General features: G+C 31.9%; 51 protein-coding genes. 14 read left to right on the top strand and 37 right to left on the bottom strand.

Annotated elements, in window-relative coordinates; all coding sequences use genetic code 11:
* Positions 1–58 precede the first annotated feature (58 nt).
* From CUL_RS19995 to queG, 8 genes are all read right to left on the bottom strand, one after another.
* On the bottom strand, positions 59–553 hold the full coding sequence (locus CUL_RS19995) for a methylated-DNA--[protein]-cysteine S-methyltransferase (RefSeq protein WP_005585193.1): 495 nt from the start codon (positions 551–553) through the stop codon (positions 59–61).
* A gap of 4 nt (positions 554–557) precedes the next feature.
* On the bottom strand, positions 558–1,229 hold the full coding sequence (locus tag CUL_RS0102235; RefSeq protein ID WP_005585194.1) for a DUF2225 domain-containing protein: 672 nt from the start codon (positions 1,227–1,229) through the stop codon (positions 558–560).
* A gap of 17 nt (positions 1,230–1,246) precedes the next feature.
* On the bottom strand, positions 1,247–2,689 hold the full coding sequence (locus CUL_RS0102230; protein ID WP_005585195.1) for a VanW family protein: 1,443 nt from the start codon (positions 2,687–2,689) through the stop codon (positions 1,247–1,249).
* A 67-nt stretch (positions 2,690–2,756) separates the two neighbouring features.
* Positions 2,757–4,709 (bottom strand): cell division FtsA domain-containing protein, encoded by a 1,953-nt coding sequence (locus CUL_RS0102225; protein ID WP_005585196.1) that lies wholly within the window; start codon positions 4,707–4,709, stop codon positions 2,757–2,759.
* Positions 4,710–4,722: 13 nt separating this feature from the next.
* Positions 4,723–5,376: an endonuclease III gene (gene nth, locus CUL_RS0102220; protein ID WP_025640370.1), complete on the bottom strand. Its 654-nt coding sequence runs from the start codon at positions 5,374–5,376 to the stop codon at positions 4,723–4,725.
* Between the two features lie 8 nt (positions 5,377–5,384).
* Positions 5,385–5,666 carry a DUF503 domain-containing protein gene (locus CUL_RS0102215; RefSeq protein ID WP_005585198.1) on the bottom strand — a complete coding sequence of 94 codons (282 nt, stop codon included), beginning with the start codon at positions 5,664–5,666 and terminating at the stop codon, positions 5,385–5,387.
* A 237-nt stretch (positions 5,667–5,903) separates the two neighbouring features.
* Complete coding sequence (locus tag CUL_RS0102210; RefSeq protein ID WP_005585199.1) at positions 5,904–7,094, bottom strand: glycine C-acetyltransferase; 1,191 nt, start codon at positions 7,092–7,094, stop codon at positions 5,904–5,906.
* Positions 7,095–7,162: 68 nt separating this feature from the next.
* On the bottom strand, positions 7,163–8,287 hold the full coding sequence (gene queG, locus CUL_RS0102205; protein ID WP_005585200.1) for a tRNA epoxyqueuosine(34) reductase QueG: 1,125 nt from the start codon (positions 8,285–8,287) through the stop codon (positions 7,163–7,165).
* Positions 8,288–8,511: 224 nt separating this feature from the next.
* Between queG and sufC the strand changes: the two genes are divergently transcribed.
* From sufC to sufU, 5 genes are read left to right on the top strand one after another with little or no spacing between them, the layout of a single operon-like run.
* A complete protein-coding gene (gene sufC / locus CUL_RS0102200; protein ID WP_005582413.1) occupies positions 8,512–9,264 on the top strand; it encodes a Fe-S cluster assembly ATPase SufC in 753 nt (250 codons plus the stop codon).
* 5 nt (positions 9,265–9,269) lie between these two features.
* Positions 9,270–10,685, top strand: coding sequence for a Fe-S cluster assembly protein SufB (gene sufB, locus CUL_RS0102195; protein ID WP_005582412.1), 1,416 nt, complete (start codon positions 9,270–9,272; stop codon positions 10,683–10,685).
* A 10-nt stretch (positions 10,686–10,695) separates the two neighbouring features.
* Entirely contained in the window at positions 10,696–11,760 is a 1,065-nt protein-coding gene (gene sufD / locus CUL_RS0102190) for a Fe-S cluster assembly protein SufD (RefSeq protein ID WP_005582411.1), read from the top strand.
* On the top strand, positions 11,747–12,985 hold the full coding sequence (locus tag CUL_RS0102185) for a cysteine desulfurase (RefSeq protein ID WP_035142664.1): 1,239 nt from the start codon (positions 11,747–11,749) through the stop codon (positions 12,983–12,985). Before sufD ends, CUL_RS0102185 begins: the two co-directional genes overlap by 14 nt.
* Positions 12,975–13,403, top strand: coding sequence for a Fe-S cluster assembly sulfur transfer protein SufU (sufU, locus tag CUL_RS0102180; RefSeq protein WP_025640367.1), 429 nt, complete (start codon positions 12,975–12,977; stop codon positions 13,401–13,403). Before CUL_RS0102185 ends, sufU begins: the two co-directional genes overlap by 11 nt.
* Before the next feature lie 319 nt (positions 13,404–13,722).
* On the opposite strand, the gene CUL_RS0102170 is transcribed toward sufU, so the two are convergent.
* From CUL_RS0102170 to CUL_RS0102140, 7 genes are read right to left on the bottom strand one after another with little or no spacing between them, the layout of a single operon-like run.
* Positions 13,723–14,661 carry a hypothetical protein gene (locus tag CUL_RS0102170; RefSeq protein WP_025640366.1) on the bottom strand — a complete coding sequence of 313 codons (939 nt, stop codon included), beginning with the start codon at positions 14,659–14,661 and terminating at the stop codon, positions 13,723–13,725.
* Between the two features lie 47 nt (positions 14,662–14,708).
* Positions 14,709–15,803, bottom strand: coding sequence for a phosphomevalonate kinase (locus CUL_RS0102165; protein WP_025640365.1), 1,095 nt, complete (start codon positions 15,801–15,803; stop codon positions 14,709–14,711).
* A gap of 15 nt (positions 15,804–15,818) precedes the next feature.
* The gene (mvaD, locus tag CUL_RS0102160; RefSeq protein ID WP_005582407.1) at positions 15,819–16,790 is read right to left on the bottom strand and encodes a diphosphomevalonate decarboxylase; all 972 of its coding nucleotides are present in this window, start codon (positions 16,788–16,790) and stop codon (positions 15,819–15,821) included.
* Complete coding sequence (gene mvk / locus CUL_RS0102155) at positions 16,787–17,731, bottom strand: mevalonate kinase (RefSeq protein WP_005582406.1); 945 nt, start codon at positions 17,729–17,731, stop codon at positions 16,787–16,789. The genes mvaD and mvk overlap by 4 nt, the downstream gene beginning before the upstream one ends.
* A 23-nt stretch (positions 17,732–17,754) precedes the next feature.
* A complete protein-coding gene (locus CUL_RS0102150; protein WP_025640363.1) occupies positions 17,755–19,113 on the bottom strand; it encodes a tripartite tricarboxylate transporter permease in 1,359 nt (452 codons plus the stop codon).
* 13 nt (positions 19,114–19,126) lie between these two features.
* Positions 19,127–19,369 carry a hypothetical protein gene (locus CUL_RS0102145; RefSeq protein WP_005582404.1) on the bottom strand — a complete coding sequence of 81 codons (243 nt, stop codon included), beginning with the start codon at positions 19,367–19,369 and terminating at the stop codon, positions 19,127–19,129.
* A gap of 58 nt (positions 19,370–19,427) precedes the next feature.
* The gene (locus CUL_RS0102140) at positions 19,428–19,937 is read right to left on the bottom strand and encodes a metal-dependent transcriptional regulator (protein WP_005582402.1); all 510 of its coding nucleotides are present in this window, start codon (positions 19,935–19,937) and stop codon (positions 19,428–19,430) included.
* Between the two features lie 144 nt (positions 19,938–20,081).
* Between CUL_RS0102140 and CUL_RS0102135 the strand changes: the two genes are divergently transcribed.
* Together CUL_RS0102135 and feoB are read left to right on the top strand one after the other, a co-directional pair.
* Positions 20,082–20,327 (top strand): FeoA family protein, encoded by a 246-nt coding sequence (locus CUL_RS0102135; protein ID WP_005582400.1) that lies wholly within the window; start codon positions 20,082–20,084, stop codon positions 20,325–20,327.
* Between the two features lie 20 nt (positions 20,328–20,347).
* Positions 20,348–22,495 carry a ferrous iron transport protein B gene (gene feoB, locus CUL_RS0102130; RefSeq protein WP_025640362.1) on the top strand — a complete coding sequence of 716 codons (2,148 nt, stop codon included), beginning with the start codon at positions 20,348–20,350 and terminating at the stop codon, positions 22,493–22,495.
* 71 nt (positions 22,496–22,566) lie between these two features.
* Here the strand turns inward: feoB and CUL_RS0102125 are convergent, their stop codons facing one another.
* Complete coding sequence (locus tag CUL_RS0102125; RefSeq protein WP_005582395.1) at positions 22,567–23,394, bottom strand: deoxyribonuclease IV; 828 nt, start codon at positions 23,392–23,394, stop codon at positions 22,567–22,569.
* Positions 23,395–23,437: 43 nt separating this feature from the next.
* Complete coding sequence (locus CUL_RS0102120) at positions 23,438–24,064, bottom strand: SOS response-associated peptidase (protein WP_025640361.1); 627 nt, start codon at positions 24,062–24,064, stop codon at positions 23,438–23,440.
* 370 nt (positions 24,065–24,434) lie between these two features.
* Between CUL_RS0102120 and rodA the strand changes: the two genes are divergently transcribed.
* From rodA to CUL_RS0102100, 4 genes are all read left to right on the top strand, one after another.
* Positions 24,435–25,541: a rod shape-determining protein RodA gene (gene rodA, locus CUL_RS0102115; RefSeq protein WP_025640360.1), complete on the top strand. Its 1,107-nt coding sequence runs from the start codon at positions 24,435–24,437 to the stop codon at positions 25,539–25,541.
* A 94-nt stretch (positions 25,542–25,635) separates the two neighbouring features.
* Complete coding sequence (locus CUL_RS0102110) at positions 25,636–25,956, top strand: PadR family transcriptional regulator (protein WP_025640359.1); 321 nt, start codon at positions 25,636–25,638, stop codon at positions 25,954–25,956.
* The gene (locus tag CUL_RS0102105) at positions 25,940–26,518 is read left to right on the top strand and encodes a DUF1700 domain-containing protein (RefSeq protein WP_236616416.1); all 579 of its coding nucleotides are present in this window, start codon (positions 25,940–25,942) and stop codon (positions 26,516–26,518) included. Before CUL_RS0102110 ends, CUL_RS0102105 begins: the two co-directional genes overlap by 17 nt.
* Positions 26,519–26,530: 12 nt before the next feature.
* Positions 26,531–27,502 (top strand): DUF4097 family beta strand repeat-containing protein, encoded by a 972-nt coding sequence (locus CUL_RS0102100; protein WP_025640357.1) that lies wholly within the window; start codon positions 26,531–26,533, stop codon positions 27,500–27,502.
* A gap of 237 nt (positions 27,503–27,739) precedes the next feature.
* On the opposite strand, the gene CUL_RS20290 is transcribed toward CUL_RS0102100, so the two are convergent.
* The 4 genes from CUL_RS20290 to CUL_RS0102080 form a co-directional block, all read right to left on the bottom strand.
* Positions 27,740–28,429 (bottom strand): ATP-binding cassette domain-containing protein, encoded by a 690-nt coding sequence (locus tag CUL_RS20290; RefSeq protein ID WP_025640356.1) that lies wholly within the window; start codon positions 28,427–28,429, stop codon positions 27,740–27,742.
* A 475-nt stretch (positions 28,430–28,904) separates the two neighbouring features.
* Complete coding sequence (locus CUL_RS0102090) at positions 28,905–30,836, bottom strand: bifunctional metallophosphatase/5'-nucleotidase (RefSeq protein WP_025640355.1); 1,932 nt, start codon at positions 30,834–30,836, stop codon at positions 28,905–28,907.
* 29 nt (positions 30,837–30,865) lie between these two features.
* Positions 30,866–31,696, bottom strand: a complete 831-nt coding sequence (nudC, locus tag CUL_RS0102085; protein ID WP_025640354.1) for an NAD(+) diphosphatase — start codon at positions 31,694–31,696, stop codon at positions 30,866–30,868.
* Between the two features lie 11 nt (positions 31,697–31,707).
* Entirely contained in the window at positions 31,708–32,292 is a 585-nt protein-coding gene (locus tag CUL_RS0102080) for a thymidine kinase (RefSeq protein WP_005582385.1), read from the bottom strand.
* A 142-nt stretch (positions 32,293–32,434) separates the two neighbouring features.
* Between CUL_RS0102080 and CUL_RS0102075 the strand changes: the two genes are divergently transcribed.
* Both CUL_RS0102075 and CUL_RS0102070 read left to right on the top strand, forming a co-directional pair.
* Entirely contained in the window at positions 32,435–33,214 is a 780-nt protein-coding gene (locus CUL_RS0102075; protein WP_005582384.1) for an ABC transporter ATP-binding protein, read from the top strand.
* The gene (locus tag CUL_RS0102070; RefSeq protein WP_025640353.1) at positions 33,207–34,013 is read left to right on the top strand and encodes an ABC transporter permease; all 807 of its coding nucleotides are present in this window, start codon (positions 33,207–33,209) and stop codon (positions 34,011–34,013) included. The genes CUL_RS0102075 and CUL_RS0102070 overlap by 8 nt, the downstream gene beginning before the upstream one ends.
* A 36-nt stretch (positions 34,014–34,049) precedes the next feature.
* On the opposite strand, the gene CUL_RS19850 is transcribed toward CUL_RS0102070, so the two are convergent.
* From CUL_RS19850 to trhA, 10 genes are all read right to left on the bottom strand, one after another.
* Positions 34,050–34,178, bottom strand: coding sequence for a hypothetical protein (locus tag CUL_RS19850; protein WP_269077306.1), 129 nt, complete (start codon positions 34,176–34,178; stop codon positions 34,050–34,052).
* A gap of 30 nt (positions 34,179–34,208) precedes the next feature.
* The gene (locus CUL_RS0102060) at positions 34,209–34,925 is read right to left on the bottom strand and encodes a peptidylprolyl isomerase (RefSeq protein WP_025640352.1); all 717 of its coding nucleotides are present in this window, start codon (positions 34,923–34,925) and stop codon (positions 34,209–34,211) included.
* Between the two features lie 241 nt (positions 34,926–35,166).
* Entirely contained in the window at positions 35,167–36,141 is a 975-nt protein-coding gene (locus tag CUL_RS0102055; protein ID WP_025640351.1) for an MBL fold metallo-hydrolase, read from the bottom strand.
* Positions 36,142–36,164: 23 nt separating this feature from the next.
* Entirely contained in the window at positions 36,165–36,353 is a 189-nt protein-coding gene (locus CUL_RS0102050; protein WP_005582377.1) for a cysteine-rich CWC family protein, read from the bottom strand.
* 71 nt (positions 36,354–36,424) lie between these two features.
* Entirely contained in the window at positions 36,425–38,326 is a 1,902-nt protein-coding gene (locus tag CUL_RS0102045; protein ID WP_025640350.1) for a M28 family peptidase, read from the bottom strand.
* A gap of 122 nt (positions 38,327–38,448) precedes the next feature.
* On the bottom strand, positions 38,449–39,612 hold the full coding sequence (locus CUL_RS0102040) for a TraB/GumN family protein (RefSeq protein WP_005582375.1): 1,164 nt from the start codon (positions 39,610–39,612) through the stop codon (positions 38,449–38,451).
* A 142-nt stretch (positions 39,613–39,754) separates the two neighbouring features.
* On the bottom strand, positions 39,755–40,267 hold the full coding sequence (locus tag CUL_RS0102035; protein ID WP_005582374.1) for a nitroreductase family protein: 513 nt from the start codon (positions 40,265–40,267) through the stop codon (positions 39,755–39,757).
* 54 nt (positions 40,268–40,321) lie between these two features.
* On the bottom strand, positions 40,322–40,738 hold the full coding sequence (gene fosB, locus CUL_RS0102030; RefSeq protein ID WP_005582373.1) for a metallothiol transferase FosB: 417 nt from the start codon (positions 40,736–40,738) through the stop codon (positions 40,322–40,324).
* 109 nt (positions 40,739–40,847) lie between these two features.
* On the bottom strand, positions 40,848–41,600 hold the full coding sequence (locus CUL_RS0102025; protein WP_025640349.1) for a SagB/ThcOx family dehydrogenase: 753 nt from the start codon (positions 41,598–41,600) through the stop codon (positions 40,848–40,850).
* A 53-nt stretch (positions 41,601–41,653) separates the two neighbouring features.
* Positions 41,654–42,301: a PAQR family membrane homeostasis protein TrhA gene (trhA, locus tag CUL_RS0102020; RefSeq protein ID WP_005582369.1), complete on the bottom strand. Its 648-nt coding sequence runs from the start codon at positions 42,299–42,301 to the stop codon at positions 41,654–41,656.
* 209 nt (positions 42,302–42,510) lie between these two features.
* On the opposite strand from trhA, the gene CUL_RS0102015 reads away from it, so the two are divergent.
* Positions 42,511–42,873, top strand: coding sequence for a DUF1667 domain-containing protein (locus CUL_RS0102015; protein ID WP_005582367.1), 363 nt, complete (start codon positions 42,511–42,513; stop codon positions 42,871–42,873).
* Positions 42,874–42,896: 23 nt separating this feature from the next.
* On the opposite strand, the gene CUL_RS0102010 is transcribed toward CUL_RS0102015, so the two are convergent.
* The 6 genes from CUL_RS0102010 to CUL_RS0101985 all read right to left on the bottom strand — a co-directional run bounded on the left by CUL_RS0102010 (position 42,897) and on the right by CUL_RS0101985 (position 50,088).
* Positions 42,897–44,024: a sensor histidine kinase gene (locus CUL_RS0102010; protein ID WP_005582365.1), complete on the bottom strand. Its 1,128-nt coding sequence runs from the start codon at positions 44,022–44,024 to the stop codon at positions 42,897–42,899.
* Positions 44,025–44,056: 32 nt separating this feature from the next.
* Positions 44,057–45,241, bottom strand: a complete 1,185-nt coding sequence (locus CUL_RS0102005; protein WP_025640348.1) for an MFS transporter — start codon at positions 45,239–45,241, stop codon at positions 44,057–44,059.
* 132 nt (positions 45,242–45,373) lie between these two features.
* Positions 45,374–46,042, bottom strand: coding sequence for a response regulator (locus CUL_RS0102000; RefSeq protein WP_005582362.1), 669 nt, complete (start codon positions 46,040–46,042; stop codon positions 45,374–45,376).
* A 65-nt stretch (positions 46,043–46,107) separates the two neighbouring features.
* Positions 46,108–46,857, bottom strand: coding sequence for a type I methionyl aminopeptidase (gene map, locus CUL_RS0101995; protein WP_005582361.1), 750 nt, complete (start codon positions 46,855–46,857; stop codon positions 46,108–46,110).
* A 60-nt stretch (positions 46,858–46,917) separates the two neighbouring features.
* On the bottom strand, positions 46,918–47,865 hold the full coding sequence (locus CUL_RS0101990) for a tetratricopeptide repeat protein (RefSeq protein ID WP_025640347.1): 948 nt from the start codon (positions 47,863–47,865) through the stop codon (positions 46,918–46,920).
* A 123-nt stretch (positions 47,866–47,988) separates the two neighbouring features.
* Complete coding sequence (locus CUL_RS0101985) at positions 47,989–50,088, bottom strand: heavy metal translocating P-type ATPase (RefSeq protein ID WP_025640346.1); 2,100 nt, start codon at positions 50,086–50,088, stop codon at positions 47,989–47,991.
* Between the last annotated feature and the right edge of the window lie 194 nt (positions 50,089–50,282).

The raw sequence follows: 50,282 nt of genomic DNA, 5'->3' as shown, positions 1-50,282 counted from the left end.
TAATAACAAAAAGAGTTTTTTATTGACCTTAAAGTAAAAAGATTTCTTCAATGGAAATTTAATTATCCCTTTCTAAAGCCAATAACCTCTCTTTTAAATCCAGGCCTCCACCAAACCCAACTAAATGTCCATTGGACCCAATTACTCTATGGCAAGGAACTACTATTAATATGGGATTTTTATTTAGAGCACCACCTACAGCCCTATATGCCTTAGGCGATCCAATATTCATTGCAATCTCCTTATAAGTCCTAGTTTCTCCATAAGGGATTTTTAAAAGCTCAAACCATACCTTTTTTTGAAAATCTGTCCCCCTCAGGTCTAAGGGTAAAAAAAACTCTTTTAATCTACCATCCAAATACTCTATTATTTGCTTATGGTAATCATAATTGAGTCCATCAATTTTTCTAGTTTGTCCATATTTTCCATTCGCAAATTTGACAACATCTTCTTCATTCCCATCTAATAGGTTAAGATAGACTAGGCCCCTATTAGAAAAAAATATAATCATCTTTCCTAAAACTGTATTAAAATCATAATATTCAATACCCATAACCCTATCCTTCCCTTGCTAATCTCCACTGTTCTCTAACCATTTTTTCCAACATAAGGTTAGAGTTAATATTTGGATTAGATAAAGCGGTATTAAACCATTTTACTGCTTCATCCTTTTCCCCAAGCCTTCTATTGATTTCACCTATTAAATAGCTTAATTTCAATTCATCCATATTAGTATCTATTAATGACTCCCCATGGAAACCTTCTTCATAAAAATTCCTTGTCAAAATCAAGAATCGCTTTTCTTCGTCTTCCTCACCTTTAATCCTATATAACCAGGCTAAACTTAAACATAAAGAACCTAAATCGATTTTTTTGTAATCCAACAACTGCCCTATATAGAGGGCTAATTTATAGGTAATAATGGCTTCATCTACAGTTCTTTTCCCTCCATAGCTTCTTTTGTTCCACTTAGAGGTAATCTCCTTCAAGACTATTTCCTTTTCTTCTTTAGTAACTGAATTAAACTTTCCTTCCGTTGCTGCATAACCACAATTAGGACAGAGAAATATATTATATTTCAATGGATTTTCTCCTTCATAATAGGATAGGAAATCCTCATCCCTTTTAATTAACCTTAATCTTGAAGCCCTAACCTTTTTAGATTCAAATTCCATATTGCAAATAGGACATCCTACTTTTTTGTCATACAGCTCATCTATTTCTGTCAAAACAATTCCTCCCTGTACTAATTTTCTATATCTCCATCTTCAATAATGTTCTCCGACTCATCATCTTCTATTAAATTATTTAACCCACTATCCGTATCTGTAGACGTGGTAGTAGACGGTTCTTCACCTACCCTATAAATGAAATTCCTTGGCCTATAAAAATCCTTAGTAATTAAATCCTTGCTTATGGTCTTCCCGTTTTTTATTATAGATTTATAGGTATTTACCCTATAACCAGTTCTACCCTGTTGAACTAAAACCTTACTCCCTGGTTCTAAGGTTTTATCTAATACAATTTCCTCTTTAGCCGGGATAGTTTCCACGATTTCAGGCTCAATTTTTATGGTGTAATCTTTTGATTTTCTATCTCCATATACATAGAAATAGACTCGGTCTCCTAGAACTTTAGAATCAAAATATATTGGAAAATCAAAATCATTCCTAAATTTTAAATCTAAAAACCCAAAAGCGACTGCTGCATCTTGACCAAACTTCACATATTTAGCAGGTATTGAATGGGGGGATCTTTCCAAAATTGCTATATCTGCTAATAGCAAAGCATTATAAAGGGTTGTAGATGTTTGACATACACCCCCTCCTACATCTGGAGTAAATTCGCCAGCTATTATTACATTTGCTTCTTTATAACCATATTTTTTTGCTCTTGGACCAGTTGTTTCATTAAATGACATGGATTCACCTGGCATCAAAATTTTACCTTTAATGGCGTTAGCCGACAATCTAATATTTTCAATCCTATTTTGACTACTTCCCTTAAAGGAAGTTGAATATTCGCCAATAATTCCATTAATCCTACTCAACAGGCTCTTGGTTATTTTGGGAATTATATCCTCTACAGGTATCTGGATAATATCTAGTGAATGTATATTATCATACATCATTTGACGTAATTTATCCTTATCTACAGTTTTACCTATTATCTCCTCTGTAACCTGTATATTTCCACCATTAAAATGGAACTCTGCATCCTTCGGTTCTTTATCTATATCCTGACTAATATTTTCAACGATATGGTCTATCTTTTCCATATTTAAATTTGAATCTAGGGAAATTTCTACTCCATCTCTTTTAATTCGGACTATCTCTTTAAGCCTATTAAATAAGTTGCCTTCCCTGCCTACTCCATAAGCTCTATCAATAGCCTTTCCATAATCAAAATAAAACCCTAATTCCTTTAATCCATAATTATATTCCTTGTCCAGATATATTAGTCTCATATGCTTTCTACTTATTTCTTCTTCTTTTTTATCCTTGATAAAGTTGAAAGCCTCTTCTTTGGACATATAGGAAAGATCGTATTGATCAACTTTTACACCTTCATAAATTAGATCTGTGCTCAATACTTTAAAATAGCCATAAAAACCTAAACCTAAAATAATAGCAAGGAGAATAATCGCTAGTATTAATATAATTCTTGTTTTATTATTAGTACCTTCCATACTTGGCCTCCACCATATTATTTTTATAATATATTATTAAATATATGTATTATCCCTTATTAGAATACTATTTACTCCAAGAAATTTCTATTTTATCTCCATTTTTAAGAGGGGCCATATACTCAGCTACTTCATTATTTATTTTAAGTATTAAATTTCCTCTTGGCTTGGATAGGTCGAAATCTATATAGTCGAATAGATCGACAAATATAAATTCATCCTTATTATGCTCGATTACCTTCTCTTCTCCATTAATGACTAACTCAATAGTCCTATTTTCAATAATGGTAATATTATCCGATTCCTTCAAAAGGGTGTTATAATTGGCCTTTTGTCCATTTACCAATATATTGGTAAATGGTATTTTCAAATCTATGAATTCTAAAAATTCCCCTACACTTTTAACCTCTACAATATCTATTCTATCTCCTTCCCTTAATTGTGGATTGCCCTCTACTTTGTTTCCATTTATTCTAATATCCCTTACAAGATTGTAATTTTGGTTATTACAACTTACTATCTTCTCTACAGGAATACATTCGGATAAATAAGGAGTTCTTTTTTCCCCTTGGGCTGCTTTTACAATCTCTACTATATCCCCATCTTGTAATATAGTATTAAGATTTCCAGTTTTATTGTTTACATATATTTTAGCCGGATTTCCCTCTTCCCCTATGATAGTTTTTCTTTCACCATTAATAAAATATATAAAATGTTCTCCTAACTTTGGTATTAGATACCTTGGATTATACCCAGTTAAAACCAGTATATCTGAAACTTTGGCCTTTTCCGTATTAAATATGCGCACCTCTTCATCATTAAATCTTATTTGAATAAAATTCTCATACCGTTGGGTAGCTCCTTCTACAGCAATTCCAATTGGGGTTACTATATCTGGTCCATTAATACTAGGGTCCATACCTTCCAGATTTTCAATAAAACTAGTATCCCTAATAGAAACTCTTTCTTTAGGCAGTCCCAACTTTTCAGCAATGCAGTCCTTTAATCCAGGCATTTGACTACTCCCTCCAATGAGGAAAACTGCGCTAGGAGCTTTGCCATTGAATTCAATTATCTTTTCTGCTATTTCACTAGATATACTCTCTATTGTTTCATATATACTTTCAACTATTTCCTTTGTAGTTAATTTATGTTGTATATCAACTACATCGGCAAATTCATGAACTTCTTGGGAATTGAGTTTAACTTTCAGATTTTCACCATCATTAAAATCTAGTAGATATTTTTTGCATAAAGCCTCTGTTATCTCATCTCCTGCCTGAGATGTCATAGCATAGGCCATTATTTTTCCATCTTTCGTTATAGCAATATCCGATGTGCCTGCTCCTATGTCCACTAATGCTAAATTTAATAGTCTCAGTTCCTCTTTAATAGCTACATTTATAGCAGCTATTGGTTCTAAAGTAATGTTACTAATTTCTAAGCCACTCTTTGATATCACAGAATATAAGCCTTCTATAACCATCTGGGGTAAAAATGTTGCCAATAGTTTTACTCCTATTTTATCCCCTTTATGTCCCTCTAGCTTGTTCATTATATTATCATCTAAATAATAACTGATAACCGTATACCCAATATTATAATACTTCAACCTATTTTGTTCTTCATCATTATTAATAATTTCTTGGGCCTTCTGAACAGCTTCTAACTCTAAGACTTCAACCATATTTCTCCTTATTTCAGAATTACTACCTATTTCCTTATCCACTCTTACTTTACAGGTCTTTAGAGACCTTCCAGCAGCTGCTATGGAGACTTTCTTCAAGCTTGTCCCTAATTTCCCTTCCAACTCATCTTTTATCTCTTTGACCGCTTCAGTGACCCCATCAATATCATGTATTTGACCATCATACATATTCCTTTTGCTGTGTTCTTTAATAGAATAGGCTAATATATTGAATTCTTCTTCTGTATACTTACCAACGATACCAATTATAGTCCTAGTGCCTATATCTAATGAAAAAATCAAATCTTCTTTTGAATTTTTCCACTGTTTCATACTAACAGCCCTTTCATTCTTTATTAACCTCTTCTCTGTAATAGAAACAATAATCTGTTAATGGACATTTGTCACACAGAGGTCTCCTTGCCTTACAAATCCTGCGGCCATGAAAGATCAACAAATGATGGGCTTTAGACCACATCTCTTTATCGATATTATCCATCAAGTCCTTTTCTGTATCTAAAACATTTTTACTATCTGCTAAACCTATCCTATTAGATACCCTAAAAACATGAGTGTCTACAGCTATAGCAGGTTTTGAAAAAGCATTACTCAAAACAACATTAGCAGTTTTTCTACCAACTCCTGGAAGGGTTATCAATTCCTCTAATGTACCAGGTACTTCTCCATTAAATTTTTCAATTAGCAATCTACAAGTAGCTAAAATATTTTTGCTTTTAGTTTTATAAAAACCACAGGATCTAATTTTTTGTCCTAATTCCTCTTCCGTTAGCTTTAAATAGTCTTCTGGGGTTTTAAATTCTTTAAAAAGCTTTTCGGTGGTTTTATTGACTTGTACATCGGTACACTGAGCAGAAAGAATTGTGGCTACCAGCAATTCAAAGGGATTTGAATAATTCAACTCTGCCTTAGCATCTGGATATAATTCCATCAAAATATCTATTACTTCTTTTATCTCCTCTTTAGTTAATATCTTCTTCATATAATCACCTACAAAATTTCTATATTATAATCTATTATCTCTACCCTACTATCTCCGTCTATAAATTTTAATATTTGGGAAATAGTTTTATTGGCATGGCATGTATCATTTGTTACACAAGCAAATCCAATTATTGATGTTTTCCAGCTGTCATTTAATCCTACTTCAGCTATAGACACATTAAACCTTGATTGGATTCTACCCATTATACTCTTTATTATATGCCTTTTTTCCTTAAGTGAGTTTGATTCATATAGCATCAATTTCATGGAACAAGTTCCTACTATCATAAATTCACCTCAGTGCTACATTAACATTGAATATATTTTACAATTATCAACTCATGTTTTCAACATTAAAAGAAAATTATATGCTTTCTGCATATAGATTTTAAAAAAGGCTTCTATTGAAATATTGTTAAGGAAGCCTATTTTTAAAATTTATTTAGGTCAAATTCTCTTTAATAAATATCTTATAATTGAGAACTTTCCTATTCGTTATAAAAAAAGAGGACAAAATCCTCTTTTTTATTCTAATATCTTCATTTCCTTTCCAACCTTTTCAAAAATATTTACAGCCCTATCCAATTGTTCTTTAGTATGTCCTGCTGTTACCATACACCTTACCCTTCCTGTTCCTCTTGGTACAGTTGGGAATACTATGGCTGAAACAAATACGCCATTTTCTAATAACTTTTTACTGAATTCCATAGTTTCAGCTTCGTCTCCAATTATAACTGGTGTAATCGGTGTTTCGCTATGGCCAGTATTGAATCCAAGAGTGCCTAATTTTTGTTTAAAATACTTAGCATTATCCCATAGTTTATCTGTATATTCTGTAGACTCCATTAACATTTTTATTGCTTCCATTATAGCTCCTACTGCTGCAGGTGGTAATGAAGTACTAAATAGCACTGGTCTAGCTCTGTGATTTAACCATTCATACATAGTCTTTGATCCTGCCACATATCCTCCTACTACTCCTATAGCTTTTGAAAGAGTACCTATTGAGAAATCTACCCTACCATGCAACCCAAAATGGTCTACTGTTCCCCTACCACTTTCTCCTAAAACCCCTGAACCATGAGCATCATCTACATAGGTCATAGCTTCATATTTTTCAGCCAATTCAACTATTTCTGGTAATTTAGCAATATCTCCATCCATACTAAATACTCCGTCAGTAATTATTAGAACATTTTTATATTTATCCCTATTTTCTTTAAGTACTTGTTCTAAATTGTCTAAATCGGAATGCTTAAATATTTTTCTATCCGCCTTACTCAATCTAGTACCATCAATTATGGAAGCATGGTTTAATTCATCGGATATGATTAAATCTCCAGCTTCAGTTATAGCTTGGATTGTTCCTGCATTACAATTGAAGCCCGATTGATAGATAAATGCAGCTTCTTCTCGTTTAAATTCAGCCAGTAATTCCTCTAATTCTTCATGAATTGACATATTTCCAACTATAGTTCTCACTGCTCCTGCCCCTGCACCATATTTTTCAACGGCTTCTATAGCTGCCTTTTTTAATCTTGGATGATTTGCAAACCCAAGGTAATTGTTTGAGGATAGATTAATTACCTTTTCTCCATTTAAGATTATTTCAGCTTCATTTGCTCCCTCTAATATAGGTAGTTTTCTATATACCCCTTCTTTTTTTAGTTCTTCAATTTTTTCTTTTAAATAATTTAATTCATGAACATTAGCCAAGGTGTTCCCCTCCTATAATATAATTTTAGGTTTTCTAACACAAATATAGTATAACATAAATTTAATTCTCATTGGTAATCTTTGTGAATGAAATATTTAATAAGATTTTTCATCTCTGACCTTACATTTTCATCTCTTTCTATCCCTATCCTCTCCTCTACCACTTCCTTTCCACATTCCAAATCTATTTTTAGAATAGCCCATGCAGCGTATTCTCTAATCACAGGATTAGGATCATTTAATAAGGATTCTAATAATTTAATATTCACCCTATCCCTCATATTTCCCAGGGCTATTATTCCATTCCTTTTTAAGATATTTTTCCCCCGCCAGCTACCAGCCATTTCTCCATACTTTTCCTTAAATTGTCTATTAGAAATAAAGAAAAGTTCTTCTATATCCATATACCCTTTGGTAACCTTTGGCAAAAATTCTTTACAGTTTGATTTTTTTACATCTTTATTTTTAGGACATACAAGTTGACATGTATCACAACCATAAATCTTTATTTCCATCTTATCCCTTAGTTCATAAGGAATTTTTTCCTTAGTTTGTGTTAAATAGGATATACATTTTTTAGGATTAAACTTAAAAGGTCCTTCCAAAGCTCCAGTAGGACAATGATCAATGCATATATTACAATCTCCACATTGACTATCAATAGATATAGGGATAAAGTTTATATCTAAATCAGTTAGTATATAGCCTATAAATATGAAGGAGCCGTATTCACCATTTATAATAGAACAATTCTTTCCATAGTATCCTATACCCGATTTATTAGCTAATTCTCTATCTATCAAAGGTCCTGTATCAACAAAATACTTATAGGTAAAATTCGTTATCTTTCTTATTTCTTTAATCAAATCCTCCATTTTACTTTTTAGGACTATATGGTAATCTATGCCCCAAGATGATTTTGAAATCAAACCTTTCAGCTTATAGTCTACCCTTTCATTTAATCTATTATTATAAGATAATCCGATTACAATTATAGTTTTACATTGGGGAAAAGTTAGCCTTGGGTTAATTCTTTTATCTATATCTCTTTCCTCAAATTCCGTTTGTCTATTTTTCTTTTGTCTGGCAATAAGATAATCTTTTTTATTATTTAGAGGTTCACAGTCTGTAAACCCTATCATATCTATATTTAATTCTTTTGATTTATCTACAATATATCGTTTTAAACCCATAAACAACTCCTATTCTAATACTTTTTCCTTTCTAAATATATTATACCATCCTTTTTTTAAAAAACTATATTGGATTCTTTCGTTATAATTCTCTGATTTCATCCTAATTTTTAAAAAATTATTATATCCTAGTAAAATGGTAGGTTTTTTTCAAAAATTATGGTATACTGTATTGAGAATAGTTATCATCTACTAAAGATTATTATTTGCAAAGGAGAGTGTCTATGACAAAAAATCTATTAAATGTAAAAAATTTAAAGATAAATATAGAGGACAAAGAAATACTAAAAGGCCTTAATCTTCAAATTAATGAAGGAGAAATCCATATTCTCATGGGGCCCAATGGAAGTGGAAAATCTACTTTAGCCTATACCCTAATGGGACATCCTAAATATGAAATTGCAGAAGGTGACATAATCTTCAATGGTGAATTGATTAATGACCTTAGGGCAGATGAAAGAGCTAAAAGAGGAATATTTCTATCTTTCCAATATCCAGAGGAAATACCTGGGGTTACAGTAGAAGAGTTTTTAAGAACTGCTAAAACTTCAGTGACTGGAAAGTTTCATGGAGTTATAGCCTTTAAAAAACTATTAAAAGAAAAAATGGATCTATTGGAAATGGAAGAAGAATATGCTTCTAGATATTTAAATCAAGGATTTTCCGGTGGCGAAAAGAAGAAAAATGAAATTCTTCAAATGTCAGTGCTTGAACCTAAACTGGCCATATTGGACGAAACGGATTCAGGCCTTGATGTTGATGCTATAAGTATAGTAGCTGAAGGGGTTAAAAGAGTTCAAGATGATAAAAAATCTATTTTAGTAATAACCCATTATAACAAGTTATTAGATTATCTTAAACCTGATTTTGTTCATATTCTCTTAGATGGAAAAATTGTTAAAACCGGTGGAATAGAACTAGCAAAAGAAATCGATGAAAGAGGATATGAAAATATAAGGACAAAATATTCTAATTAATAGAGGTGAGCAATTTGGAAAGAAGAAAAACTTATATTGAAGACGTAGATAGAGGTATTTATGATATTAAAAATAAGTTTACCTACAGATACAAATCGGATAAAGGATTAACTCCAGAGATAATAATCGAAATTTCTAAAGAAAAAGATGAACCAAAATGGATGACCGATTTTAGGCTTAAATCCTTAGAAATATATAGTAGTAAACCAGTTCCAACATGGGGTGCTGATTTATCTGGCCTAGATATGGATAATATAATTACCTATGTTAGACCTGATGCAGATATGGGAGATAGCTGGGATGATGTGCCAGAAGATATAAAGAAAACCTTTGAACTGCTTGGAATTCCTCAAGCAGAAAGGGAATCCTTAGCAGGAGTAGGTGCTCAATATGATTCAGAGATTGTATATCACAATATTAAACAGGAGTTAGTAGACCAAGGAGTTATATATACAGATATGGAAACTGCTCTTCACCAATATGAAGATATAGTTAGAGAGCATTTCATGCAATTAATTCCTCCTAATGATCATAAATTTGCTGCTTTACATGGAGCTGTTTGGTCTGGAGGTTCTTTCGTTTATGTTCCTGAAGGTGTAAATGTAGACATTCCTCTTCAATCCTATTTTAGGTTAAATGCACCAGGCGCCGGACAATTTGAGCATACTTTAATAATTGTAGAAAAAGGAGCAAATCTTCATTTTATAGAAGGATGTTCTGCACCTCAATACAGAGTTACAAATCTCCATGCCGGTTGTGTAGAGCTATATGTACGGGAAAATGCCAGGTTAAGATATAGTACTATAGAAAACTGGTCTAGAAATATGTATAATTTAAACACTAAAAGAGCTATAGTAGATAAAAACGGAACTATCGAGTGGATTTCTGGTTCTTTTGGATCTAAAGTTACCATGTTATACCCTATGAGTATATTAAAAGGAGAAGGAGCAAAATCAGAGTTTACTGGAGTAACCTTTGCATCTACTGGACAATATCTAGATACTGGAACCAAAGTTGTTCATGCTGCCCCTCATACTATTTCCTCCATAAATTCAAAGTCCATTTCTAAAAATGGTGGGCATGCCTTTTATAGGGGGCTACTTAAAGTAACTCCAGATGCTTATGGCTGTAAGTCTACAGTTTCCTGTGAATCCTTGATGTTGGATAATGAATCAGCATCTGATACAGTGCCGGTAATAAAATTGGATAATGATAATATAGATATAGGCCACGAAGCTAAAATAGGCAGAATTAGCGATGAAGCTATATTTTATCTTATGAGTAGAGGAATAAATGAAGAAGAAGCAAAAGCTATGATAGTTAGAGGTTTTGTAGAACCTATAACCAAAGAACTTCCATTAGAATATGCTGTTGAGTTGAATAACTTAATAAATATCGAGCTAGAAGGCTCTATTGGATAGGTGGGATAAAATGAAAATAATAGATAAAGAAAACTTTATATTTCCTAATATAATAGATTATAAAAAAGATTATCTAAAATCGGAAACTAAACTCCCTGAAGGAGTAGTTCTAGAAAAAATCACCAAAGGTATTAATGAAATTATATTTGACTATCTAAATACTAAAGAATTTCAAGGGGTAGGAGAAAAATTTACATCCCTTGCAGAAGAATCCTATAATAGTGGAATTATATTCTATATTCCTAAGGATGTTAAAGTAGAAAGCCCTATTAAAATTGAATTTGATATGGATGAAGAAAACCCTGTTGTTATAAATCAAAATATTATAGTGGCTGAAAAAGGAAGTGAAGGGACCATTATTATGGATTATACTTCTTCTGAAAAAGTAGGAGCTTTCCACAATGGCCTTACTAAAATTTACGCAAAAGAGAACTCAATAATCAATATAATAAAAGTTCAAAGAATGAATGATATATCCCATAATTTTGATTCAAATATTGCTATTGTAAAGGGACAAGGACAGGTAAATTGGATTTCAATCGAATTAGGTAGTGGCATTAGCAGTTCCAATTATTCAAATTTTTTAGAAGCTGAGGCTAGTGAAGCCAACCTTTCCTCTATATATTTAGGAGATGGAAAGAGAAAAATAGATCTAGAATATTCCATGATTCATAAGGGTCCCAGAAGTATTAGTAATATTGAAACTAAAGGTGTCCTTATGGATCATGCTAAAAAGGTATTCAAAGGAAATCTAGATTTTAAAAAAGGAGCTAGACTTTCTAAAGGGATAGAAGAAGAATATGTAATACTATTGGACCCGACTGTGAAATCCGACTCAATCCCTGCCCTATTATGCCATGAAGATGACGTAGAAGGAGAACACGCTGCAAGTGCTGGGCAAATTAATGAAAATAAACTTTTCTATCTTATGAGTAGAGGCTTAGAGGAAAGAGAAGCAAAAAAATTAATTGTTGAGGCCTCCTTTAGACCAATAATTGATAGAATTCCTTATGAAATTTATCGTAATATAGTAGTTGATGAAGTTGAAAGGAGGCTTATGGATGGTAAAAATTAATCCAGAAGAAATCAAAAATGACTTTTCAATATTTAACCAAAAAATTCATGGTAATAGATTAGTATATTTGGATAACGGGGCTACTACACAAAAGCCCCTTCAAGTTATTAAAGCTATGGATGAATATAATAATCTATCTCATGGTAATCCTCATAGAGGAACACATAAGCTAAGCATATCAGCAACAGAAGCCTATGATTTAGCTAAGGAAAAGGTTAAAAAATTTATAAATGCTAAATATATAAATGAAATCATCTTTACAAGAAATACTACCGAGTCATTAAATTTGATTGCCTATTCCTATGGAAAGGAATTTATCAATGAAAGAGATGAAATTGTATTGTCCATATCAGAACACCATAGCAATATACTTCCATGGCAAAGGATAGCAAAAGAGAAAAAAGCCATATTAAAATATATGTATTTAAATGAAGAAAGTAGACTTACTTTAGATGAAATAAAAAATAAAATTACAACAAAAACAAAAATAGTAAGTATCGCCCATATGTCTAACGCTCTAGGGACTATTTATCCAATTGAAGAAATAATAGATTATGCCCATAAAATGGGAGCTGTAGTTGTGGTAGATGGAGCTCAAAGCACTCCCCATATGAAAGTAGATGTTCAAAAAATCCATGCAGATTTTTTTGTTTTTTCTGCTCATAAAATGCTTGGTCCTATGGGAATTGGTGTATTATATGGGAAAAAAGAATTATTAGAAAAAATGCCTCCCTTTATGATGGGGGGAGATATGATAGAATACGTTTATGAACAAGAAGCTACCTTCGCTCCCCTACCTTACAAATTTGAAGCTGGAACCCAAAATGTAGAAGGGGCTGTAGGCCTTAAGGCAGCTATTGAATATTTAGAAAAAGTTGGAATAGACAAAATTAAAGAACATGAAAAAATGCTAACAGAATATGCCTTAGATAAAATGTTAAACTTACCTTATATAGACATACAAGGTCCAAAGACCTTAGAAATGAGAGGTGGGATAATTTCCTTCACTATTGATAACATCCACCCTCATGATATTGCAACTATACTAGACTCCTATGGAATAGCAATTAGAGCAGGCCATCACTGTGCCCAACCCCTTATGAGATATTTGGATGTTCCTGCTACTTCTAGAGTTAGCTTTTATCTCTATAATACAAAGGAAGATATAGACCAATTTATTGAAGGAATAAAAAACGTAAGGAAGTGGTTTGGCTATGGATCTTAATTCAATATATACTCAGCTTATTATGGAGCATAATAGAAGTGGACATAATGAAAAGCATCTCCAAAATCCTGATATTACAGAAAAAGGTCATAACCCTAGTTGTGGAGATGATATTACTTTAGAATTAAAACTTAATGGAAGTATAATAGAAGATGCCTCCTTTACAGGTGTAGGCTGTGCTATATCACAAGCATCTACTTCTATGATGATAGATTTAATAAAGGGTACTACCATAGAAGAAGCATTAAATCTAGTAGAAACTTTCATAGGAATGATAAAAAAAGAAGTAACTGATGAAGAAGAATTAGAAATATTGGAAGATGCCATTGTCCTCCAGAATATTTCCAATATGCCTGCTAGGGTAAAATGTGCGGTACTAGCCTGGCATACATTGAAGGAAGCTATTTCAGATTTATAATAATAGCACAAATTGTAAATAATATGTCATAATATTGAGTTGAGTCCTATAAAGATATTCCTTGCTTTTGTGGAGAAAAATCGCCTGGCTGCGTATTTTAGCGATAGCCATCTTCGCAGCCATTTTTCTCCCGGGTCTGGATATTTTCCAAATCTCGAATCGGAGATGCCGTTCTTTATAAATATGCCGGAAACTGCCACTAAAGTTTAAAAACAAAACTAAGACACATAAATCTAAGGATATACAGTAATTATAAATTTTATCATTTTAATTGACGGTATCATTGTATCATTTATCTCCGTCATCTTTTTCCTATACTTTAAGCCTGTTCAATAATATTTAATCTTTCATTATTCAAATCTTCAATTGTCCTAATAGTCTCATCAAGTTCTACTTCTAATCTTCTCATTATGCCATTAACTTTATTTGTTGTATTCATTATCCTATCTTCTGCATCTCTAATTTTAGACTGAACTGTCAAGTCCGCAAATATTCCATCAAAGAAAAAATCTGCAAAAGTTAAAAATGAGCCTATTTCTATATTAATGTCAACTACCTTCCCACCAACATCTTCTAATTCTCTATGAAATCTTGAAAGCAATGATTGAGTTTTAGATATTTCTGCTTTAGCCTGATCTATCCTTGAGTGCTTAGCCATTGTTACAATCGTGCCTCCGCCAATTATATCCCATGTTCCCCAATCGCCTGCAGATTGTAAGTTTTTACTAACTTGCTTAAGTGAAACCAGAAGCTCTTTTCCAGCCATAATTGCTTCTTCAATTTCCTTTTTCTTATCTATGAAAAAAGATTCTTCTTCTATTATTCTATCCAATCTGTTTTCTATTTCAGCATCTGTAAATATGAGAAATTTCTCCTTTTCATTTATTATAGTATTGTACTCACTTTCTAAATTACTTAATTTCCATATACTCCCTTCTATCCTTTCAATGCCATTTATTAAATTCTTAAGTTCTTCATTTACAGCATCAAACTTTAACTTTGCTGCAACAGCTTCTTTCTTTTCTTTTTCTAACTTTTCAAGCTTTCTCCCAGTAATGGTATTAATAAAATTAGTAATAGATATTTTTTCAAGCTTTTCAACGTCTAGTTCTTCTTTTTTTAACTTTTCATAAAGCTGAGCTTTTTTTCTTTCTAAAACTCTTTTCTGTTCCTCTGCATTATCTAGCATTCTAAGAAGTCTTTCTTTTTCTCTCATGGCAGATTTTATCTTTAACAATTTTTCATTTAATTCCCTCATTAGAACCTCCTTACCAAGAACTAAGTTCATTATTGATATTTCCAAAATTAAATTTCTCTAATACTAAATTTGAAACTTCTATCCCCATCATATACCTCCAATGGTAAATAAGCTATTCCCGATTTTTCCCACTCATCTATCAATGGGAGCAAATACTTATCATCTTGAAAAATAGCGATACCACAATCTCCTCCACCAGCACCAGATGATTTAGCATAGCCGTTGAATTTTGATGCTATATTACATAGTTTCGCTAATAAAGGCGTTTCTATAACGATACCTAATTCGTTACCTAAATTAACTAGGAGTTGTCGATTGATCTGGATTTGTTTTTGTATTTCTTTAATATTATTTTCTTTAAAAGCAATAATCATTTCATTTACACATTTTTTACTCTCATACAGAAATTTTTCATAGGAGATACTATTTTTAACTCGCTTATCATTGACTTGAGCTACTAAATTAGAAGTACTAGCTGGAGCACCTGTCCAACCGATAATTAATTTTAATCCTTCTGGTGGTGTTAAAGGTTCAATGGAAAGGCTTGGCCATGGTTTGTTTAATAATTGAGTAATTGTACTATCCTTAAGTTGTTCTAATACCCAATTTCTATCAAAGGTAGTGTAAGCAATCCAGCCCCCGTAAACACTGGCTGCAATATCACCACAGGAACCATTGCTATTTATAGCTAAATTAGCTAAGGCAGATAGTTTAAATAGCTCCTTATCTGATACTCCAAGTTCATAATGCTTAGATAAAGCCCTTATTGTAGCCACAATAATGGCAGCACTAGAACCCAATCCATATTTTTTTCCTTCATTAGTTTCTAATTGACTAGCTACTTCTAAACGATAATAGTCTAATTCTTTACCTTGCTCTTTGGCATAGGTTTCAACAATATTAATAGCAGATATTATATAAGAGAAACGGCTATCAGTTTTATCTAAGATCAGTTTACCATTTTCCCTTGACCAGAATCTGGGTAAATTGCCATAGGAACTAATACTCCCCCGTTCCAACATTTCTTCTAATAAAACTATAATACCCTTATCAACTGCCACTAAAATTGCTGGATAACCTGGTTCAACAACTGCATATTCACCAGCTATAAATAATTTACCTGGTGCATAGGTTCTAATCATATTGCACATCTCCTTTTAAAGAATAGTAACTCCCGGGCCTGGCCCAGTTATGATTATTTTTTCCTCATGAAAGGATTGGGTTAGCCTTTCTTTTATTTTATAGCTTTCCGATAACTTGCAAAGTATTTTAACATTAGGTCCTGCATCCATAGTAAAATAACAGGGAATGCCCTCTTTTCTTAATTCACGTACTATTTGCATTACCAAAACACTCTCTGGCTCCCAATAGGATAACGGTGGCTTTGCCCCAAGCATGGTAGCATGCATTTTTAGGCTATTCCTTTCAGCAATCAACCCCATTTGTTCAAAATCTCGTTTACTAATTGCAATTTTAATCTGTTTTAAATCTTCTTCTGCACTTTCCACCCAACTAGTATAAAAAGGTGAAGTTTCCACTGTCCGTTTCATCCCTTCACGACTAGAAATCAATTTTTCCTTTGGATTTACTATTACAACAATCATTCCAATATCCCATTTAGCGTCATCTACGGGAACCGCATAGGAATCTTTCCCTGATATTCCTCTTCTCCATTCCACGAGACCACCATAAATACTCCTTGTTGCGCTACCAGAACCTTGTCTTGCATATATTGACAAGTCCTTATTATCTAGGTTCAATCCACTGGCCACATTTGCAGCTGCTGCTAATGCAGCAAATCCCGAAGCAGAAGAAGCCAATCCAGCAGCAGTAGGTACATAATTAATACTCTTCACCATCGCTGACGACTTAATCCCTGCAGAATTACGGAACAGATCTAAAAAATCACTTACTTTTTTAGTGGCAGCTTCATCCTGGATATTATTATTCAAATAAAAATAGTCTTTTTCAATATCATCATTAAAAATTACCTCTGTTTCTGTATAAAAACAATCTAAAGTAAGGGAAAGGCTACTATTCATTGGTAGTACCAACTCATCATCTCTCTTTCCCCAGTATTTGATTAAAGCAATATTTGCGTGAGCCCTGGCTTTTCCCTTGATCATCATAGCAAATCAACTCCCATATTATATATCCAAGTATTTTTAGCCCCATTACATAGCAATTTATTAGAAATGGATATAGCCTCCTGTTGGGTAGCAGCTAAAGCTATCATACAACCACCACGACCACCACCAGTTAATTTAGCACCTAAAGCCCCATTCTCTACAGCTACAGAAACTAAAAGGTTTAATATTTCATTACTCACTCCCAATTTATCTAATAGGGAATGGGCTTTGCTCATAGTTTCCCCAAGCTTTTCTCCATCATTTGATTCAATCGAAACTTTTGCATTTTTAGTTAGAAAGCCTAGCTGTTTAATTATATCCTCACCCTTTTCAGGATCAGTGTCCATCAACTTCTCAACACTAGCAACGGCAGCTTGAGTTTGGCCAAGTTCCCCAGTATCTGCAACTATTAAAAAAGCATCTAGTTTAAAGGGAAAAGGAACAAAGGGCTTCCCCTTAATGTAATAGAGGGGAGTTTCCCCTATAATGATTGCAGTATCTATACCGCTTGGATTGCCGTGGACTATTTTTTCAGAAATATTTGACCATTTGAATAAATCCTGGTCAGTTAATGGTTGATCAAAAAAATCATATAAAGCACGAACTGTTGCTACTGCTACTGCAGCACTAGAACCCATTCCCCTTTCTGGTGGAATAGAGCTTTCAATTCTGATGCTAAAATCCTTTAATTCTTTATCAAAACCATTTACTATCTCCTTTATGATAGTAGTTAGACCTAATAACCTTTCTGGGGCATTAAGCAATAAACCTTTATAAAAAAAGCAATCCAACATTACGGGACCCCTTTTTCTACTTATTATAGTTTTAATTCTTGTTTCCGGGAAGGGGATGGCCAATGCTGGCTGTCCATATACAACAGCATGTTCCCCAATCAAAATTATTTTACCTATGGCAGTTCCTGTTGTTATTTTGTTTTCCATATTATACTCCTTCTTCATAAGTATTATAATAAAATAATCTTTTCAATAATCCATGGGGCTGCATATAAAGTCATAAACTGTATTCCATAACTGACCCCCATTTTATTTAATGTACCACAAGTTACACCTATGAGTAATACTCCAAAAACATTTATTAATCCTGCATCCATATATGCTAATAAAAGGATAAATGAAATAAATAAACCTAAAATTGATTCATGGGGTATTTTTCTTAGGACAAAGGCTGAAATTCTACCAGCAAACCTATTGGTAATATAGTAGGTTATAGTTACTGCAATTACTGCACCAATTAATATGGCCACTATAAATTCCCATTTATCCAATATATGATACAAATTATTTTCAACTGTGAAAACGGGAGGTGCATTAAACAATGCACCTCCTGGTCCAATGGCAGTAGGTGACAAAGGAAGGCCTATAGCCATTAGAGGAATAATTATCCCAGAAAGATAGGTTGCTTGTCCTAAGGCGCTCATAGTTGTTATTGCTGTTGTTGCTTTATTAACAGGATCTTTCATCCTATTTGCCATAGTCTCTCCAAATAAAATAGTTAATCCTACAGGGCTGAGTACAAATAAAAAATTTACTATTAAAGCTGCAACAGATGCATTTCTCATTTCTTCCCTTGTTAATATTTTAAAAGGGTTTAATGTTGTACTACCTCTAGCTTCACTAGGTATAACTATTTTTTTGGAATTTTCCGTTATCATAGATTGACGCTTACCTTTATTTAAAAGCGTAAATAAAGAAACGATTAAAGGACCAATTGTAATACCAAGGAAAAAAGATGTTGTAATATTTACGTCTCTTGGTACAATTCCTATCCCCCAGTATAAATGTCTCAATCCCATAAACAATAATGCCAATGGCATGATGCTGAGTATAGATAATATTTTATTTTTACCAATTAGGGATAAAAAGATTGCCCCTAAGAAGAATAATAGAGGTGCAAAGTTCTTTATTTTCTCTCCATAAGGTGCTAAAATGTTTGCAAGCATTAAAGCGATAGGAATTGATATAACAGTTCCAATTAGAGATCCTACTGCCATCTTCTTTATAACTATTGCCGACATTCCCTTTTCTTTCAAGAACAAAGAATGTTCTAACATAGGACTAGACATTACGCCACCTGGTAATCCTACTAATGCTGTTGGTATGGCATTTATTAAATTCAATGTGACAATTGCAGCAATAAAAAAAGTTAACACGATTATAGGTGGTGTACCAGCTAGAACCACCGTCAAAGTTATAGGCATTAGTACCGATGTTTCATCTGTGCCAGGAATAAACCCAATAATTGTATATATGAAAACAGCGGCTAAAGCTGCCAAAATCATTTGAATTATAAGCATTATATCCATAGCTAATTTCTCCTTATTTTTTCTTTAGTTCTTCTTCTAAAAGAATAATCCTCTTTGGTTTAATTAGTAAAGCCGATATAACAAAACCTAAAACCGCTCCTACTAAACCAAAAAATAGCTGTTTTGTTTTATTATTAGATGGTGCTAAAAAATAAGCACCCATAGTTGTAATCCCCGAAATAATTATTGACATTACTAGAGATTTAATTTCAACTATATCTCCCCAAATTTCTACCATTTGTTTTTCTTTATTCATAATTATATCCCCTTTTAATTTAGATAAATAATATTATACCATAAATTTATGATTAATCTTAATATATTGGAAAGTCAAAGGAGTTCACCCCTTTATGATACTCCACCTTATAGATTTCAAATCTCTCCATTATATCAGGATTATCAAATAAAAATTTATTTAAGATATGTATATTTTGTAGAGTATTAATACTCACACTGTGTTCTATCATTTCGGTATCCTTAAGCCTAGTTTCTTCTGTTCCAATATTTTTTAGAAACTCGTCTATAATATTATGTCTCTTTAAAAGAAATCTGCCAACCTTCTTCCCTTTCTCCGTAAGTTGAATTATGCCGTATCTCTCATATTCCACCATTCCTAAATTTCTTAATTTCTGAACTATCTTAGTTGCCGATGATGGACGAACGTTTAAATTTCTTGCTAATTGGTTTATACGTATATAATCTTCCTCTTTACATATTCTATAAATCATTTCTAGATAATCCTCCATACTAGAAGTTAATAATTTTGTTTCTGAATTTATCATCTTGTAACCACGAACTGTATAAAACTCATCTTTTTTACTCAAATACTCCAGCCTCCCTATATTTTCTTTCAGTGTAACATGTATAAGCATTAGTGCATATCTTGATTATTAACTTTATCTAATAAAGTTTCCTATAGCTAACTTATGTAATAAAACTATAAAACATTAATGGAATGGAGGTTTATCATGGACAAAAATTTATTTACATTAGATCAACTACCTACAGGCACCCTTGGCAAGGTAAGAGGCCTTGCTGCAAACGGAACTATTCGAAGAAGAATGTTAGATTTAGGTCTTATCCATAATACAGCTGTAATGCCTTTAATAAAAAGCCCTGCTGGAGATCCTATTGCTTACGAAATTAGAGGGACAGTCATTGCCTTACGTTCAGAAGAATCATCTCAAATTATTGTTGAACTAATTCAACAATAGCTTCAAGGGAGGTATTGTAAATGGGTTTAACCAGTCAATCTACAGGCATAGCTACTTTAAAAGAAATGTTTGAAATAAAGATTGAATCTTATGATGATATTGTAGTTGCATTAGCAGGTAATCCCAATACTGGAAAAAGCACTGTTTTTAATAGCCTTACAGGCCTTAACCAGCACACAGGCAATTGGCCTGGTAAGACCGTTACCAACGCACAAGGTAGATATAAGTATAAGGATAAGCAATATACTTTAGTAGACTTGCCAGGTACTTATTCCTTGCTTGCTAATTCTATAGAAGAACAAATAGCTAGAGACTTTATCTGTTTCGGTAATCCTCATGTAACAGTTGTGGTTACAGATGCTACTTCTTTAGAAAGAAATCTCAATTTAGTCCTTCAAATAATGGAAATTACTAATAGAGTAGTAGTCTGCGTTAATCTTTTAGATGAAGCAAATCGAAAAAATATACGGGTTGATTTAAATAAACTAGAAAGAATTCTGGGAGTACCAGTAGTGGGAACTATTGCTAGAAGTGGAAAAGGATTAGAAGAATTGAAAAACGCAATAGAGAAAGTTGCCAAAGATGAAATCAAAACCAATCCTAAAAAGATTAATTATGATGGAGTACTTGAAAAAGCAATTAAAGAGATACAACCTCTAATAGATAATTTAGTAGGCAAAAAGATGAATAGCAGATGGGTATCTCTCCGCATAATGGACGGAGATAGTAAATTGTTAGAATCAATGAAAGATTATATAAGTTTTGATTTATCCAAAAATGAGTTATTAAGAAAAAAATTAGAAACCCTTTTTACCAATCTAAAAAAAGAGAATATTGAGCTAGAAAAACTAAGGGATTGTATTGTAGCTAGCATTGTAAAAACTGCAGAAAATATAAGTGAAGAAGTAGTTATCTTTGAAAACAAAAATCATAATCTACTAGATCACAAAATTGATAGGATATTAACTTCCAGAATTTTTGGAATCCCTATAATGATTGGACTTTTAGGTCTTGTTTTCTGGATTACTATTGAAGGTGCTAACCTCCCTTCTGATATATTAGCAAATGGGTTGTTTTGGATAGAAGGAAAATTAAGTAACTTATTTAAACTTATGAAAGCCCCTAACTGGTTCCATGATATTTTAGTATTAGGTATTTACCGTACACTAGCATGGGTAGTGTCAGTAATGCTTCCACCAATGGCAATATTTTTTCCGCTATTTACCCTATTAGAAGATTTAGGTTATTTACCCAGAGTGGCCTTTAACCTAGATTATTATTTCAAAAAAGCAGGAGCCCATGGAAAGCAAGCCTTGACTATGTGTATGGGCTTTGGTTGTAATGCTGCCGGAGTTATATCATGCAGAATCATTGATTCATCAAGGGAAAGATTAATTGCTATTATTACCAATAATTTTGTGCCCTGCAATGGCCGGTTTCCAATCTTAATAGCTCTTGCAACCATTTTTATTGGAAGCTCTACTGGTGCTTTAAGTTCTTTGACAGCTACATTATCTGTGTTAATTGCTATATTATTGGGTGTTATAATCACCCTATTTGTATCTAAGTTGCTATCAAAAACCATATTAAAAGGATTGCCTTCTTCCTTTACTTTAGAATTACCTCCTTATAGAAAACCCCAAGTAGGTAAAATCATAGTTCGTTCTATCTTTGACCGTACATTGTTTGTACTAAGTCGAGCTGTTATAGTGGCTGCTCCCGCTGGTTTAATTATTTGGGTTATGGCCAATATTATAATTGGTAATGCTAGTTTATTAACCCATTGTGCCCAATTCCTTAATCCCTTTGCACAGTTGTTAGGAATGGATGGCTATATTTTAATGGCCTTTATATTAGGCCTACCGGCAAATGAGATCGTTATTCCAATTTTAATCATGAGCTATATGTCTAAAGGTTCTATGCTAGATTTAGACAGTCTAACTGAAATGAAACAGCTATTAGTTTCTAATGGTTGGACTTGGTTAACAGCTATCTGTACCATGCTATTTGCATTAAACCACTGGCCCTGCGGCACCACCCTTTTAACTATCCGGAAAGAAACTCAAAGTTGGAAATGGGCCTGGGTATCCTTCTTAGTTCCTACAATTACAGGCATTGTTATATGTTTTCTAGTGGCTCAAGGGGCAAGGTTATTCGGTTTAATATAGTTTTATAGGTATGAAAGATCTGCCTAGCATGTCTACATGCTAGGTAGATCATTATATTCTATCATTATATTTCAACCTCTAAGCTTTCTTAAAAGTTCTATCTCTTCCTTATATCCTTCTAATTCATTAGGTGTTTCCAAATAAAAAGGCAAATCTTTTAAATTTGGATGGTTTATTATATTTTTTATAGCTTCTAAGCCTATGGTTCCTTCTCCAATCTTAGCATGTCTATCTTTTCCACTGTCGAATTCTACCATACTATCATTCAAATGGATGGCTTTCAATTTTTCTAATCCAATTATATCATCAAATTCACCTAATACCCCATCTAAATCATTAACAATATCATAACCAGCCGAATATATATGACAGGTATCCAAGCAGACTCCTACTAATTCACTATACTTTACCCCATCTATAATATCCCGTATCTCTTGAAAATTACGGCCTAGTTCCGTACCTTTGCCAGACATAGTTTCCAATAAAAGCATTGTAGTTTCATTTCCTGTAATTATTTCATTTAAAGCATCAATAATCCTTTGAACCCCATATTCTGGTCCTTTCCCTACATGGTTCCCTGGATGAAATGTAAAATAGGGAATAGAAATCTCATTTAACCTTTCATAATCCTCCTTTAATATCCCTTTAGCCATTCCATAGATTCTGCCCTTATATGAACCTAGGTTTATTATATATGGTGCATGGGCAAGTAATGGCCCAAAATCATTTTCCTTTAATATCCTTTCCATTTCCTCTATATCTTCCATATCCAATTCCTTAGAAGTTGAACCTCTAGGATTTCTACTGAAAAATTGAAAAACATTGGCTCCTATTTCCAGAGCTAATTCCGCTGCCTTCTTATAACCTTTTGCAATAGTCAAATGACAACCAATGTGCATTTAATCATCCTTTCTCCTAGACTATAAACTACCCTAAAAACCTTTAAAACATCTTTAATTGCTGATGTTTTTCATCTTCACCCTTTTCAATTATAAGATCATTGTCCTTATTATCCTTCAGTATCTTTTTTAAAACCTGGATAGAAGTACTATCCTTTAACCATATATCTACCATGTCTTCCTTTATAATTAGAGGCATTCTTGAATGGATAGATCTCATATTTTTATCGGCTTCAGTAGTTATTATAACAAAAATAAGCTGTTTATTTGAATTTTCATCAATAGACAATTTATATATACCCCCAAGGGAAATTAAATTACTATCTTGTAAACTTATTTTATGCATTATCTTTTTTCTATTCCCTTCATCCTTCCATTCGTAAAAAATATTTGCAGGAATAATACATCTACCACTGTAGAAGGCATTTTTAAACAGAGGTTTATCCATAATAGTCTCTGCTCTTCCATTGATTACAAGCCCCTTTTTACTTCCATAAGGAAATCCCCATTTGGCCAGTGTAATAGACCTTTCTCCTTTTTCTAACACTATAGGTGCTTTTTGTGAAGGATAATAATCTCCTTTATCAAAACTATCAATTTCCTTTTTAAATATTCTATAGGTCCTAATTATCTCTTCAATATCACTATCAAGTAAAAATCTTCCACACATACTGCTACCTCCTCTATGAAAAATAATTATATCTGTTCCATGCAATTCCTTACTTCAAAAAAATCTCTTTTCATGGCTATATTGAATTAAAAAACCCATATTTATTTCCATCTATATTGTTATCATCAATTATACCCTATAAATTAATATGTTAAATCTTTTATAATTTTTATTACAATAATTTGAATGGATTGAATAAATATGTGGCTTCTATTCTAAAATATGATATAATTTATTTTAGTTATAAGAAAAGCTTCTATCAAAGCGTTGTTAAGGAAGCATTTCTGAAACTCATTTAGGTTAAATTCTTTTTATTCTATATTTTATAGATAAGAACTTTCCTATTCGGTATAAAAAAGGAGTTTTGATCATGTTCAATTTAAAAAGAAAATCTTTCAAAAATTTTGATTTAATATTGTTTATTACTGTTATCCTACTTTGTATATTTGGGATAATAATGATTAAATCAGCTACCTTGACTTTCGAAACTAACCGTTATGTAAAAGTACAGTCTATTTCCACAATTTTAGGCATTTTAGCCATTGTCTTCTTAGTATTATTGGACTATCAATTTTTAGGAAAATTCTATATTCCTATTTATATAGTTTCGGTTTTGTTATTAGTAGCCGTTGCTTTTTTCGGAACTGGTGGAGACCAATGGGGGGCTGATTCTTGGTTAACTATTGGAGGATTTACCTTCCAGCCAGCTGAGATTTCAAAGGTGGGTATAATAATATTTTTAGCTAAATTTATAGATAAAAACAAAAATGAAATCAATAGACCATTAACTTTATTAAAAATAGTAATTTTAGCAGGAATACCTATTTTGCTAATTGCAAAGCAACCTGACTTAGGAACTGCCATAGTTTTTGTATTCTTTGTTTTAGTTATGCTTTTCGCAGCAGGTTTAGATTGGAAATATATTGGCTATGCATTCTTGGCAGGAATTATAAGTCTTCCAATATTATGGTTTTCCCTTGAGGATTATCAACGTAATAGGATATTTGACTTTTTAGACCCGGAAAGGGATACCTCTGGCACAGGTTACCAAGCTATGCAATCAAGGATTGCCATAGGATCAGGTAAAGTTTTTGGAAGAGGATTATTCCAAGGAACCCAAACCCAGTATAATTATCTTCCAGAGAAACAAACAGACTTTATTTTTGCAGTAGTTGGTGAAGAACTTGGATTAATAGGTGGATTAGCCCTTATCCTCCTATATTTCATACTACTCTATAGGCTCATTAAAATTGCCAAAAATAGTACAGATACCTTTGGTTCCCTTATGATTATTGGGTTTGCTGCCATGTTTTTGATCCATATATGGGAAAATATTGGAATGACTATAGGCCTTATGCCTATAACCGGTATTCCACTCCCTTTCTTAAGCTACGGAGGAACCTTCCAATTAATCAATTTGGTATGTATTGGGATTGCATTGAGTGTAGCAGTCCATAAAGAAGGGCTTAATTTTTAGCTGCATTTTGCAGCTATTTTTATTAAACAGTACCTTGCATTAAAAGGTAGCGTAGTATATAATATAGTCAAACGAAAATTAGAAGGGAATGCCTATGAATATTCAATTCAAAAAAGGAGTATTAGAACTATGCGTTTTATCGCTACTGACTAGAAGGGATTTTTACGGATATGAATTGGTAGAACATATATCGAAACATATCAACATATCTGAGGGAACCATATATCCTCTATTGAGAAGGTTTAGAAAAGATGGGTATGTAACCAATTATTTGCAAGAATCTCAAGAAGGTCCTCCAAGAAAATACTATAAAATTACAGAAGAAGGAAAAAAAGCTTTTAAAGAATTGGAAAAAGAATGGGAAGATTTTACCATAGGGGTCAATAAAATTATAAGGGGTGATTTTGTTGAATAGAAGAGAGTTTGTAGAGACTCTACGAAATGGATTCAAGGGGTTGCCAGAAAATGAAATTATGGATATTTTATATGATTATGAAGAACATTTTGAAGTTGGATTATCTAAAGGGAAATCAGAAGAGGAAATTGCAGAAGAATTAGGAGGCCCGACAAATATTGCTAGAACCTATATAGCAACTTCTAAAATTTCTGAAGCTGAAAATAATCCATCTCCTAAAAATTTATTAAGGGCTGTTTTAGCAGCTATGGCTTTAGGTTTTTTCAATTTGATTATTGTTCTAGGACCTTTTTTATTAATAGTAGGGCTGTTGATCGGACTCTATGGTATTTCAGTAGGTTTTATTGTTGGGGGTATAAGTTCCTTCTTTGGTACAATAGCAGCACCTTTCTTTCCATATAGTATAAGTATAAATGTATATCCTATAACTTCCATATCCTTTGGAACTGGATTAACTGCTCTAGGGTTGTTAATAGGCATTGGAAGTGCCTATCTAACTAAATTATTGTATCAAGCTGTCATTAAGTACTTAAGATGGAATATAGATATTATTACAAAATAGGGGGTATTGAAAATGAAAAAAATAGTTTCGGTTTTAATAGGTATTATTTTGATATCCTTTGGGATAGGTTTCCTAACTTTGAAATTACCTAAAGATAATCTAGACAATGGTTTTAATTTAGAATTTGGGGATAAAAATTATTTAATAAATATTAATTCAAACAAAACTAATGTTGGTAAAAAGACTGGAAATTATGTCAATATAGATGAGAAAGATACAGTATCTATAAATGGAGTACAAGAAATAGAAATTGATGCGGATATTGCAACTATTAATATTATTCCTAAGGATACAGATGATATATCATTACATTATCATGGAAGAATCTCCCCTCATATTAAAACTAACTTTAAAACAAGAATATCTGGAAAAAAGTTAATTGTTCAAGCTAAGGCAAAGAATTTAAAAAGTAATTTTAATCTTTCAACTAAAGCAGATTTATATTTAGATATAATTGTTCCTTTATCCTACTCTAATAATTTAAATCTAGTGGCTAATCTAGGTGCTATAAAAATTGAAGATTTAGGGTTAAACAAATTATATATAAAAGGTGAATTAGGTGATATTGATATTAGTAATATTGCTTTAAATGAATTAGAGGCAAAATCCTCTTTAGGAAAAATATCTATAGATAATGTATCCTCTTCAAAGAACAAATTATCCACCGATTTAGGTGCAATAGAAGCTAAAAATATTGAAGGCCCATTAGAGGCCAAAACCAATTTAGGAAGCATAGATTTAGAATACGATAAGATTGATTGGGATATAAAAGCTGAATCCGATTCTGGAAGTATAAAAATTCTTCTACCTAGTGACTCAAACTTTCATATTGATGCAAGCACTGATTTAGGAAACATAAAAAATAATTATCCGTTAGATATTAGTGAAAAATCAGATACAAAGCTCAAAGGAAAAGTAGGCAATGGTAAAAATAACATTACCCTTTCAGTAAGTTTAGGAAGTATTAATATTAATTCCAAATAGACTGTCTAAGGGAGATTATCCTGAATGCTAAAAAATTTATGGTATTATTAATTAGTATAATTATTCCTTTTCAATTATTCTCCTGTAGTAACCGGGTTATTTCTAATGGTTAGTTAGATATTTCTTTACATATATTGGAAGAAATGCTTTTTTATAATTTTAGTATAATAAACACGGAAAGATATAAAAGTATAGAAGAAGAACAGAATAATTAAGCCGGGTATATATATCCCCGACTTAATTATAGTTATTTCTTATGTTAGTCAATTCTTTAAGCATCTCTTTATATTCCCTATCCAAAGCTCCCATATCATCATCTTTCCCTGGTAGAGAAAGTTTGCCTAATATCTCAGATAGCTTATATCCTAGCATAGCTTTTCTCCCTAATATATGTTTTTCTTCCATGTCTTTGTTGGGTTTTTTCTTTCTGTTTTCTAATTCTTTTAATCTACTAAAGCCCTCTTCCACAGCCTCTATGGAGTAAATATCCAAATAGTTGGTAGGTTCATCTAATATTAATATATTAAAATCAGAGGTTAGTATTTTTGCTAAAGAAACCTTAATCCTTTCCCCACCACTTAACATTTTTACCTTTTTATATACATCTTCCCTTTTAAATAATAATCTAGCTAATATAATCCTTACAGTGGTTTCATCATAAATATTACTTTCAATCATATTTTCTATTATAGATTTATTCTCATTTAATATACTTAAATCTTGATTAAAGTATCCCATTTTTGCTTTTCGTGATATTTTAATACCCTTTTCCCTATTTAATATCATATTTAATAATGTAGTTTTACCACTGCCATTTAAACCTACTACCCCTATTCTATCTTCCCTATATATTTCTAAATCTTTAATATCTAATATTGGCCTATCTCCATAATATTTCTTCAAATTATTTATATCTAAATCAAGCACAAAAAATCCCTCCTGAAAACAGAAGGGACTAATTATCGTTTAAAAAAATAAATATAGGCATTATTCATTAGTGAACAGTTAACCAACGTAAAACCTTAAATATATAATAAATGACAAATATAACCGCCCTCCAAACATTTATGCATCATAAAACAACCTATTAACATAGGTAAATTAAGACGTGGATCAAAAGTTCTAATAATAAAAGGCTTACATTCTAATTAATTCATTTCAGAATCATCCATAGTAATACTGCTTTTAGATTTATCTTCTATTGTTGTAAGAAAGGCAATAATTATCAAAGAAGCAATATTTCCAAAGAATAAATTGATTACAGCGGCAACTCTTCCAAGTATAATAGATAAAAAGGAATTCAACTTCTTTTTAAAGTAAATTGCAAAGTACAGTACTAAACAGTAAATTATTCCCGTAAATTCCCCTGCTATAGATGGCAACTCTAAATCATAATGTATAACTATTTAGCATGGACCTTTTTCTTTTTCTTGATTATAATTCCAATTAGTAAGATTATTAAAGCTATTATGAACAAAACAACAGAATATGCAACTAAAGTTACCTTATTGGGGTTTTTAAGTCTTGCAAATAAATTTGGGTTGTCATCAACAATTTTTCTACCTTGTTTTTGACTATAATATAATGGTACTTGCGGTACTCCATTTTCCTTATCAAAGGATTTTAAATACTCCGCTATAGCTAACCATTCCTTAATTTCATGGCCTTCGTCATATATTATTTGTGCCTCATAGTCTGTAATAGGAAGGCCTTCCTTAGTCTTAGGTACTATGGATAATAGACCAAAGGACTTATCACCGACAATTGAAAGCATTTGTGCAGAATACAACCCTGCTACTACCCTATATAGTTCATCATCCCTTATCTCTTCTCTGCTGCCATCTTCCTTTTCTAAATATACATCGGTTACCTTATTAAAGATTAACCTATTTGGGTTAAAGGTGAAATTAAGACCAGATGTATAGAGTTGTGCTACACTCATTATGGGTGCAATGGAAGCATCTACTTCTGCTACAGTCTTTAGTTCCTTTCCTGTTAAATATACAGATATTAATGGATAACCCGAAACTTTATCAGGCCCTATACCTAAGGAACTTACATTAAATACATCTGATACAGTAATATCTCCTTTAATAAAAGAGCCCCTTATCGTACCAGTAGGAACTACAGAAGCAGCTATTGGCTCATAATCCTCCCCCTCAGCTTCCTTTACTGCATATATATAGGAATCGCTAATAAGATTTCCTAATATATCTTCATCATGATCTTTACCTAGTACTCCGTAAGAAGTAAAATTAAATGAAGTATAGGCTACTACTTCGTCAAAGACCATATTAAATCTATCTAGGTATTCTTCTTGGACTATCTCTTTATAATACCCTATGGCCTCAGTGATTTCTGGGTCTAAAGCTAAGTGCTCTTCTATAGGTTCTAATCTATAATCCTTTACTCTCCACTTTTCCTCATCATTCACTAGGTTTAATACACCTAAGTTTTCTCCATACCTGCCAGAAGAGACGATAACTGTATTTCCAACTATTATAGGTTCTAGAAGAGTAGTATGAGTATGACCGCTAATAATAATATCAATATCTGGAACTTCTTTAGCCAGTATTTCGTCTTCAGATTTAGATTTATCCTCCCAAGTACCAGAATGGGATAAACAAATTATCAAATCTACCTTTTCTTCATTTTTTAATTCCTGAACTGTGTCCCTAGCTGCTTGGATTGGGTCGGTAAATTCGATTTCAGACATAGGTGCATTAGATGCCGCTTCCTTCCCCATTAAGCCAAAAATACCTATTTTGCTACCGTTGCGCTCAATCACCGTATAATCTTTCACTCCATAATATTCCATGGAATTCTTCAATTTAGTCAAAGTTGGGGTCAATTCTTCATTGCCGTCTAATGGAAATGAAATATTGGATGCTACGATTTGGGGTAAGATCTCTCCGCTATCTTTTGCAGCCTTCAAACTATAAGCTAACCCATCTGCTCTAAAATCAAATTCATGATTGCCAAAAGTCACTACATCATATCCCATCTTCCCCATTAACCTTATTCCAGGAGAATGACTAGCAAAAATTGTTTGAAACAAAGTTCCCATGGAAAAGTCTCCTCCATCTACCAGTAAAAGATTAGGGGCCTTTTCCCTTTCCTTATTAATTGCTGAATTTAGCCGAGCATATCCTCCCAAGGTTTTAATTACTCCATCTTCTTCTACATCGAAAGGATAAAGATGGTCATGCATATCATGAGTAAATAATATTATTATTGATTTTTCTTTTTCTTCTAGATAGGCCCTTTGAGGAATTAGCATAAAAATCATTATGAGGCTTAATAAAATAGGTAATACCTTAAAGTTTTTCTTCATACTTTACCTCCAAATTAATCCAATTGTAATTAATGGTTTTCCAGAAACCATTCAATTAGCTGAGAACCTATGCTTATAGACTTTTTATACATTCCTTGTACTTCCTCTTTGGTGAACCAGTCAGCGTCTACTATCTCTTCACCATCTACTTTTATTTCTCCATCTAAATATTCTGCTGTAAATCCTATCATCATGGAATTTGGATAAGGCCAAGGCTGGGATCCAAAATATTTAATATTCTTTACTTTAATCCCTACTTCTTCATATACTTCTCTCTTAACACATTCTTCAAAAGTTTCCCCATATTCAACAAAACCAGCAATTACACTATACCTTCTATTAGGAAACTGCCTATTGCGAGCTAGTAATAGTTTGTCCTCTTTAGTGATTGCCACAATAATTGCTGGTGAAGTTCTTGGCCAAGTTGTATTGCCACAATTTGAACATACCATCGCTCTTTCATATTTACTGTCTTTTATATACATTTTAGAACCGCAAATTCCACAATGCTGGTTTAATTTCAACCAGTTAAGCAATAGATTTGCTTTTGAAGCCATAAGATAAATGTTCTCATCTACAAATTCAGACAGAGTTCTTAAATCCATAAAACTAATATTTTCTTCTTCTATATGGTCTACAAACTCTCCGCATTGACAATTATACCCAGAATAAGCTCCCATACACTGGATATTATATATACTTATATTTAAATCAAGTACATCCTTTTGCCTAGGGATGGTAATATTTCCTTTTCCTTCATAAACCATAAGTTGATTATCTTTAAATAGAAACCAAAAATCTTCTTCATCTTCCTTATGTATAGGTTTAACCGATGGCTGAAATAAAATATAGTCTTCCATATTAACTCCCCCTATTCAGTACTTGTCATATTTTCCTTTACTTTTAAAAAACATTTTCTGCATAAAGGCTCATATTCATCAGAGGCTCCTATTTTAATCCTTTCCTGGTCTTCAGATTTTCTATGACTAACCCATCCGTCATTGCCGCACCTTACGCATACAGCATGATGTTTATAAAGATAATCTGCTATAGGCATTAACTCTTTTACTATTTCAAAAGGCTTACCAGTAAAGTCCATATCTAAACCTGCTACTATAACAGTAAAATCCTTTTCAAGTAATCCATTAATCCCTGCAATTATATCCCCAACTTTGCCTCCTAGAAATTGAATTTCATCTATCGCTATTACGTCTGGTTTTAATTCATTGCAATATTCTATTAATTGGTTTATATCGTCTACTAAAATTGCATTCATAGAAGTTAGATCATGGGTCACAATCTCATTTCTTCTAAACCTGCTATCAATAGCAGGTTTAAAGGCTATTGTCTTATATTTTGCTATATTAAACCTCTTAACATCCTTTTCTAAACTGGAAGTTTTTCCTGAAAACATTGATCCAGTATGAACAATTAATTTTCCTTTGTATTGATGCAAAATATTTTCCTCCTTTTTCTTTAGCTTTTACTATTATACCATGATTTTTCCAATTTAGTCTTGAAAAATTTTATGGATATTCACATAATATTTTTTAATGAATATTATGAAGTATCATATGTCCTATGAGGGAGAGTTGCTTATGGATAAAAAAACTATAGTTGAAGTAAATGAGATAGGTATGACCTATCATACCTTTAATGGTGAAACTGAAGCCCTTCGGAATATTGATTTTAGCGTATACGAAGGGGAAATAGTCAGTATTGTAGGCCCTAGTGGATGTGGAAAATCTACTTTACTTTCAATAATTGCTGGTTTAATCAAACCTTCTACGGGAAAAGTTTTAGTTAACGGGAAGAAGGTTACTGGTCCAACAAAGGATATAGGTTATATGTTCCAAAGAGATCATCTATTTGAGTGGAGAACTATACTTCAGAATGTATTATTGGGTTTAGAAATTCATGGCAAGGTGGAAGATAATGCTATAAAAACTGCAGAAATGCTTTTAGATACCTACGGGCTAGGAGATTTTAAATATAATTATCCTAGACAATTATCAGGAGGTATGAGACAAAGGGCTGCATTGATCAGAACTTTGATTGTAGAACCAAATCTACTGCTGTTAGACGAACCTTTTTCTGCATTAGATTATCAGACAAGATTAGCTATATCTGATGAAATAGGTATAATCTTGAAAAGAGAGAAAAAGACAGCTCTTTTAGTAACCCACGATATTGCTGAAGCTATATCTTTATCTGACAGGATAATTGTTCTCACTAATAGACCTGCAAGAATTAAAGATATCATTAAGATTGAATTAACCTGTCCTGAAGGAATATGGAGCCCAATAAAATGTCGTGAAGCCCCAGAATTTAGACACTATTTCAATAAAATATGGAAGGAGCTTGATGTTCATGTCTAATAACTCATTATCTAGTGAACATATTAAGTATTTGAAAAAGATAAGGAAAAGAAAACGTACTATCTTCATAGCACAAATATCCATCCTGACAATAGGTCTGTTGCTATGGGAATTAGCAGCTAGACTTAACTGGATAGATTCCTTCTTAACAAGTTATCCTTCAGGGATATGGAATTTGTTTTTACAATATACCAAAAACGGAGGACTATTCTACCATGTAGGCATTTCTGTTTTTGAAACTATCCTTGGTTTTAGTGCAGGTACCTTACTGGGCATTCTAATTGCAATAGGCCTATGGTGGTCTGATTTTTGGGCAAAAGTTTTGGACCCTTATTTGGTAGTACTAAATAGTTTGCCTAAAACAGCTTTAGCTCCCATTCTAATTATTTGGGTAGGTGCAGGTTATTCAGGAATAATAGTTACTGCCATTACTGTATCAATAGTTATCACTATCATGAATATGTATTTTAGTTTTATATCTGTGGATGAAGATAAAATAAAACTTTTACAAACCTTTGGAGCTACTAAATTTCAAATTCTTAAAAAAGTAGTACTACCTTATTCTATACCTACTATGATAAGCACCTTAAAGGTAAATATTGGACTTTCTTGGGTAGGGGTAATCGTAGGGGAGTTTTTAGTGTCTAAAGCGGGAATAGGATATCTAATAGTATATGGTGGTCAGGTCTTTAAATTGGATTTAGTAATGATGAGTGTTTTTATCTTAGCCTTAATTTCGGCATTAATGTATAAAGGAATATCTATTCTGGAGGACAAATTTTTAAAATGGAATGAATAAGAGAAAGGTTAGGTTTAAAATAAACCTAACCTTTCATTATTTGTCTAAATCTTCATTGTCTTCATCTAAGTCTTCTTCCCCCCGAGTATTTTTTGCTTTCCAATCTTTGTTTTTCATTAAATACACATTAGCTACTTGTATACCTTTAAAAAGAAGGAATATCATCAAAATTCCCCCGTTCTTTAATCTGGACTATTAATAATTAACTATCTCAACTTTTTCAATTATAACCAATTCTACAGGCTTGCCATTTCCATCTGTTTCTACAGCTGCAATTTTATCTACTATATCCATCCCCTCAAACACCTGACCAAATACAGTATGTCTAAAGTCTAAATGAGGCGTACCTCCTAATTCTGTATAAGCTTTTATTACAGTTTCAGAAAAACCTCCCTTTTCTCCTATCTGAGTCATTTGTTCTATTAAAGATTCTTCTACTGTTCTGTTTTGAACTATAAAAAATTGGCTACCATTAGTATTTGGCCCAGCATTGGCCATTGATAAGGCACCTCTAAAATTATGGTAATTTATATCAAATTCATCTTCAAAGGGTTTACTCCATATACTTTCGCCACCAGTTCCATTTCCATTTGGGTCTCCCCCTTGAATCATAAAACCATCTATTACTCTATGAAAGGTCAATCCATTGTAATATCCATTTCTTGCATGGGTTGTAAAATTTTCTACTGCTTTTGATGCTACATTAGGAAAAAGCCTTATCTTAATAGTTCCATAGTTAGTTTCCATTACTGCAATTTCTTCCCCTTTTTCAGGTAATTTCAATTGCTCTAATTCCACATCAACGCCTCCTCTTGCTGGTTCTTTAGTACTATCTTCTTTTTTACATCCACCTAGAAGGGAAACAGCTATTATTATTAAAAACAGTATAAGTTTTTGTATATTTTTAATCATTTCTAAATTCCTTTCTAATATGGAGTTTACTTTTATAGGATATCATAAAAATAAAAATAAGGCTATACTCAATATTATACCGCTGAGTATAGCCTTACTTAAGATAAAGTTACAGTAAATTTACTGCCATAACCTAATTTACTTGTTACTTCTATAGAACCATCAAACAATAATACCAGATGTTTTACTATGGTCAATCCTATTTTCTTCAGTATCCTTTATACTATTTTCTACTAAATTCTTAGTATTTTGATTTATAATATAATATTCCATTTTCCATACTTTTTTCCACTTCTCCTGTATAAACTAGATGTTCTAAATGACTCATGGCTTCCCCTGAGGCAAACCATTTTTGTGGGCTAGGGAAAGTTTCCCAATTATCATATTTTAAATCCCAATGCATTTTAGATGCTATATCCCTAACCGATAATTTATCATTCTTTATTATGCCTTTTATTTCATCTAACCGCTTGCTATGATGATCTAATAATTCATCAATTCTTTTTTTATGATTCTTTATTATATTTCTGTGGGAGGGAAATACAAAATCTATATCATAATTATATACTTTGTTTAAACTATTAAAATATATTCCCAATATATCTTCATCGAATCCCCAAAAAGAAATATTTGGGGTTATGCTGTCTAATATGTGATCTCCACAAAAAAACAATTTGTGTTCCCTTTCATATAGACCAAGATGGCCTGGGGTATGACCAGGTATAAAAACTACCTCAAAATTATAATTACCTATAGTCAATATATCTCCTTCATTTAATGGTGTAAATTCTATGGGTTTCTTCGGAGAATATTTATACCCTGGATGATCATTAAAGGATATATTATCCTTTTCAAGATCAAATAACATTTTAAACTCGTCAAACCTTCTCCAATATTTTTCAGTGCCCATTTGATTGACCATATTGCCATCCGTTTTTCCAGTATATATCTTAATTCCCATCCGATTCAGAGCTCCAGCTAATCCTGAATGATCTGAATGAAGGTGAGTTACAAAAAGATAAGTACTACCAAAACTAATATTTAAATCCTTTAACCCTTTCATTAAAGCTTTTTCACATTCTATTCTATTGAACCCTGTGTCGATAATTAGGTTTTTCTCATCTGATTTAACAATATAACTGTTTAATGCTCTTAAAGGATTATTGGGTAAAGGTATCTCTAGTAAATAAATATTTGGATATATTTCCAATGTCATCTTATCACCTCATTTTTGTGCTTTTAATTCTTTGTATATTTATCTATACAATCCTTACATATACATACCTTTCCTCTTTTGTCATCCGGTACTAAATCTAAAATATGCTTCGGTATTTCTACCTTTTCACACCAACAATTACCTTTGTCATGTTGACAATTATTAGGTTTCCCACAAATTGGGCATGTTTTTTCCATATCAGTTAAGGCCAACTAAATCCCTCCTTAGATTTTCAATTTCTTTTTCCCCATATATTTTAAATTTAAAGATGATTATACCATTTTTAATAAGAATCCCCTAACCGGGGTTTGTCGCTCCAAGCATATTTTATGGCTATATTCATGATTAATTGTACTTGTTCTTCCAAAGTATTTGAATGGATTTTGCTAATATCGTTTCTGTTTTGCTCATTAAACTTAGTATATTGTTCATATCCTTCTTTCCCTATTCCAGATAAAGCTAAACCTGATACCTTGTTTTCAGTAAAGGCTTCAATATCTATAAACATATTGTTGAAGTACTCTTGTTCAATAGTAATTTTTAATTCTTTTGCTCCTTCTTTTATATTTCTTATATTTCTATAATGTCTTTTATAGGCGCTTAAAACAGAGGATGTATCTATATATATTTTATTACTATCTCCTAATCCCAAATAATTCAAGTAAATATAAAAGCTATTTATATCTATATTTTTACTACCTAGGGCGTTATATACTCCCATACCCTCATCTAAATTTCCATCAATAAATAAAAAGACTATAGTTCTACTTGCCATTTCTTTATTGTTTTTTTCGCCTAAACTCCTTGCTAATTCTAAGGTTGCGGCAACGGAGGTGCCGTTTCTATGTAATTCATTACCATAATCTGTAACTATGACTAATGGATTATTGCTGTTTCTTCCCCAGATATAAGCTGCAATATTTCTACCTTTGACTACTGCTTTTTCTTTGGTTTCCAGGTCTTCTTGTTCATAATTGATCTCCTGTACATATTCGTCTTCAAAAACTGGAAGTAATCTATAAATTTTTTCTAATTCTTCCGCTATATACTCACCAACCCTATCCTTTGATTCTATAGAATTTATGCCATTGATTTGTTGTATTTCATATATATTTTTCAAATCCTTCCATACTCTTTCCTTATCAATCTGATAATATCCATTGCCCGTATTTATTGATGGAGCAATCCATAAAATAATAAATATTATTATTGCCGTTTTTACTATTACTCTAGCTTTATTCCAACTGAATCTTTTTATATCCTCTACATACTGTTTTGGTGATATGAAATTACCTATCTTTACCATCCTTTTGGAGACAATAGTTCCATATTTTTCAATATTTTGAGATAATCCCTTTCCAACTAATAAAAAACCTAAAATGCTAATTATAAAGAAGAACAATGGTCCAACAATTAACCAATAGGCTTCTAATTCTATAGCCTGTCTTGCTATTGCAAGTATACCTCCCCACTCTGGATTATAGTTTGGCATAATTCCCCAATTTGTATTAATAGTTGAATATTTATTTACTCCAATTGTTATTCCTAGAAAGCCTAGTATTAAAAGGATAAAAAGGGTTGTTCCCATTTCCATAAAAAAGTTTATCAAAATATAAGGAGCTTTTTCCTTTAAATATACTTTGATTTCTTTGCCATTTCTTGTCCCATATACACTATTTCTGCAATTCAATGAAATAATAATCCTTCCCCAGCCAAATATTCCTAATATTACTCCAGAAGCTAATATAGAATGACTTAATTCTAGCTCTTTGAAAAAGGGTTGGGTAAAAATCATATACCCAATGAATATATTTAAAATAATGGTTAATATATAATAAATTCCACTATTAACTCGTTTTTTCTTGTCCTTTATAAAAAGTGATATTAAAATTCCAATAGCAAGTCTAATTATTGTGGAGATAAAAGCAATTCCAACAGTTATTTTTGTCCCTTTAATAAGCAGACTGAGCAAATTTCTACCTAATGGATCTGTCCCTAATTTGTCTACAGAGTTAGGCTTAATAGGATGTTCCACTTTTAGTACATCGTTACCGATTCTATATTCCAGACCCCTATCTAATGAATATGGATCAGCAGTAATTAGACTATCTTCATAAATTATTACGAATAATAGCAATAAAATTATTATAGAGCCAATAATTAGTATCCAATTTGGCTTTGTCATCATATCCCCCTTTTCCTCAATTATATATTTTTATATATTTTATCATATATAAAAATATATAGATATATTAACATAGAGTATCTGTTGTTTTTTATATATTACTCTGACTATATTAGTTTACATTATATAAATTCTAATGTGTCTACAGCTTTAGAGTTATTTATTATTATTAAATATTGAAAATAGTCGGTAGTAACGCCTTCACCGGGAAATTTATGTACTACAGGCCAAAGTAGTGCCTGGCTAAAGGGAGAGTTCTCCCCATTTAATTTTAAAATAATATATTTATCATTAACAAAGTAATTGAAAGCTTTTAACGTTGTATCTAAGGTATTAATTGAACTTATGTAATTTTTTCTAGTAGTAGGATATAGGTATCTACAATTATGGTAAGCATAAGCTATAGATAGTATTTTCCCTTTAAATTTGGACTTTTGACTATTTAAAGCAGCACCAAACCAGGTTACATGGGGAAAGGATTTTTGAAATACATGGGATAAGCCTATTTGCCCAAAATACTTTCCTTTCGGTAACCTTTTATCAAGCTCCAAGAAATTTAAGTACATCTTTTTATCTCTTACACCATTAAAATTATTACTAGAATATACTTCTAACATATTTAGTAGATTTCTATTAACATGTTTAAACCCATAAAAATTTTCCCCTAATAGGGTCTTATATAAATCCTCTTTACTAACCAACTCATCCACTAATTTTTCACAAAATCTTATTAATTCATGGGAGGAAATATTCACATTTCTTTTGTTAATTAAATTTATATAATTAGCTATTTCCTCCATTTCCTTAAATATATACTGGCTTGATATGCAGTAATCCATAAACTTAAAAGCATTTTCAGGTTGATGCTCTATATCTATTCCAACAATGGTTATTCTCTTCTCCTTTGGCAATCCTTTATTAAATTCATAAACTTCTTTCCAATGTTCATAATCATCTTTATTCCAAGCATCAGTACCTTTTAAAGATATATAAACCTCTTTCAATATATCCTCATTGCCTATTTCTAGATATAGGTTTAAAAAATAGGCCATACTATAGGGAATTTCACAAAGATAGTATCTAAAATCCGTCTTTTCTTTAATATACTTTAAGAACTTCATTCTAAGTTCAGCATTAGCTTTAACCCCATGATTCTCTCCCGTTAAAAAAATCTCCTTATTCCTTAAGTCTCCTTCTATAATAGATAATCCTAATTTATCTCCATTTTCTCCATTAGATATTCTACTATAATTGTTCTTTAAGTATCTTTCCAGTTGATAATTCATAGAATCTACTCCATTCCTCTAGTTAATAAGTAGTTAATAAGCTTCTCGTCTTTAAAACCTAAAAGTAGAAGCTTTAACTTTTCTCTATATCCATATAGGCAAAAACATACTACATAATTTATGTAGTATGTTTAAATTTTCCTTATTTCCACCTGTCATAATGTATCTTACTCTCATCGTATCTATCTACTGAATCCTTTTCTTCATCCTTAACTCCAACTACAACCATACCAATAGGTATTATATGTTCAGGTAACTCTAAAACTTCTGCCATAGCCTTTGTCAATTTTTCCACAGAATAAAGGCCACACCATACAGCACCTAATCCTAATCCATGAGCTGCTAATAACATATTTTGTATTGAAGCAGAACAATCCTCAACAAGAAAGCCTATTTCTGGTTGCTTTTCCCTATCGCCACACACGATTATTCCACAGCCAGCCTTAGGCAACATCTTTGCATATTTATGGAATTCTGTAATTTTTTGTATTTTTTCTTGATCTCTTACTACTACATATTCTCTTGGCTGAAAATTATGAGCTGAAGGGGCTTGAAATCCGGCCTTCAATATGGTCTTCAAATCCTCTTCACTTATGGGCTCTCCTGTAAACTTACGAATACTCCTACGCGTCATTATAGCTTCTAATACATTCATTAATTATATCACTCCTTTTTATAATAAAAAATTCCTATTTATTTATCTTATCTTCTATATAAAAAACTCTAAATCATCTCTATTTATTTTGTAATAATTAATCCTATCATCCCTCGATTTTGTATGGAACTCAAATAAATGTCCATCTGGATCTCTAAAATAAATGGACTTACCTTCATCTTTATGTCTTGGTCTTCCTATTTGTATATTTACGTCTAATCGCCTTAATTCTTCAAGCTTTTTCTCAAAATCCTTTTCATCAATTGTAAAACTTATATGGGTATATGATTTATAAATTTCATTTCTTGGAATATCTTCTTCAAGATTTAATGCCAGCCATAATCCATTTAAATCAAAATAAGCAAGCTTATCCCCTTTTACTAGCAATTTCCCATTTAAAATTTTTTCATAAAATTCTATTGACTTATCCAGATTTGACACTGAAAAAGTTATATGGTTGATGGATTCCATAAAAGCACCCCCAATAATTTCATTATGTTGCCCTCATTTCCTCCCATAGGGCTAGTTTCTGTAATCTGTTCTGTATAATTTTATGAATTTTTATTATACCATGTATTGATTAGGATTTTAGCTCTGGTTTCTTTCCTACAGTTGCAAGATAAACAACAAATTGTTCTTCTCCATCTAAACCAAGCAATTCATTTAACCTATCATCATCAAAGGCTGCAATCGCACAAACTCCACTATCTATGGATTGAGCAGCTAAGTATAGATTTTGACATACATGACCTGCATCTAAATGGACATACCTATAGCCTCTTTCACCGTATCTCCATTTCATCCTGTAAATCACTGTGCTCCAGATGAAAGTAACAGCACTATTTTTTACATAAATTTGCTCATTACAACTATAGGTTATTTTTTCAGCTATATCTGGTTCTGTATTAACTTCTAGCAGCTTGTGATCAATAGCTAAATATCTATATAACCCTGGTTTTAATCCATTTACCCTATTTATAAGAAGATACGTTTCAAAAGAATGCCTAGACCCTGCTGAAGGAACATTCCTTAAAGTTGATGGTCTTGAGGTAATAGCCTTCACCCCTTGGGTACACCACAAAAGATAAGATAATTCTTCCTTAGTTAAAAATTCGTTACTATATTTTCTTAAACTCTTTCTTGACTCTATTGCTTCCCTTAGATCTATATTATTAACCTTTATATTGCTTACCGACGGCAGCTCGATTAGTACTTCACCTTTTTCGTATTCTAATTCTAATGGTGGTTGGGGCAATTCCTTTTCTTGATCTGTTGTACCCATATATTGGTATTTAGTTTTCTCAATAAACTCTCCTCCTATATTTTTATTCATATTTTTCACTCCTCTCCCAATATAATCATATCAAAAAACTATCTATATCTTGTTTAAACTAAGTATATCAGTATCCCAACAAAATGGAGTACTGTACCTCCTAATACAAATAAATGCCATATGGCATGGTTATATGGAATTTTTTTATTACTATAAAATATGGTTCCTAAAGTATAGACTAGTCCTCCACCTATGATCCAAAGCATAAAACCTAAGGATGTCATCCTAACAATAGGTTTTATTGTAAACAATGCTATCCATCCCATGGCTATATATATAATTAAAGATATTGCTTTATATTTATCAAATTTACCAGCAGTAAATATTTTAAATATTACTCCAAATATGGCAATAGACCAAATAGCTATCATAATTCCTATTCTTAATCTTCCTTCCATGGAAAGCAAAGCTATAGGAGTATAAGTCCCTGCTATGAATAAAAAAATGGATGAATGATCGAACACTCTTAAAATTCTTTTTGCCTTTTTATTTCTAATAGAATGATAAAGAGTTGAGGATAGATACATTAATATCAAACAAAACCCGTACATACTAAAAGCAACAATGGAAATAGTATCTTTTTTTCTGACGGAAAGAATTAGTAATATAATTAAAGCTACTATGCCAAATAGTATTCCTAATCCGTGGGTTATGCCATTAGCAATTTCTTCTTTTTTAGTATATCGGTTATTATTTTTCACAATTTATCCCTCTCCTTTTATTTAATAAAATTTCTACTTTCTTATTTTAAGTATACCTTATATATGTAATCATATCCAAATTATCTCAAAAATTTTATAATGCCAATAATAGCTTATTTTTGTAATCACTTATCATTATTTATTAATATGATATAATATAATGGTTCAAGTTCTAGATAGTATTATATTTCCTGGAGGCGAATACATCAATGAATAAAATAATAAAAAAATGTAAAGTCTGTCCTATTGGATGTGAACTAATAATATTTGAAAATAAATCAACTCCTTCTGGATATACTGTAGAAGGAAATAGCTGTGGCAAGGGTATAGAGTTTGGGATAAAGGAAATAACAGAGCCATCTAGGATTCTAACCGGTAGAGTACTGCTTAGGAACGGCACCATAAAACATCTGCCCGTAAAAACCACAGGAGTTATTCCTAAGGATAAAGTAGATGAAGTTATGAAAATATTTAACACTGTTGAGGTAACTGGACCTATTAAACGGGGAGATATAGTTATTAAAAATATATTAGGATTAGGGGTAGATGTAATAGCCGCTAGGAAGGCTTAAATCCCCCTATCTTTCAACCTATTCTATAAGGGGAGTTTAATATCTATTATAAACCCCTTTCCTTTTTTTGTAATGTAGCTTACTTGACCACCTATTTTATTCACTCTTTCCTCTATTCCAATTAATCCATTTCCCTTAACAATTTCTTCACATCCAATTCCATTATCCTTTACTGTCATATATATTTGCTCTCCTATTTCTACATATATTTTCATTTCACTACAGTTGCTATGTTTAATACTGTTTGTTATACCTTCTTTAAGGGTAGAATATATGATATTTGTATACTCAGTAGGGTATTCTTCAATTTTGTCATCTATATTATAATTTATATCTATATTAGAGTTATGGTCAATATTATGAATCAGCTTTGCTATAGACTTAATTAATCCTTGAGATATATCTTTATCTTTTAATGCATATACTGCTCTTCTTAAGTTCTCCATACTGTCTTTAGTCAATCTTTGGCATTTTATTATTATTTCCTCAATTTCATCTTCTTTATCTACCATATTGCCTACCACATCTAAATTCATATTTAACGCCACAAGGTTATGGCCTAAATTATCATGGATTTCTTGGGCTACCCTGTTTCTCTCTTTTGTAATGGCTAATTCCTCTATTTCTTTGTTTAACTTTTCCACTTTGTTTTTCTCTATTATTAGTGCCCTATAGGAAAACATGGTAGTAGTAGAAAAAAACAGTAACACAAGTATCATAAAAATGTCCAGTGGATTTTCTATAAATACTTGAAGGAACCCTACTCCCTCCAATGAAGCAATTCTAAATACAGGAACAAATATAATTACTAATACATTTAAAGTATATAGATATTTTACTGCTTTCCTATTACTTAAAAAAGCTATATTAAATAGGATTATATATAAATAAATTTCTATATATCCTCCTACAAAGAATTTCAATACTCCACCAAAAACAATTGAAGCTATTATAGAAGTATAATATATGGCATTGGACCTTTTATAGAAATAATTATATCTTAAATAGTCGTTGGAAATTGCCAAGGTTAATATTAATGAATAGATAATTAAACTTGTTGCATCTCCCTTGTTTCTAAAAAAAATATCAATAAAAAAGATAATATACAAAATAATTCTCAATATATAATTATATCTTTCCCATTTTTTCATCTAAACATCACCTGAGTACGTTAGGGTTTACTTTATATTCCGTCTATACTTTCCCTTGAGTTTTCCACTTCGTCATATCCTGTTTTAACATCCATCAGCTTAATCGTGAGCATACTGAAGCTAATCAATATTATTCCTTTAATATAAAACACTATTGTGTTCCCTATTTGATCATAAACAAAAGCACCTACCATAGAACCTAGCATTCCTCCAATACCAAGAGCCAATTTGTATTTTCCATAGGACTTCCCCCTTTGATTATCCCCTACTATATCAACGACTAAAGCAGATTGAGCTGGACCGTAGAACATTGAAGTTATAGCAATCAAGGTATTGATTATTATAAAATAATAATAATTTTTTACTATCGGAATCAACAAATATAGTATCCCAAGAACTAATATGCCGCTACATAATATTTTTCTTCTATCGTATCTATCGGATAATTTGCCAAATTTATTGGGTAAAAACATAGATAGAATAGCACCAGGAATGAAAAGATAACTTATTAGATATAGTTGATCTGTAATATTTTCTCTAACATATATAAGATAGGTATGGGATGTTAAACTGGATATAAAAGTTAAAGAACCCATTAAAAATAAAAATAGATTGAAGCTTTTATTATTTATTATATCTTCTTGATAAGATTTTTTATAGAAAAAAGTCTCTTCTACTTTTGAAACTGCATAATAAAGACTAATTAAACTTGTAACTAAGTAAATAAAAAATATAATTCTAAATGAATCGCTAAAAAAATTGTTATATATTATAGTGAACCCTATAAAAGCTCCTAAAAAGTCCCCTTTACTTAGAGATTCATTTATAATTCCAAAATTTTCTGACCTATTATTTTCATTGCTTATATCGGATATTATAGTATCTATACTAATCCATATGAAAGAACCGCCTATACCTTGAAAAATTCTAGCAGTTAATAAATATTTAAAATCATTGCCAATCAATAAAAACAAGTTTACTAAACAATAAAATACTATTCCTAAAACAACTCCAACTTTCCTACCTCTATTATCAATTAATAATCCAACAGCAGGCCGCATTAAAATCGTAAATAATGAAAAAGTTGAATATATAACCCCTAATTCTATAACGGATATCCCTATGGAATGGGCATATACGGGGAACAAAAAACCTATTAGGGAAAATGGAAAGGAAATAAAAAATACGGATTTCTTTAAAGCTTTTAAATTATTCATGGTAAAACCTCCTATATACTAGATACTCCGACTATGGCATAAAACCTTCTTATATCTAGTATAGATTTAAAAGATATTAATTTCCTGAATCTAAGGTCACCATTTTGGTCATGTTTATATATATGACTAAAGTCATAATTCAAGCCTCTCATCGCATTTAGGATGATTATTACGAGTCTTTAACCAAATTGCTAATTGGGTTCTATCCCTTAAATCTAATTTACTTAGTATTCTGGTTATATGATTTTTTACTGTGCCTTCCGTTATGTATAGGATTTTACTTATCTCCTTGTTGCTTTTTCCTTCACCTACTAATTTTGCTATTTCCATTTCTCTAGGGGTTAACTCTTCCAATCTGTTTTTGTTATTTTGAATTAGCTTCTTTTCTTGCATGGCAGCAGCTATAGTTTTAGCAACCTCCCCATGAAATAATATATCTCCTTTATAAACGGATTCAATATTACTTACTAATTCTTTTGAGCTTACATCTTTGAGAATATAGCCATCAGCTCCATTATTCAATCCTTGAAATATGTATTCATCTTCATTAAAAGTAGTCAGTATTATTATTCTTATATGGGGATATCTTTCTTTTATGATTCTAGTTGCTTCTACTCCATCCATCCAAGGCATTCGAATGTCCATAAGAATTACATCCACTTCTTTTTCTTCAATAATCTCAATTGCTTCTTGTCCATTAATGGCTTCTCCAACTATCTTTATTTCTTCGTAAAGGCTCAACATCATATTTAATCCTTCCCTTATAAGAGCTTGGTCATCGACTATTAAGACCTTAATCATCTTTAAACCTCCTGATTTCACAAATCAAAATCATATAATTTTAGGAGACCAAAGGTCTCCCATACTTATTCTTGATCTGTCAATATTAAAGGACCTTCCTTGGTTATAGCAATAGTGTGTTCATACTGGGCTGATAGTTTCCCATCTATAGTTCTTGCTGTCCATTGATTATCGTCTATTGTACAAGCATATTTACCTATATTTATCATAGGCTCTATAGTTATAACCATGCCTTCCATAAGCCTTAATCCTCTACCAGGTGTACCAAAATGGGGTACTTGTGGATCTTCATGCATACTCCTTCCTATTCCATGGCCTACGAAATCTCTCACAACGGAGAAACCCTCTGATTCTACATAGGACTGTATTGCATAGGAAATATCCCCTATTCTATTGCCAACTACTGCCTTTTCGATCCCCAAATATAGAGCTTTCTTAGTTATATCTAGTAATTTTCTGGCTTCATCAGAAACATTCCCTACTGGATAACTCCATGCAGAATCTGCTAACCAACCATCTAAATTTACTACCATATCGATAGTAACTATATCTCCATCTTCTAAAGGTGCTTTTCGTGGAAAACCATGGCATATTTCATCATTAATAGAAGCACAGGTAGCATAAGGATATCCATGATAGCCCTTTTGTTCCGGGTTTGCCCCACGTTCTTTCAAATATTCTTCCACAAATTGGTCTATTTCATAAGTGCTAATTCCCGGCTTAATAATTTTAGCAATTTCCTTATGGACAGTTGCTAACAGCTCTCCCGCTCTTTTCATCATTTCTATTTCTTGTTCCGTTTTAATAATAACCATTTACCCTTTCCTTTCTATATATAATTCTATCTTAATATATACCAGAAATACCTATCATAATCAAATGTCTTTCTTCCTTTGATTAGTTAAGGCAATAAATCTTTCATCTTCTCGCAGGTTATCAAGATCTTCATCTATATTAATCATTTCAATAATTTGGGGATATATAACTAGAGCTTTTCTCAAATCCTTTATAGCTTTGTCTATTTCATTTAATCTTGCATAACAACAAGCTCTATTATAATATAAATATTTTGCATAAGGGTTGTGTTTAATCCCTTCCGTTAACACTTCTATTGACTCTTTAAGTTTTCCTTCTTCAATATATATGGCTGATTTATTCAAATACGAATCGGAATAACTATTGTTATTCTCAATAGATTTATCATAGTATTCTATAGCCTTTTTATGATTGTTCAATTTCTTGTATATTACTCCCATATTAAACAAGGCCTTATAATAATTGGGGTTAATTTGGATACTATTTTTTATCATATCATATGCTTTATCATAATCTTTTAGTTCTTCATATATAGAACCTAAATTGTTATAAGCTATATAATCATTAGGATTAAGGCTTATAACCTTTTGATAATAATAAATGGCTTTATACTTATCTCCTATTTCATCATAAAGATTGGCCATGTAAAAATAAGCCCTATCATAATAGGGGTCGATTTCAACTGCTTTGGAATATAAATTTAATGCTTTTTCCTTATCTTTCAATCTTTCATACATAATCGCCATACCATAGTAGGCTCCAGCCTCTCGTTTATCTAATCTTACGATCCTTTCATAGGCCTTTAAAGCCTTTTCAGGAATATCCAACTCGTCATATATAATAGCCATATTATATAAAATTTGAACATTGTCAGCTTTACTTCCCTTGAATTTTAATGCCTTTATATAAAATTTAATAGCATTTTTCCTATCCTCTCCTGAATAGGCATTCTCAGCTAAAATAATATAGTTCTTTCTTCTGTCAAAATTGCTTAACTGACCCTTCATCTTTGCAACCACTCCTAGAAACAATATATTTACTTATAGTTTATCACAAGTTCCTAGTTGTTTATTACTTTTATGGGCAAAAAAATATTAAAATTGGGCAGACCTACAGGCCTGCCCAACAATTTATTGTATTTTTAGCGCTCTTATAGAATTTAATATAGCTATTATAGAAACACCCACATCAGCAAATACTGCTTCCCACATAGTCGCAACTCCAAAGGCACCTAAAACTAACACTATAAGTTTAACACCTAATGCAAATACAATATTTTGAGTAACTATCCTTTTTGTGTTCTTAGCAATCTTCATACCTATTGCTATTTTCCCTATTTCATCTGTCATTATTACAATATCGGAAGCCTCTATGGCTGCATCAGAACCCAATGCTCCCATGGCTATTCCAATATCAGCTCTTGCCAAAACTGGCGCATCATTTACCCCATCGCCAACAAATGCAACTTTACCCTTCGTTTCTTTTAATATTTTTTCAAATATTTTAACCTTATCCTGAGGTAATAAATCTCCATATACTTTATCGATACCTACTAGTTCTCCTACTTTAATAGCAGTTTCTTTCTTATCACCAGAAAGCATTATAGTATTTTTAATTCCTTCTGATTTAATATTTTTAATGTCTTTAATTACATTTTCTTTCAATTCATCGGATACCACTATAGTTCCTATATGAGCCCCATTTTTACCTACATATACTATCGTCCCAATAGATTCTTTTTCTTCAACTCTTATATTGTTATCCTCAAATAGTTTTTTATTACCAATCAATACCTTGTTACTATCTATTTCTGCTTCAATTCCCTTTCCAGCTATTTCCCTATAGTTACTAACTCTAGTTTTATCAATTTCTTTACCATAGGCCTCTACTATAGATTTTCCTATTGGATGATTAGAATAGGATTCACCTAAAGCCGCCAGTTCAACTATTTCCTCTGTTGTAGTTTCTCCATAGCTATCCACTCCTGTTACTTTAAAGGTACCCTTTGTAATAGTTCCTGTCTTATCAAATACAATAGTATCTACTTCATTTAATCCTTCTAAATAGTTTCCACCTTTAATAAGAACCCCTGCCTTGGATGCTCCACCAATTCCTCCAAAGAATCCTAGAGGAATGGATATAACCAAAGCACAAGGACATGATATTACAAGGAATACAAAGGCTCTATAAGCCCAATCAGATATATCATGACCTAAAAATAAGGGTGGAATCAATCCAATAGCTAAAGCTGTGAATACCACTACTGGCGTATAATACCTGGCAAATTTGGTTATAAAGTTCTCTGTAGGTGCCTTTTTGCTTGAAGCATTCTCAACTAAATCCAATATCTTCGATACTGTAGAATCTTGAAATTCCTTTTTAACTTCCACTTTTAATAATCCTTCTCTATTAACAAACCCACTTAATACCATATCTCCTGTATTTATAGTCCTAGGCACCGATTCTCCAGTTATATTGGATGTATCAACAGAAGATTTCCCTTGGACGACTACTCCATCTAGAGGAACCTTCTCTCCTGGTTTTACGATTATATAATCTCCTATATGGACATCTTTGGGATTGACAACTGTTATTTCCTCATTCTTTTCTAAATTAGCATAATCTGGCCTAATATCCACCAAAGACGATATAGATTTTCTAGAATGATTGACTGCTAGCCCTTGGAAAAACTCCCCTACCTGATAAAAAAGCATTACAGCTACTCCTTCTGGATATTCTCCAATTGCAAAGGCACCTAAAGTGGCTACCGTCATTAGGAAATTTTCATCAAAGGGTTGTCCTGCAAATAAATTCTTTATAGCTCTAATTATTATTTCCATTCCAATAATAATATACGCCGCTAAATATATTGTCAATCTAGGAATGCCATCTAATTTTAATAACCATGGTATTACAAAAAGGATTCCACTGATAATTATTTTGATTATACCTTTTCTACCTATATCTCCATGATCGTGATCATGACTATATTGATGATCATGCCCTTCTTCTACTACCTTTACATCTGGTTCTAATCTTTTTACAATATTTTTAATTTCTTCTATAATCCCCTTCAATCTATCTTCTTCAACTATATTGACCCTTAATCTCTTCGTAACGAAATCTATAGTTGCATTATCTACACCATCAATTTCATTTGTTAATTTTTCAATTTTTGATGCGCAACTTGCACAATTTAATCCTTCCAATCCTAGAATAAATTCTTTCATCAAAATATCCCCCTTGATTACTATTAAACATATGAACACTTGCTCATATGTTTAATTATATTATATGCCTTTCATCCAAAACTGTCAATAAAAAAACGCCTAAAAAGGCGTTTTTTTATAACCTGAATTCTCCAACAGGCTTATATTCAGAATCACCATATTCTATATTTGTTTCATTTAGTAGACTCCACTCA

It is taken from the genome of [Clostridium] ultunense DSM 10521, assembly GCF_000511955.1.
Taxonomy (GTDB): Bacteria; Bacillota; Clostridia; order Tissierellales; family Tepidimicrobiaceae; genus Schnuerera; species Schnuerera ultunensis.
The sequence above is the reverse complement of the archived record's forward strand: the minus strand, read 5'-3'. Positions and strand labels throughout refer to the sequence as shown.

Coding starts and splice junctions, on each gene's coding strand:
- CUL_RS0102045 (WP_025640350.1), bottom strand. CDS start 38,326: ATGACAAAGCCAAATTGGATACTAATTATTGGCTCTATAATAATTTTA.
- CUL_RS0102005 (WP_025640348.1), bottom strand. CDS start 45,241: ATGAATAATTTAAAAGCTTTAAAGAAATCCGTATTTTTTATTTCCTTT.
- CUL_RS0101985 (WP_025640346.1), bottom strand. CDS start 50,088: ATGAAAGAATTTATTCTAGGATTGGAAGGATTAAATTGTGCAAGTTGC.
- queG (WP_005585200.1), bottom strand. CDS start 8,287: ATGGGTTTAAAACGATATATTGTAGATAAATCAAAAGAATTAAATATA.
- CUL_RS0102015 (WP_005582367.1), top strand. CDS start 42,511: ATGAATAAAATAATAAAAAAATGTAAAGTCTGTCCTATTGGATGTGAA.
- CUL_RS0102070 (WP_025640353.1), top strand. CDS start 33,207: ATGTCTAATAACTCATTATCTAGTGAACATATTAAGTATTTGAAAAAG.
- map (WP_005582361.1), bottom strand. CDS start 46,857: ATGGTTATTATTAAAACGGAACAAGAAATAGAAATGATGAAAAGAGCG.
- CUL_RS0102145 (WP_005582404.1), bottom strand. CDS start 19,369: ATGAATAAAGAAAAACAAATGGTAGAAATTTGGGGAGATATAGTTGAA.
- CUL_RS19850 (WP_269077306.1), bottom strand. CDS start 34,178: ATGATATTCCTTCTTTTTAAAGGTATACAAGTAGCTAATGTGTATTTA.
- sufC (WP_005582413.1), top strand. CDS start 8,512: ATGACAAAAAATCTATTAAATGTAAAAAATTTAAAGATAAATATAGAG.
- CUL_RS0102125 (WP_005582395.1), bottom strand. CDS start 23,394: ATGCACATTGGTTGTCATTTGACTATTGCAAAAGGTTATAAGAAGGCA.
- mvk (WP_005582406.1), bottom strand. CDS start 17,731: ATGGAAAACAAAATAACAACAGGAACTGCCATAGGTAAAATAATTTTG.
- CUL_RS0102150 (WP_025640363.1), bottom strand. CDS start 19,113: ATGGATATAATGCTTATAATTCAAATGATTTTGGCAGCTTTAGCCGCT.
- feoB (WP_025640362.1), top strand. CDS start 20,348: ATGGGTTTAACCAGTCAATCTACAGGCATAGCTACTTTAAAAGAAATG.
- nudC (WP_025640354.1), bottom strand. CDS start 31,696: ATGGAAGACTATATTTTATTTCAGCCATCGGTTAAACCTATACATAAG.
- CUL_RS0102225 (WP_005585196.1), bottom strand. CDS start 4,709: ATGAAACAGTGGAAAAATTCAAAAGAAGATTTGATTTTTTCATTAGAT.
- CUL_RS0102000 (WP_005582362.1), bottom strand. CDS start 46,042: ATGATTAAGGTCTTAATAGTCGATGACCAAGCTCTTATAAGGGAAGGA.
- CUL_RS0102170 (WP_025640366.1), bottom strand. CDS start 14,661: ATGAGGGAATTAAATGAAAAATTGTTAAAGATAAAATCTGCCATGAGA.
- CUL_RS0102110 (WP_025640359.1), top strand. CDS start 25,636: ATGAATATTCAATTCAAAAAAGGAGTATTAGAACTATGCGTTTTATCG.
- CUL_RS0102090 (WP_025640355.1), bottom strand. CDS start 30,836: ATGAAGAAAAACTTTAAGGTATTACCTATTTTATTAAGCCTCATAATG.
- CUL_RS0102040 (WP_005582375.1), bottom strand. CDS start 39,612: ATGAATTATCAACTGGAAAGATACTTAAAGAACAATTATAGTAGAATA.
- CUL_RS0102035 (WP_005582374.1), bottom strand. CDS start 40,267: ATGAATGTATTAGAAGCTATAATGACGCGTAGGAGTATTCGTAAGTTT.
- sufU (WP_025640367.1), top strand. CDS start 12,975: ATGGATCTTAATTCAATATATACTCAGCTTATTATGGAGCATAATAGA.
- CUL_RS0102055 (WP_025640351.1), bottom strand. CDS start 36,141: ATGACATTGGAAATATATCCAAATATTTATTTACTAGAGATACCTTTA.
- nth (WP_025640370.1), bottom strand. CDS start 5,376: ATGAAGAAGATATTAACTAAAGAGGAGATAAAAGAAGTAATAGATATT.
- CUL_RS0102185 (WP_035142664.1), top strand. CDS start 11,747: ATGGTAAAAATTAATCCAGAAGAAATCAAAAATGACTTTTCAATATTT.
- CUL_RS0102230 (WP_005585195.1), bottom strand. CDS start 2,689: ATGGAAGGTACTAATAATAAAACAAGAATTATATTAATACTAGCGATT.
- CUL_RS0102100 (WP_025640357.1), top strand. CDS start 26,531: ATGAAAAAAATAGTTTCGGTTTTAATAGGTATTATTTTGATATCCTTT.
- CUL_RS0102025 (WP_025640349.1), bottom strand. CDS start 41,600: ATGAATAAAAATATAGGAGGAGAGTTTATTGAGAAAACTAAATACCAA.
- rodA (WP_025640360.1), top strand. CDS start 24,435: ATGTTCAATTTAAAAAGAAAATCTTTCAAAAATTTTGATTTAATATTG.
- CUL_RS0101990 (WP_025640347.1), bottom strand. CDS start 47,865: ATGAAGGGTCAGTTAAGCAATTTTGACAGAAGAAAGAACTATATTATT.
- CUL_RS0102010 (WP_005582365.1), bottom strand. CDS start 44,024: ATGAAAAAATGGGAAAGATATAATTATATATTGAGAATTATTTTGTAT.
- CUL_RS0102075 (WP_005582384.1), top strand. CDS start 32,435: ATGGATAAAAAAACTATAGTTGAAGTAAATGAGATAGGTATGACCTAT.
- CUL_RS0102135 (WP_005582400.1), top strand. CDS start 20,082: ATGGACAAAAATTTATTTACATTAGATCAACTACCTACAGGCACCCTT.
- CUL_RS0102120 (WP_025640361.1), bottom strand. CDS start 24,064: ATGTGTGGAAGATTTTTACTTGATAGTGATATTGAAGAGATAATTAGG.
- CUL_RS0102060 (WP_025640352.1), bottom strand. CDS start 34,925: ATGATTAAAAATATACAAAAACTTATACTGTTTTTAATAATAATAGCT.
- CUL_RS19995 (WP_005585193.1), bottom strand. CDS start 553: ATGGGTATTGAATATTATGATTTTAATACAGTTTTAGGAAAGATGATT.
- sufD (WP_005582411.1), top strand. CDS start 10,696: ATGAAAATAATAGATAAAGAAAACTTTATATTTCCTAATATAATAGAT.
- CUL_RS0102215 (WP_005585198.1), bottom strand. CDS start 5,666: ATGATAGTAGGAACTTGTTCCATGAAATTGATGCTATATGAATCAAAC.
- CUL_RS0102165 (WP_025640365.1), bottom strand. CDS start 15,803: ATGATTAGAACCTATGCACCAGGTAAATTATTTATAGCTGGTGAATAT.
- fosB (WP_005582373.1), bottom strand. CDS start 40,738: ATGGAATCCATCAACCATATAACTTTTTCAGTGTCAAATCTGGATAAG.
- mvaD (WP_005582407.1), bottom strand. CDS start 16,790: ATGATGATCAAGGGAAAAGCCAGGGCTCACGCAAATATTGCTTTAATC.